Below are 44,298 nucleotides of genomic sequence, written 5' to 3' on the forward strand. Positions count from 1 at the left end.
GCGGAACCCATCAGGGCCAGCAGTCCAAAACCGACTGCGCAAACAGGCCGGACAGAAGACTGCTCCTGATCAACGTCAGTGTGTCATTTTTCTCTTGCAACAAGGGAGCCATCCACAGAGGACACAACGCGTTTGCCTGCATCAGTGATAGTGCGGCCGCCTCGCGCGCAATTGCCCGTTCAGAACAGACAGCAATTATTGCACCTGGCGCGCATAAGGCAGCCCTGCGCGCCCTACCCTGCAAATCCCTACCGATCGACAAGGCTCTGGCACCGCGCCTTAAACGCCTCGGCCTGGAGACGATCGGGTCGTGCTTCGATCTGCCACGCGCGCCCCTGGCCAAGCGCTTCGGGAGCGCCTTTCTCGACTGCCTCGATCAGGCTGCCGGTCTTCGACCCATGCCCCTGTCATTCGTGCAAGAACGCAGCGGTGTGCAATGCGCCCGCTCCCTGTTCGAGCCGATCGGCACGGCAGAAGCGATCGCAACAGTGATCGAGGCCCCTGTGCCTGGAATCTGTGCGCAGCTCCTCGAGCGCGGGGAAGGCGCAAGGCTCGTCGATTTCCTCTGTACGCGTGTCGATAACACGATCCAGGCAGTGCGTGTGGGCACGTCCGACGCCACCTGCGATCCCGCCCGTCTGATCCGCCTGCTCTGCGACCAGATTCCGCAGATCGAGCCGGGGTTTGGCATCGAGGCAGTGCAGCTCGTCATCGTGCAGTCTGCGCCCATCCGCCAGCATGAGACCGCCCTGCCCGGTTATGGCGAGACGCACAGCACCTGGCCGGCAACGCTGCTCGATCGTCTGGCCAGTGCGCCGGGGCTAATCTCCCTCGCGCGGTTGCATTGCGTCGATGCCGCCTGGCCTGAAGAATCACGTCATCTCAGCCTGCACGGACCGGTCGAACGAGAATTCCCCTTGGAGATTGCTCCCCGCCCGGTCGTTCTGCTCGATCACGCCATCCCGATCGAGGTCACAGCCCTGCTCCCCGATGGAGCCCCACGTCAGTTCCGGCTCGGCCGTATGCTGCATCGCATCGTCTGTGCCGAGGGGCCGGAGCGGATCGCCGGCGCCTGGTGGCAGGATCCGGCCGCGTTCGGGATTGTGCGCGATTACTGGACGATCGAGACGGAGAAAGGACAGCGCCTGTGGCTCTATCGTCTGGGAGATGGTGTCCATGACTGGAGCGGTTCGGGCCAGTGGCATCTGCAGGGCCTGTTCTGATGATGCCGCCCACCGATCCCCTGCTGAACGCCCGTCCCGAAGAGCTTGCCGACGCCCTGCAGCATGGGTTGCGCTATGACGGCAGGCGGCGTGTCCATGACGCCGATGAATTCATGGCCCGACTGGTCGCCGAGCGCCTGGTCGCCCATCTGCTGCGCTGCGGCTTCGTGCTCATGCGCCGTCCCGCGCCGGGTGCGCCCGATAGCAGCCGGCACCCTCATCCGCATCGCCGGATCGAGGACAAGGACCGGTCATGACCCAGACCCCGATCGTCGAGCTGGGGACGCTCTCGGCCTTCTCCTTCCTGCAGGGCGCAAGTTTGCCTGAGGAACTGATCGGCCAGGCCGCGCATCTCGGCTTCGAGACGATCGGGCTTGCCGACTGGCATGGTATATCGGGTGTGGTCCGGGCGCATCGGGCAGCGAAAGAAGTCGGAATCCGGCTGATACCGGGAACACGCCTTACCCTGTCAGATGGCAGCGTACTGCTTGCCTATCCGATCGACCGCACCGGCTGGGGCTGGCTGTGCAAGCTGCTCACACTCGGCCATCACCGGGGAGAACGCGGGGTCTTCGCGCTCGACTGGTCGGATCTGAAACAGGCGGCCGACCATCTGGTTCTGATCCTGCAGCCCGGGATCGCGATCGAGACGACGCGCCGTCAGATCGAAGCACTCTGCGCGATCTCGCCCGATCGCAACAGGCGCTATCTCGGTCTCGTCTATCGGCGCGAGCCCTATGCCTGGCGCCGGCTGCATGGCTTGCAAGCGCTAGGGACGCAAATGGGGATCGCGACCGTCGTAACCGGCGATGTGCGGCTGCACGATCCGAAGCGTCATCTCCTGCTCGATGTGCTGACTGCCATTCACACGAACACCACTCTTGATGCGCTTGGCCCCGAGCGCATGGCCTGTCCGGATCTCGTCCTGCGCGGCCCAGACGAGCAACGCACTCTGTTCGCTGCCTTCCCTGAGGCCCTGACGAACCAGAGCCGCATCGCCGATCTGTGCCGCTTTTCGCTGGACGATCTGCGCTACCAGTATCCGAGTGAGGCGACGATCGAGGGGGAAAGCCCTCAGGAGACCCTCGCGCGTCTGGTGCAAAGCGCCCTGCCCCGACGCTATCCGGCGGCCACACCGGAGACGGTCCGTGAGCAGATCAGACATGAGCTCACCCTGATCGAGCGGCTGGGCTATGCGCCCTATTTCCTGACGGTAAATACGATCGTCCAGCACGCCCGCTCGCTGGGCATTGCCTGTCAGGGCCGTGGCTCGGCCGCCAATTCGGCGATCTGCTATGTGCTGCGGATCACCAGCATCGATCCTGTCCGCTCAGGCCTGCTTTTCGAACGGTTCGTCTCCGAGGATCGCAAGGAACCGCCCGATATCGATGTGGATTTCGAGAGCGATCGCCGTGAAGAGATCATTCAGTGGATCTACAACCATTACGGTCGGCATAGGGCCGCGCTCTGCGCAACGGTCCAGCGCTTTCAGCCCCAAGGTGCTTTACGTGAAGTCGGAAAGGTGCTTGGCCTGCCCGATGATGTGACCGGCCAGCTTTCGCGCCATATCGCGTCCTGTCTGGACGATCCGCAGATCTGCCGCGAGCGTCTGATCGAAGCCGGTCTCAATCCGAAGGACCGGCGTCTCGCGCTCACACTGCACATGGCGCGCCAGCTTCTCGGCTTTCCGCGTCAGCTGGGCACCCATCCGGGCGGCTTTGTGCTCACCCAGGATCGCCTCGACGGGCTCGTGCCCCTGCAGCCAGCCGCGATGGAAGGGCGGCAGATCATCACCCAAGACGAAAGACTACTCCTTACCCGTCCCGAAGGGGTTAAAGCGCACATCGGTTCAGCTTTGGAGATCGGTGAGAACCGCAATGAGATGATCCGTGGCCCAATCCGCAAACGGACGCGACGCCTCGCAAGAGCCCCATCCGAGACCGCGCCTGAAGACGACCAGACAGAAGACTGATTACATGATCAACGGATAATCGCGCGCCTCGTCGCTCGGCCGACGGCCTGCGCAAGCGCGGGACATTCTTCGCGTTTCAGTCCCTTGGGATGCCCGAACGCAGCTCGGATAGCGTCTATACCGAGACGCGTGAAATAGAACCGCGGCTCCTGCTCGATGCGGTGTGGGGTCGTCGCTAATCCACGCTCGATCATCGTCTGGAGTGCGGCCGGGACATAACGATTCTTCTTGCACGAGCCATACCAGCCCGGAAGAGGGAAACCCTCATCAAGCCTAACCGACCCAGGTGTTTCGCGCTGGAACCTCTGCCGCAGCCATACACATTCCCGTCTCGACAAAACCAGATCACTCATTTTTTGCCCTCGCAAACACGACGCAAATCACCACTCTTCCTCAGCTATCCGATCAGTGCCGCCTGCCGGGAATGGTAGCTGATCCCACATCAGAAGATCCCCTTGTCTTGACCAATATGCCTATGGCCAATTCCTCCCGGTTGCGAACATCGCGAAGCGCATAGAGGCTCCGGTCGAGAAACAGGGTGTTCAGGGCTCCCCGCTCCACAAGGGCCCTGAAATAGGCGTCACGGGCATGGATTACAGCCTGTCGCTCAAGGCGCGAGGCCATGATGATCACGGCAATCGCCGCCTGGAGCCGACCGAGAACGCCACATCCCTGCACCCAGGCGTGATACGAGACCCCGATCTGACCTGACAGATATTCGGCCGCGTCGATCAGCTGCTCCGCGCTGGGTGTTGCAGTAGGGCATATCTCGCGAAGGGCTGTGCAAATTCCGAGATAGAACTGAGCAGTTCCCTTGAATCCTCGAAGAGCGCTTTCACGACCGAGGCGAAGGTTTTCACCCGGATCATCCAAGGGCTCACGCCGCATTGCTTCAATGCGATTGCGGCTGCAAGCCGCTACGGAAACTACTTTTTTAAGAGATAGATTGTTTTTTGTATCTGTATAATGGGTCTCATTTTGCGCACCCATGGGTCTCAGATTGGGCGTCCCAGGCGCGGCGGATGTGCGGTTATCCACAGCCGTTTCCTGCTGTGCCTGGATGGCTTGAAGGGCCACGAGATGCGCCGCCATCTGTCCATGCAGCGCATGCAGTCTGGCCGGCTCATTCATCATCAGACGCAGACGCATAAGGCGACGTGCCTCTGCCATGATCATCGGCTGGTCGAGTGCGTCGGACAGCAGGCGCACCTGCTCGTTGAGCGAGGCGATTTCCTGACGCAGGAAGCTCAGTTCCTCGCGCCGGCGGGTCTCCGAGCGGCTGAGTGCGACGAGATCCACCCAGCGATGCCGTAGCGAGGCCAGATTGAACCCTGTCCGCTGGGACTCTGTCCCCTGCCACCTTTTCCCACGCTGTCCGTTACGTCCGTCCTGGGCCACCAGAAACCGGGCATCGGCAAGCTCACGAATATGACGTCGCAGCGTTGCGAGCGATACCCCGGTCCAGTTCAGAAGCGTCTCGTTATGCGCATAGACGAAAGGCGTCTCCATCGCCGTCCAGTCTTCCGCCCTGGTGTGCTCGATCATCACGATAAGCGTATTGGCGGCCGCCGCCGACACAGGCAGGGCGCCACGCAGCGATTTAAGCAGCCCGAGGACCTCGCGACGCGCCGGATAATCCGCGGGCTCCTGTGTCAGCTCGGCCTTGGCTTCCAGCATGGCCGCACTCAGCCGCCGCCGTCCGGGCCGATACGACCCGTCCTGCCCTGCAAAGGGAGGGGTGAACTCCATGGTTCAACATCCATCGAAAAGTGGTTGCGTGAACCGCTTCCCGGCTGGTCGTTCAGACAAATCTCTCCCGTTCGCAAAAAACCTCTTGCGTTTCGGGTGGGAGCATCGCTAGATGGGGGCCTTAATCAGCTTGGCCCTTTATCCAGATCTCCGATCTGTCATGAACCCTGGCTCTTCCGATCTGGTAAATCGGGGGAGGCGGGGTTTTTGGCGTCTGGGGGTCAGGTCATGGTGGTTCTTTTCCTCGACTCGCCAGACGGCCCAAAACGGTCCGGTGGCAGTAACCGACGAAATTGCGGCAGATCGTTTCGCCGAACAAGTCGGAAACGTGCAGGGAACGAAATTTTCCGTTCAACTCCGGGAACTTGGCTGCGCCAGGCGAGGGCATCGTTCAGTTCATACAGAGGTTTTTACGCACTGGTTGCGTGGGCTTTATGATCGGGCTGTGCATAACTCAATGCCTCACATGCTCGGTGCGCGCGGGGAAATCTTAATGAAGCGTCTCCAGCGATTTTGACCTCTTTGGAGATGTTCCTGACGTCACTGGCAAGCCTTTTGCGCTCCACATTGAAGCGTTCAAGGTAAGCGCGTATAGCCGCGCTTCCTCTCTCTATGCTGATGCCTCTGATACCAAGCCTGTTGATCCCAGGATATAACTCCCGGAGAATCTCATTCAGCGCCCCATGGGGAGATTACCAGGATAGGCAGGCCGGCGAAATGCCGGAGGTTCCCTGTGACAAGTGTGGCGTCGTATCGCACAGCTATGGCCGCGATCGCTGTGTCTCGAAAGTCGAGAGGTCTCCCGACGGCCTCACGCTCTGCGGCTATAGTCGCAGCAACATCAGCAGCACGGTCGTCGAGCTCAAGACCCGCACCGCCCAGGTCCTCTACGAGCATGGCAGAGAAAGATTCAATCAGGGCAGTCCGTCTCCGACCGGCCTCCATACGGGCAAGACCAAAACGAACCTCAAACACATTGACTGACGTTGTCCGAAGGGCTGCACTGCTCTGCCGATCGAGCCAACCCATCACGAAAGGATCCGGCTGTGCCTTCATCAAAGCGGATAAGATATTGGTGTCGAGTATGACCATCAGTCGAACGCCGCCGGTGTAGCAGCCGTCCCTCTCAGCTCCTCGATCCCCTCCCCCTCCCGAAATCCTGCTTGAGCGAAACGGGCAGCCATACGAGCGCCTCGCCCTGTCCCGGGCTCAATCCCAGCCTCTTCCGACGCGATTCTGCTCAGAATTTCGCGTACCTCGGCCTCCAGACCTCGACCGTGTCGAGCGGCTCTTTGCCGGATCGCAGCATGAACGCTGTCGTCCAGATTGCGGATAACGAACTGTGCCATGAGACCTCCTGATATCACGATATCATGGACCTCTATATCGTAATGGCTCCTCGCCTCACAAGCACAGTCTCAGCGTCACGACGCTTGTTGAAAAAGCAAAGACCACCTTCGATCCGAGTGCCTACGCGGGTGTCGCAACGCTCCTCTATGAGAGCGGCGCGCAGCTCAAACTGAAAGTTTGCATTTGTATATGGAGAGAGCAGAAACTTGCATCCACTTCGCATCTGATCTGCATCTGCTATCGATCCGAAACGCATCTATCACGCATCCGTCTTTGTCGGGTGATAGCGAGGGTGAAGACACTGAAGGGTCTACTATATGACGACGATCGCGATGACACCGCGCAGCGCCCTTCACGGCGCTCCCAAAGGGGGGATGTCACGTTGAGTGTGGAATGCTAAAAGCGGGCGATAAGCGCATCATCTGTGAGCTACAAACGACGTCGATTTCCGGGCGAGTTGATTGCGCATGCAGTGTAGCTGTATTTCTGCTTACCACAGGGCTTCCGTCTGATCGGGAAAATACTGCTCGGATGAGGCATTGTTGCCTCGTATGAGACGTTCGATCGGTGAAACTCAAAGTTCGCTGCGGCCTATTCCGGCTCCCGACAACACCAGAAGGCCCGACCTGGCGATATCTCGCATCTGAATGAGGTGCGAATCATGATTCATAGCCAGCCTTACTGGCTGTAGCGGATCGTGGATCAGGACGGATATGCTCTCGACAAGATCCTCCCGACACGACGGAATACCAAAGTCGCAATGCGCCTCCTCACCTGACTTTTGAAACGGCAGGAATTGCACCTAGACGGCATGATTACTGACAGGCGGAACGCCTACAGAGCAGCTGGACGCAAACTCGGTCTCTCGATCCGGCATCTCTCGCACAAGGGTCTGAACAATCGGGAAGAGAACAGCGATTTCCCGCTGCGAAGACGTGAGCGGGTCATGCAGCAGTTTCGCTTATCAGGCGGATGTCAGCGCTTCGTTTCTGCCTTCTCCGCCATTCGTAATCTCTTCGCCCCATCCGCCTCCAGCACCCACGCTCTTTCCCGACACATCGATCGTGTTCAGGCTTTTGCCCAATGGAACAACGCAACCGCTTTCAGCGTCTGTCTATTCCTCTCCGCAGGCTTCAGCTAACTTACTCCAGTTAGCGTATCCCATCGCAGTTCACGAAGATGATCCCGCTCAGCACGCGCCGATCGTCGACGCATGGCCTACCATGGCTCTTGAGGCAGATCGGTTGCAGACGCTTAATCTGTTCATTCGTCAGCCAATACAAGTTGCTTATCATCAGTCTCCTCGCAGAACCTGATTCAGATTTTCCCACCCGGATCAATGGGTCTTGAGCCTAGGAGCGTCGGTCTGCTCAGGCGGACTGATCAGTTGGTGAATCTCCGCCGAGAGATTGCCCTGCTGCCGAAGCAGGTTGATCATCACGACCTGGTTCTGTGTGTTCCGAGCGAGTGTATCGCGTGGATCGAAGCCGTTTTCTGCCATTGAAAGACCCACTGTCTTAATGGGGACCATTCTTGCCGAGAACGATGTGAGCGCAGACAGCCTCCGATTGAAAATCTCTATATACTTCGACTTAGTGCCTCATTGCTTTACCCCGGCCGGAAAAATTCTTGCAGGATCGAGGGACGTGAAACGACGCGTATCAAGGGTATCGTGCTACCGGACTAGCCTGTGGAAGCAGCCGTCGGAACTGCCCGAGGACTGTAGCCATAAATGCTTTGCTGAATTGCCCGGTCACCGAAGAGGGACGCAGGTAGTAAGAGCCTTTCAGCGGATCGAGATTATACTCGTCCAGCAGAAGCCACTGGCTGCGACTCTTATCGAGGGATGCGCGTGACTTCTCTGTAGCGGGGACTTCAATGGCTTTGCGTTCGGCCCCCGGCGCCTGCGTCGTTATCGGCAGGAGCAGCACATAATCCAAGCCATCCCGTCCAACAAACAAAACGGCCACAACGACTGGGCGATCCTTGCGCCCCTCGGTTTCCCCTCGGGCGTCCTGCCAGTGCCAGAGATAGGGATATTGTAGGACCACGCCTGGCTCGATCACGCCAGACATACTTATCCCTCATCCGGAGAGAGGAATGCGTCGATAGCAAGGGCGACGTCCCCTGCCAGTGCGTCAGGCATCTCCGCCGTTGCCCCGACGATGCGACGGTCAAGCTGCGCCTGGGTGAGTGCCTCATACTGCTCGACACTGAGAACCACCAGACGGGGCTTTCCACGTTGGCTGATGGCTGTCGGGCCCTGCAGTGCACTTGCGATGATATCTCCCGATTTCCGCGAGAGATCGCTGGTTGAGAAGGTGCGCATACCGAAAATCCCCGAGATTGATACGTACATCAATGCTGTATTTGACAACACATACAGCAAAGCCACTCGAACCGAAAGCGACTTCGATATGACGCTGCTACCGGTCAGAGCTGGATGTCTTCCTGAGCCCCGCAGGGGACGCACCCGCGAGGGTGCATTTGTGTATGGAGAAAGAAAAAACTTGCATCTACCTCGCGTCTATCTCGCATCTGATCTGCATCTGCTGCCGCGCCGATGCGCATCTACCTTGCATCTGTTTCCGTCGAGTGGTAGCCGAGACAGAGACACCGGAGGGCCTGCCATATGACGACGATCGCGATGACACCGCGCAGCGCCCTTCACGACGCTCTCAAAGGGTGTGAGCGCGGCGAATGGCAACACTCCGCGCTCTATCTTTGGATGGTCGAGAATTTCGAGATGATGGAGCGGTCGATCAGCGGCGGCCGTGTTCGCTGGGGACGCATTGCCGACGCCGCTCACGCTGATGGGTTGAGAGCCCGTCACGGCGGACCGGCTGCTGTGAACACGGTGAAGTCCACCTGGTATCGCGTCAGGAAAGCGGTTCGAGCTGCACTGGAAAAGCGGGAGGCAGAGGATGCGGCTAGGCAGTATCGTCGAGACGCGACGGCCGCTAAGCTTGCCCAGGAAACCGCAGATCGCGAGGCGGCTTCAGTCGCACGTGCGGGAGCAGAACGCGAGCTCGAGATCCGGCAGATTGCAGAGCGGGGCTTCCCTCCGACCCCGGCTGCGCCATCTAGCGCCCCTGTATCCGCAGCGGTTCCTACAATGCCGGTGCAGGTCAGCTTTGAGACGACGGCTCAGGACGATGCGCCGGGCGTCGTCATCGGGCAGATCAAGCGGCCGGTGAAGATGCTGGAAGCCGCGCCCCGCTATGGAGAGGATCGGTTCAAGCCCCTGCCGCCTTGCTATGTCGGACCGCGCCCTGCCGGGATGCCGGAGAATCTGCCACTGGAAGCTTTGACGCCACTGGATGCGACAGGGTTGACGTCCGACGGAGGAACGGATTTTGAACAAATTCCTGGACTGCCGCGCATGTCGTTTTTCGAACGGCAATCAGACTGGGCACGCGCCTGTGTGCCAATGATAGAGGCTGTCCCTCGCGAAAAGAGATCTCTTATGCTCAAAGGGATGTTGCTTCTGGTTAAGGGCTACGCGCGCAATTTCTAGCAGCTTGCCGTACAGACTGTCGGCGCTCACATTGTCCTGTGTCAGGCTCCTCGCACGATCGAAAGGTCGCTTTTCAAGGAGGAAGGTCACATGGCATCAGCAGAACCCTGCAAAAAGAAAACTCCCGTCGCTCTTGTTAAGACAGGGCGAGGCAATCTCGGAGGATCGACACTTCTATCAGCGATAGGTGAAATCGCCATATATAGAGGCACACCGCCACTTCTCGCTGACAGTGATGCCCGCAATCCGGGCATTTCCATCGCAAAGACGCTCTACGACAAGTACGGCGTACCACGGCCGACCTCGGAGGAAGCCGCGAAGCTGCGCGAATGGTTCGCTGATATCTTCGGCAGGGCAGCTTCTTCGGGGCAGTCCCTGGTTGTCGATGTCGGCGGTGGCGATCGCACGCTCGAGACCTGGGCGAAGGACGAGAACATCATCAAGCTTGCCGAGGGCCTGGGCGTCTCCATCACCGGCGCCTTCATGATTGGGCCGCAACAGAGCGATACCGCCTATCTGGAGCGGCTCTGGGCCAGTGCGCTTTTTCGTCCAAGCCGCGCCGTGTTCGTATTCAACGAATGGACCGTTCCTACTGGGCATGACCCCAACCGCATCTATGGTGAAGTCCTCAGCAGATTAAACAGGCTGAACTTCGAAGGGTGCGAAACCGCTATTCTGCGCGTTCCTAAACTGAGCTGCCTCCCTCTCGTGCTTGAGAACGGTCTGACCTTTCACGATGCGGCGGCGGGCAAATCTCGTCCAGACGGCACGCCCCTTGATCCGTTCCGCCGGGCGATGATTCAGAACTGGCTCGACACACTCAAAGAGAGGATCAGCGAGGCCGGCATCGGGGACTGGCTTCCATAAGCGGTAGCGAGCTGCGACCTTCACAGCTTGTCGAAGGCCTGCATCGCACAGGCTTCGAACTAGCAGAAACCGCGCGGCTGGAAGGACTGGATTAATTCAGCCCTTTCGGACGCATGATCGTCGTCATGCGTAATTCACTCGATACTTATGCCGCGCTATCCCAGCTCGCTCTGGAGCAGGTGGCTGGAATGGACCAATTATCGCCCATTTCCGATCCGTTAAATCGCCTCGAGCCATACCTGTTCCCCCAGCGCCTTATCCCGCAGGTACGAAGTGGGTCAAATCTTAAGCAGACCCTAGACGCCCCTCCTCAACGCGACCTGTTTTGAATAATATTTTCGATACAATCTTCTGACTCGCTGAAACGATAGATAACCCATTCGGTTATCTGTTTTTGCTCCTAGGAATTGTGGAACTTCTAGTTGAATAGGAATATTTTATGGACTAAGTCATATGGACCAGATCAGGGAAAAACCATGCGAACGGTTAACATTCATGAAGCCAAGACACATCTGTCAAAGCTGATCGAAGATGCCCAGAAGGGCGAGAGCTTCATTATTGCCAAATCCGGCAAGCCGATCGCGCGGGTGAGTCCGATTTCTGCTCCTGAAGGCACTGCGAAGAAACGTCTGGGGTTCATGGCGGGCCAGATCCAGATACCCGATGATTTTGACAAGATGGGTCAGGACAGCATCACCACGCTCTTCGATGGTCCGGCATGAAGCTTCTGCTCGATACCCATCTCCTGCTTTGGGCCGCAGGTGCCCCGGACAGACTTTCTACAGAAGCCCGGTCCCTTCTGTCTGATCCAGATCATATTCTGGTTTTCAGTGCTGCCAGTCTGTGGGAGATCACCATCAAGGCCGGGCTGGGACGCTCTGATTTCAAGGTCGATCCCCATCTGCTTCGACGTGGTCTGATTGAGAACGACTACGAGGAACTGCCGATTACGAGCCGCCATGCGGTGGCCGTGTCAGGCCTGCCCGAAATCCACCGCGATCCGTTTGACCGTATTCTGGTCGCACAGGCCCTTGTGGAGGGTCTGACGCTCCTGACCCACGATCCTCTCGTGCAAGCCTATCCAGGGCCCGTGAAGGCGGTCTGAGAGGGTGTCTGGCTTGCGGGTGTCTCCCGGTCATGCGTGGGGAGTATCTTATCTCTGCTTCGAATGGGGTGGGTAACATGGCGCGAAATGCTGAAAGACCGAGCGAGATCCAGCCCTTTTCCCTGCGCGCCGCGATCCTTTCGACGCTGGTGTTTGGGGGGCTTGGCTGGACCGGCATCGTATTCCTTCAAGAACGCGATTTCCTGCCCGCTCTGATGGGGTCTCCGCCGGGAGGCAGTCAGATTGTCCCAATCCTCGTCGGGCTGCTCTATGGCGGCGTTTTCGGCGTGCTGGCGTGGCTCCTGGCAAGGCAACCGTTCATGATGGGCGTCACCAGGCGCTATGTCGCTCTGACTTCGGCGATCAGGGGATGGCCTGCAATCATCGTGGTCTCGCTGTTTGCCGGGGTTGGGGAGGAAGTGCTGTTCCGGGGTGCCCTGCAATACTGGCTCGGCGTGATCGGTACCGCGTTCCTGTTCGTTCTGGTTCATGGCTATTTCAGCCTCACGGAGTGGCGGCTTAGCCTGTATGGGCTGTTCCTCTTTCTCGGCATGATCCCTCTGGGACTGGCTGCGTCCCACTGGGGATTGATCGGGCCGATCGTGGCCCATGCCGTCACCGATGTGGTTCTGTTCAACGCGTTCGCTGCCATGAGGCAGACAGATACGGATCGTTAGTTACCCGTTATCTGACGTCAGGCATCTGGTGACGACCTGGCTGATGGGTGTGGCCCGTTCCGTGTGGGAGGCGGCCGGGTATCGTGTGCGGGGGGCGGCGCTCTCGGGCATTGCGGCGGAAGGGCTGGAAGCCGGATCGGGGATCGAGAGCCGGACGCCGGCCTCGCTGGAGCGGGCTTGGGCGGGGGGTTTCGATCTGCTTGTGCGTGGTGATGTGCTGGTGGTCGATGAGGCCGGGATGGTGGGGTCGCGTCAGATGGCGCGTGTTTTATCTGCCGTACATGATGCGGGGGCCAAGCTGGTTCTGGTGGGGGATCCCGAGCAGTTGCAGGCGATCGAGGCCGGGGCAGCGTTCCGGGCTGTGGCCGAGCGTGTGGGATCGGTCGAGATCACGACTGTGCACCGGCAGGACGTAGCCTGGCAGCAGGAGGCGACGAAGGAGCTCGCTACGGGGCGCACGGGTGCTGCGCTGGACCGCTATGAGGCGGCGGGGATGGTGCGGGGGCATGAGACGCTGGAGGCGGCGCGTGCGTCTGTTGTGGCGGCCTGGCAGGCAGGCAGGGCGGGCAGGAGGCGGGGCTTCAGGGCATCGTCAGATCATGCTGGCGCATCGGCGGGTGGATGTGCGGGCTCTGAACGAAGCGGCGCGGTCGCTGCGTCTGGAAGAAGGGGAGCTGGATCACGAGCGAGCACTGTCCGTGATGACGGCGCAGGGTGAGCGCGTGTTTGCGCCGGGGGATCGGGTGTATTTCCTGCGCAATGATCGTGGGCTTGGGGTGAAGAACGGCACGCTGGGGACGATCTGCGGTCTGTCGGGTGATGATGAGGTCGGGGTTGTGGTCTCTGTCCGGCTGGACGGGGCGCATGCGGGTGATGAGGGGCGTGCCGTGTCCGTGTCACTGCGGGAGTATGACGCGCTGGATCATGGTTATGCGGCGACCATTCACAAGGCGCAGGGCGTGACGGTGGATCGGGCGCATGTGCTGGCGACGGGCAGCATGGACCGGCATAGCGCCTATGTGGCGCTGTCGCGTCATCGCGAGGCCGTATCTGTGCACTGGGCGCGTGACGATGTCGGGGATCGGGACGGGCTGGTGCGGCGTCTGTCGCGCGAGAGGCTTAAGGATACTACGCTGGATTACCCTCAGGAGCCGGATGGTGGTCGAGAGAGTTCGGAGGGACCAGCGCGGGCCTATGCGCGCAGGCGTGGCTTGGGCGTGCCGGAAAGCCGGATCGTGCTGCCAGAGGTGGGGGAGGATCCGTTTGCGGGGCTGGATCTGGGTGTTTCTGCTAAGGGGCAGGATGATGCTTTTGCCTCGTTGCGCCTCAATCCCGATCGTCGGCTGCCTGTGGCGGCTCCCGATCCTCAGGAACTGCTTGAGCGGGCTGTTGCCCGGTATGCGCAGGCCTTTCTGGCTGTGGGGCGCATGCATGAGGCGCGGCTCCCTGTCCTGACGCATCAGGAGCAGTCGCTTGATAGAGCGACAAAGGCTCTGGAGCGTGTGCGTCCGGGGGCCATTGACGATCTGCTCATGGCCCTGCGGCATGAGGTCGATGTCCGTACCGCGCTTCTGACCCTGGAGAGGGCGGAGCGTGGTGCGGTTCTGACGCGGGCGATCCTGCAGGAGGCCAGGATACGGCGGTCTCCCGGATTGCGGGCGCAGCGTTTTATACGGGTCTGGGAGGGGCTTGAGACCGCTCAGGCGCGGGATGAAGCGCGGGTCCAGCTTGGGAGGGATGCAGAGATGCGCTCGCTGTTGCGGCGCAAGGGGGCGTCATTCGGGGTGACGCCGGGCTCGGTGCTGGATCTGTCGATCCGGGCGTTCGATGTGCCGAAGAAACGTGCGCCGCGTCTGGGGCATGAGCGCAGGCCCGAGGCAGAGCCCGAACAGGAACGTGGCACAGGCTGGAGCAGAGGGCGGTAGAATGAGCGGTAATGCAGCACAAGCATTCGATGATCTGCGGGCCGAGGTCTCGGTATTGCGCAAATCGGTGGAGCGTCTGCCCGAGGACTGGCGCGATGCCATGCCGCCGGATACGAGCCTGGATCTGGGGCAGGTCAAGCGTGCGATCGGCGTGATCGAGCAGCGTCTTGAGGAGATCGAGGGGCGTTCGGTGTTGCGGATGTCTCCGGCTGAGTTCCGGGTCGGGATCGAGCGGGTTGTTAGCGAGCGTTTGACAGGGGCTCTGGCCGGGATCGGCGTGGTTGAGAAGTCTCTGGCGGAGGAGAGTGCGACTCTGCGTTCTGCCCTGCCTCAGCTGCGTGATTCGGTGCGGCAGAAAAGGCTGCTTGGGATACTGTTTGGTGTGGGGCTTCTGGTCGGGGTTGTGGCCCCTGTTGCGTTGCTGGCCTGCATGCCCGTCTGGGTGCGTCAGGATCTGGCCATGCACTCATTGCCCGGCACAGGAACCTATGTGGGGGCAGGGATCATGGAGCGGGCTGATCCAACCTTCTGGCAGGACATGCTGAATCGGTACAACTTCGTTGACCGCCACAGGAGCGAAATCGATCTGTGCAAGCTGGTCTTAACGCAAGAGAAGGAAAGTGAACATTACGGCAGCTTTATCTACAAAAAGAGCGAAAGCTATTAAGTATTGCTTTTGTTTATTTACAAATAATTAACTAGATTTATAATTAAATTAATATTAACATATGGGTTAAACATTCGTATATTGTAATAAACAATTAAGTATAACAATCACTCATTTAGTGCCAAATAATTTCTCTTTTACTTGTTTGAGGTGAGCTGTTGGATCGTAAGGCGTGACATCAAGCCGAAGATCCTTAGCCGTGAGACGTCCGATGGCAGCCGCGAGAGCGTAGGAATCGATAACAGTATTGGCAACATTTTGGAGCTGCGTCTTTTGCTGCTGAAAAAGAAGTTGCTGTTGCTGAAGAACCTCAAAGGTTGTCCGGACACCTAGCAATTCCTGTTGCTGGATCGAACGTAATGCATCTTCCCCCAGGGAAACGGCCTGTTTGTTGCGGGTTAGCTGATCACGATCGGATCTGAGCCTTTGCCACGCACTCATGACCGTTTGGATCGCAATCCGTTGCTGGTTTTCTAGCTCATGTCGGGCTGCATCGACCGCACGCCGCGCTGCTCGGATCTGGGCGTATTCTCCCCCGCCTTGATAAAGAGGAACACTAGCCTGCACGGTCACTGATTCGGCATTTTGCGTGAACTTGGCTGCGTTCTGGTTCACTTGTCGCGCGTAAGCGGCTTGTGCAGAAATCTGCGGAAGCAGACCCGCGATCGCAATTTTGACTGCGTTCTGGCTCGCAGCGAGTGCGAATTTTGCTGCATTGAGTTGGGGGGCATTTTCGAGAGCGGCTTGTTGTGCATCGTTTGTCGATTGAAGCAAAACTGCAACGGGCGATGGAACCAGCAGGCGGTCGGGGGCAGGCCTGCCGATCATGCGCTCAAAAGCTGCTTCTGCCACGTTGACATCGCTTTCGGCTAGGCGTGTCGCTGCCCTGGCCGCTTCATATTGTGACTTTGCTTGAAGAACATCGGTCTGCGTAGCTTGGTTCAGGGCGAGCTGGTGTGTCGTCAATTGAACCTGACCTTCAAGTGTCTTTTCGTTCCTTACAGTTAGGACAAGAACCTTGCGGGCCTGAACCAGAGATACATATGCCGAAACGACGTTCTGAAAGACCTGCTGTTCCGTCTGTATCAGGTTTGCCCGTTCCTGAAGGACTGTATTCATGGCCTGTCGGGTGGAAGCTATCGTTTTCCCGCCCATGAATAAAGGCTGGGTAATAGTGACGCCGGCACCATATCCAGGCGCGGCAAAACGCTGATCGTAGCGGAAAGAGCCGCCATAGGGATAAGTCACATAGTTGGATTGGCTGTAATTGGCAGCCGCGTTTCCCGAGATCGTAGGACGCCAGCCAGAAAGAGCTTTTGGGACGGCCTCATCCGTTTGCTCGAGAACAGATCGTTCTCTAAGAATTTGGGGATTGGAGCGATAGGCGAGCGCGAGGGCTTCGGTGAGTGTCATGGTTCCCGGCCTGTCAGCATAAGCCGGGTTCGTAACGAGTGTCAGCGTTATGAATAAAATCAAGCCTTGATGATGGATTTTTCTGAAAATTGTCTGTCATCCCACGATGTCTTATTTCTTGATTGTTGTCTGAAACCTCCTAATCTATCAATCTAGTATCGATAGATTGTTTTCTGATTTTTCGGTTGAGCCTGTGAGGGAATTGTGTCTGAGGAAGCATCTCGCCCACTGTTCCGGGCGGAAGCGCTCAAATGGCGTCAGGAAGCCTGGATTGGTTCTGTTCAGATCATTGAGCCGCTTTCCGGGCGGATTGCGTCTCTTTGTACCGTTTTTTTGGTCGTTGTCCTTTGTGTTTATGTTGTTTTTGGCAGCTATACGCGCCGCATCCACGCTAATGGTCTGATGCTTCCGCCAGAAGGTCTTGTTATCGCGGAGGCTGATCAGAATGGGGTTGTCTCCCAAGTTGCGGTAAAGGAAGGCGCTCACATAAAGGCCTCAGATCGACTGTTTTCCTTGGACGTATCCAGCTGGTCGGAGGATGGGGCGACAGGACAGAAATCTCTCGAAAGTCTGTTGTCCGAGCAGACCCTGCTGACAAGGCGGCGGATGCTTCTGACACAGGATTCCCCACTCGAATTGGCTTCCTACAAAGAAGAACTGATAGCGTTACAAAAACAGCAGTCCATGTTGAACGATCAGATTAGCCGGGATAATGCTTCCTTGCCGCTGATCGAGCGGGCAATGAATGAGATGCGAACGGCGATCGGAACGCATCTGGTGACAGAAAGCCAGTTCCAAAGTCAGCTCTATACCTATGTTCAGTTCATGAACACGCATTCGCAGACCTTGCGGACATTGGTGGAGACTGGCGGCCAGATGACAAATCTACGCTACAAAATCGACCGGCATTCTTACAAGACGAGTGAGGACCTCAATGATATTGATGTCCGGTTGGCGGATCTGGGCCGCCAAATTGCGCAAGCGCATGGACAGGCAGAAACGGTAATCGATGCGCGTGTTAGTGGCACCGTGGACGGTGTCCGTGTGTCGGTGGGTCAAAGGGTTTCGGTTGGGCAGCCTCTGGCCAGTCTGCTTCCGGACAATGGAGAGCTTCTGGCCGAGTTGTATGTCAATAGCCGAGCTATCGGCTTCGTGAGGCCGGGGCAGCGGGTTTTGCTGAAATACGCGGCTTATCCTTATCAACGGTTCGGATTGCATGAAGGCACCGTTGTTGAGGTTACGAAAGCGCCACTCCCGGAACGGATTGGCAACGTACCGAAAGACGAACGGACTTCCGAAACGGCAGCTTCTACGACTTCGGCATCGCCACAGGGTGATATCTACCGGATCCGGGTCCGCCCCGATCAGGATTACATCGTGGCATATGGGAAACAGGAGCGTCTGACACCCGGTATGGCTGTAGAGGCAGATATCGCCATTGATAAGAGGCGACTATATCAGTGGCTACTAGATCCTGTTTTGTCAGTATCTGCGACACTGCGGTCGGTTTCGACTTCTGATTTAATGTCTCGAAAAGGGACATTGTGATGCTCAAGGTGATCCAGACGGGCTTCCGGCGCAAGGTGCCGGTTATTCTCCAGACCGAGACAGCAGAATGCGGCCTGGCCTGTCTTGCCATGATCCTGTGCTATCAGGGGCATTTGATTGATCTTGCAACTATCCGTCGTAAGGCCGCCGTTTCGGGATCAGGCCTCAATCTACGTACTTTGATTAAAATTTCGGATCGCTTTGGCCTGAATGCCCGTCCGGTCAAGCTTGATCTTTCAGCGCTTGGAAAACTCTCCCTCCCTTGTGTCCTGCATTGGGACTTCAACCATTTCGTTGTTCTGGTGTCATTGAGGGATAATGAAGCCCTGATCAACGATCCGGCACGAGGTGCACGGACGCTATCGATCGAAGAAGTGTCTCGACACTTCACGGGTGTTGCCTTGGAGCTAACGCCCGCAGCAAAATTTGAAAAACGCGACGATCGCCGGTTCCTGAAAATCGGAGATATGTTCCAGAATATCTCCGGGCTTAAGGGAGCGCTTCTTGCGCTCGGCGGACTATCGCTTGGACTGGAGGTGATTGCACTCGTTAATCCCATGCTCTCACAGGTGATTATTGATGAAGTGCTGACAACGGGTGATCGCTCGCTTCTCTGGACGGTTGCTGCGGGGTTGGCGATCCTCATTACTGTGCAGGTTGTCATCGCGTCTTTTCGCTCCTGGATGGTGATGTTGCTATCCACCCGAATTTCGGTGCAGTGGAATGTCAGCCTATTTACTCATCTGATGGGACTACCGCAGGATTTCTTCTCCAAGCGCGGTGCCGGCGACATCCTGTCGCGCTTCGGAAGTCTTGGGACGATCCAGCAGACATTCACTACCGATCTTGTTCAGAGCATCATGGACGGGATCATGGCAGTCGGCATGTTCGTTATGATCGTGATCTACGGCAAATGGCTCGCGGCGATCGTCGTGGTATCGTCGGTGCTGGATCTGATAATCCGTCTTATTCTGTTTGGACCCTATCGGGAAATATCGGAAGAGGCACTGGTTCATGGAGCAGCCCAGCAAGGACATTTTCTCGAGACGCTTCGCGGGATGCGCACGATCAAACTGCTATCGTTAGAGAACCGCCGGAAAATTGCTTGGGGGAACAAGCTGGTCGATAGCATTAATGCAGGTCTGAAGATCCAGAGATACGACTTGATTTTCGCGCGTGCTCAGGAGGCGCTGTTCGGTATCGACCGTGTGCTTATGTTGGTTCTGGGGGCACGAATGGTGCTTTCGGCGGAGATGTCGGTCGGAATGCTGGTGGCGTTCCTGAGTTATCGTGACCAATTTTCCAGCCGTTTCGGCAGTCTGGTAACTGCTGGATTCAAGATTAGAAATCTGCGCGTACAGTGTGACCGACTGTCGGATATTGCGTTGGCCGACGCCGAGGTGTCGGAGGGTGACAGGGGTTCTAAGCTTGCTGCTTTTCCTGCCTTTGAAACTGAGACTGACGGAGCAGTCCTCGAGTGTCGGAACGTAGGCTACCGGTATGGCAAGGAAGACAACTGGGTTTTTAGAAATGTAAATTTGCAAGTTCCAGCAGGAAAAAGTCTCGCAATCACGGGGCCGTCGGGCTGTGGAAAGTCGACATTGTTGGCGATCCTGATGGGGCTGGTTCAGCCGGAAGAAGGACAGATTCTGTGGAACGGCGTAGAGCTGGGGCCGTCTAACCGCGAAGCATATCGATCTCAAATCGCGGGAGTGCTTCAGGACGATATTCTTCTGTCAGGCAGTATTGCGGAAAATATTGCTGGTTTTGATGAGGCAACGGACTTAGCCCGGGTTGTAGAGTGCGCGAGAGATGCTCAGATCCTGGCGGATATCCAGCGCATGCCGATGGGGTTCGAGACGCTGATTAGCGAGATGGGGCATACCTTGTCGGGAGGGCAGCGTCAGCGTGTAATCCTAGCTCGGGCACTTTATCGTACGCCCCGTATTCTGTTTCTGGATGAAGCAACCAGTAATCTTGATTCTACATCAGAGCAGGCAGTAGAAAACGTGCTCGATACGCTAACAATGGCACGAGTAATTGTTACACATAGGAATGAAACAGCTAGTAGAGCTAACACGAACTTTTCAATGCAAAGTAACTGTTTTAAATGAGAAATAGTGGAAGCAGGCCCGGATTCCGATCCTCTCAGCGCCTGCGTTTACCATTCCCGACTTGACGGGAAACTCCCCTGAAACCCATTACCAAAAAAAATCAAATGAAAAAAAATAGCATCAGGAAAAAAATTGACGATATAAAGAAAAAATCGCTTACAGATCGATGGTTTTTTTCGTATTTTCCCCTGTTCTTTAAATAAGAATAGATAATTATCCATGAAGCTAAAATTACTGCAAGAGAAACAGCAGTGTATGATGGTGGATATGGAGAAATTTTCGTTTTGCTGTATGCATATTCCAAAATGCTACATAAAGACCCTAAAAAATATATTAGCACCCCACTAAAAATTGCTTGAATTTCAAGGCGAATCATATCTTTTCTTCCGTATCAGAAACTATGTTTGCGCATGGCCAAACCTTGCGCAAACATAAGCGTTACTATTGGGCCATCTGCCTTAGCCATGAGGCTCCAGCTACGAGAGCTGCACCGCCTACGGCAAATCCAGCAGCGGCCCCTGCGCCAATAGCTGACCCGGCAATAAACGGTGCTGCTGCGACAGCCGCGGCACCAGCGATACCATATAAAGCAGCTTCCCCCGCATATCCCCAGTTCATTCAGCCTAAAACAGGATCAAAGTCATTGTCACTAATATTCTGAATATCGTTTATGATGAATACCTTTCGTCATTTGATTGCAAAAAATATATTCTGCAATTTCTAGAATTCAATAGTTAATTTTCTGAAATGTCTCGAAGTTTTTTGGCAATCTCGTAGCTACGTTCAGAGCCTGTTTGGAAAGTTGGAGCGGATGTGATTCAAGCTCTGGATGTGGATACCAGAGCAGAGGGCCCGAATGGCCGGGATTGCCCGCAAGACGAAGCGCTATCCGTCGGACATGACGGACGAGGAATGGGCGCGGATCGCGCCGCTGATGCCCGAACCGGGACGCATGGGCCGTCCACGTGAGATCGAATTTCGTGAGGTGATTAACGCGGTGCGCTACCTGGTCCGCTCGGGCTGCGGCTGGCGGATGTTGCCGAGCCATTTCGGCCACTGGCGCACGGTCTATGGCTGGTTTCGAGAGCTGGCCCGGCGGTTTTTGTTTCAGACTATTCATGACGTCGAACTGATGCTCGATCGGGAGCGGTCAGCTCGCGAGACGAGCCCGACCGCCGGCGTGATCGACAGCCAGAGCATCAAGGCACCGCATGCGCAAACAAGAGGTTATGACCCCGGCCGACATCTCCGACAGCGCGGGCGCGCAGATGATCCTGGACGCGATCCGCAAGCGCTGGCCCTGGGTGAAGCACCTGTTCGCCGACGGGGCTTACGACCGGCTCCAGTTGATGGACAAGGCGGCCTATCTGGACTTCGTCGTCGAAGTCATTCGACGCCGGGACGGAGCGAGGGGCTTCGAGATTCTACCCTGTCGATGGGTCGTGGAGCGGACCTTTGGCTTGATGACCCGCTGGCGACGTCTCGTGCGTGACTATGAGCGTCGTATCGACGTCTCACAAGCCATGATCCTCGTCGCCATGGGTGCCAATCTCACCCGCAGAAATGCCCATCCGTGAGTTTCCAAACAGGCTCTTAGCATTACCACTATTATATATCAAATAGAGCTAAGTAGCGGATTGTATAATTTACATAAATATTTTGAATGTAAAACAACCCGCTGCGGTAAAAATAGCCTACTATATTATTTTCTACCTTTCTCTGATAGGAACTTTATAGAGAAAAGTGTAGATAAAACAGCTATTGCTGTTATGGCTTCCATTGAGACTATATCAACAGGAGTCCGGCTCACGGAGCCAAATAGGAAGAAACCCACGAAGCAAAATACAAAAGTAAGAACGCCTACCTTTGTACCAAATGAAAGAGATTTTGCGATATTCATAAGTTTGCCCTTCTGAAGATAAGAAAAAGGCTACTGCATAAGCGGACGGCATGCGTTAGAGCCATACCAAGACCCTGCCATTCCCCCAAGTATGGCGCCCCATCCTCCCGTTTCCGAAGTGGCGGCTCCGCCTAGAAAAGCGCCGAGACCAGAATATCCAGCAACACAAGCATTATATGCGGCTGCGCTACCTCCTGAAATTTCGTCTAATTCCGACAAGGTGAGATCTGTTACTTCGTTATTATCGTATTCCATTTTTATGACCTCCCAACCGATTGTTTGACGGTCTATTGTTTATTATTAACAATAGACCCCAACGCTGACACATAACGAAATACATTGCAAGATCTTCAAATTAAATTGATACGATGATCTATCAGTGCAGTAGTGGGACGCAAATTGCCCCATAATCCCCTACTCTTACTCTCAAGATCGTCCTGTCCCCCTTCTCAAGGCGCACATAACCTCGAGGGGGGATGGGTATGATGTCACGTTAAGTTAAGTGCGGCGTGTTAGGCGCTGGTTATGAAAGCGTCATCAGTGAGCTACAAACGGCACCGATTTCCTCGTGAGCTGATCGCTCATGCGGTATGGCTGTATTTCCGCTTCCCTTTGAGCTTTCGCCTCGTGGAAGAGATGCTTCTCGAGCGGGGCATTGTCGTCTCGTATGAGACGATCCGTCGATGGAGCCTGAAATTTAGTGCGACCTATGCCTGCACCCTGCGACGCAAGAAGGCCCGGCCTGGGGATCTCTAGCGCCTGAACGAGGTGCGGATCAGGACGGCTATGTTCACGACGAAATCCTGCAGACCCGTCGGAAAGAGGTGGCCCCCTCCGTTCGGACAGTTCTTGGGGCCTGATAAGCTATAGCCGGTCGTTGTTATGCCGCCAGGTTGACGGCGTTGCTGTTGGCCCTTGGGTCCGGGGTTAACCCCGGACCCAAGGGCGTCGGCGCGTCATGATACGCCTCATCCGGCGTGCGTCCAGCCAAAGCCGAATGCGGCCGCTTTCCGTTGTAATGGTTGATCCATGCCGTAAGGCCGGTCCGCAGTTCCAATCCGGTCTCAAAAGCGTGCAGATAGACGCATTCGTATTTCAGGGATCGCCACAGGCGCTCGATGAAGACGTTGTCCAGCCAACGTCCGCGCCCGTCCATGCTGATGCGGATCTGTCGTTGCTCCAGCACTTCCGTGAACCGGGGCGTCGTGAATTGCGAGCCCTGATCCGTGTTGAAGATCTCCGGCACGCCATAGCGGATCAGGGCTTCCTGCAGCGCCTCAATGCAGAAATCGGCGTCGATCGTGTTCGACAGGCGCCACGACAGCACCTTGCGGGTTAACCAGTCCATGATGGCCACAAGATAGAGAAAACCTTTGCGCATCGGGATGTAGGTAATGTCCGAGCACCACACCTGATTGGGGCGATCGATCACCAAATCCCGCAGCAGATACGGATATTTCCGATGCGCCGGATGCGGGACGGTCGTGCGTGGTTTCTGGTAGATCGCCCGCAGCCCCATCGTCGCCATGAGCCGACGGACATGCTTGCGCCCGACATCATGACCAAGTCTCTTGAGATGCTAGGTCATCTGCCGCGCCCCGTAACAAGGCATCTCCAGAAACCGCACGTCGATCAGCCGCATCAACGCTAGGTTGGTGTCACTTTCCGGCATGGGCCGGTAGTAGACGCCAGACCGGTTCAACTGCAGCAGCGCGCATTGCCGTACCACCGACAGACGAGGCAGTTTCAGGTCGATTATTTGCCGCCTCTGAGCACGCCCAATCGCACGGAGGCGGCAAATGATCCCGTTCCACCAGCAACTGGCCGATCTTGGAATGGAGTTTCTCGACGTCGGCCGGACTGGCCGCGGCCTCGGGCGCCTGCTTTCCGTAGAAGGTCGCCGCCATGCCTTCGATCGCCTGACGCTTCCAAATTGCTACCATCGTCTGATGTACACCGTGCTTCGACGCCAATTCGGCCAGCGTCTGCTCGCCCCGGATCGCCTCCAGCGCCACCCGCGACTTGAACTCGCCCGAATACCGTTTCCGCGTAACCTTGCCCATAAACCCGTCCTCTCTCAGGCCGGTCTATAGCTTATGCCCCTGTCCGAAAAACCGGGGCCACCTCTCTCCTCCAGCAGACGGAATCAGAGACCATCAACAATGTCACATCACGGACGAGTCATTGACCACGCTCTTTGATATTACAGCTCCCTATACGTCATTATATCGAACCGAAATACCAACCAGAAGCTCGCGCGAGACTTTTTCAACACAATCAACGCCAAAACAGACAGGCAGAAATTATTATGAGAGAATTACACAATAAATGTGACAGTGATGTTGTCATGAACGCATTTAATTTCATACGGTTTGCACGAAAATAGCATAGCGAAAAGTTTGCTCCACCTAATAATCCTGGCAAAATAGCAATGAAAAATCCCCTTCCATCGATATGGATAGTATAAAACAGCAATATAGATGAAATAAAATAAACCGATGGTTTCTTGTAAAAAGCCTTGTATATTATATGTTGGAATACAAAAGTTTCAATAAAAGGAGCAATTAACAATCCAGATAAAAGGACAAAAATCATACCATGACTTATGTTACTGCTGCTATCGTCAGGTATATTCAAGGTTGTAGATATTGAATTTGTAATAACTGCTAGCGGAATACTATGCTCCGCTAGCAGTTTTGTTGCCGCATTTTTCAAAAAGAGTTGAATCCTTCGTAAACTCCACCAGCAAAATTATATGCAGCTTCGCCACCCTGCAAAACCATTTCCCCAATCTTCTTCCATGGGATAGCGCCAGATATGAAGTCCAAGTCTTCTATATCTAAGTCAATCAACGGCAGGTCGTTAGAAGATAAATCAAGCATAGCAACAATCCTAAAGTTATTTAGGAGATTCCACCATAAGAGGTTGCAACACCATATGCAAAGCCCTTCGCAGCGACGCCAATTGCATAACCAACGTCATGGAAGAACCCTTCACCCCATGCGCCTGTTATGGCGGAAATTTCATCGTGAGTAAGATCTTGCGGAATATCTAGCTCGGATACTCTATTTTCTTGATCCATTTTGATTACTTCACAGCCTCTATCTGAATTTTTGCTTGTCTTTAAACAAGCTCGTTAAATAAACATAAAACTCGTTTCGGTTTCAATAGAAAATCTATGTCCGCGCTCTGCGTCGCAATAAGGCCCAGCCCGGCGACACCTGGCATCTGGACGAAGTAAAGATCATGATCCGCGCCCACACACACTCAGGATATGGCGTGCCATCTATCCGGGTGGCTATGTCCTTTATAAACCCTGCCGGAAGGTCTGCTGTGATACACTATTAGTAATCATGTCTATCTTCTCCCCTCTATCCGCCACGAAAATATGTCTCGTTCCAGTTAGAGGGGGAGAACACGTATGATCAGAAGTTCAGACCAGCCTGCAGGAAGATGTAACGGCCCGGATAGAAGCCGCCATAGGTGCTATCGAGCGAGTTGGAGGCTGCGTTGAGGACGAAAGGCGGGTTCTTGCCAGCGATGTTCTGCACGCCGCCTTCGAAGTTCCAGCGCTTCCAGGTGTACCCGATCGAGATGTCCTGCTGAACCATTGCAGGTGTCTTGATACGGGCGTTGGCTGCCGGATTTTCCTCGCTGAGGAAGGCGCCACCGTCATTCCAGTTCGCACCACCGATATACTGGAACATGTAGGAAACGCGGAAAGCGTCGTGCTGCCAGGTCAGGGTAGCGTAATCACGAACGCGCGGCTGGCTGGCACCGTTCTGGTAGAACAGGGCACCCGTCTGGTTCAGATATGCGCCGCCGGGCTGCTGCTGCTGCTTGTACTTGACCAGCTGCTGGAAGTTGTTGTCGACGATGAACGAGTCATGACGCGTGACACGGAAGCGATAGTTCAGATCGAAATCGATACCGCTAGTCAGCAGATCGCCAAGGTTCTGGTCAAGCGCCGAAACCGTGTTGATCTGACCATTCGGCAGGCGAGTGATATCGCTGCAATAGGACTGGACGCTCTCCTGATAGCACTGGTTCAGGATATACTGCGTGGGAAGCGAGCCAATCAGGCCGCCAATCGTGTAATGCCAGTATTCAACCGAGGCTGACAGACCCGGTACCCAGCGCGGCGTGATGATCGTGCCAAACGTGTAGGTACGACCGGTTTCCGGCTGCAGCGCCCTGTTGCCGCCCGAGAGTGTGGGTACCTGACCCGAGTTCGCCGAGTTGAAGCTCTGCGGGTTGGCAACGCCACCCTTGATGCAGTTCGCGATCAGAGTAGGGCTCGCTGCACCAGCGCAGGGATCGGATGCCGCAGGATAGCTGAGGCCGACGCCACCATAGAGCTCATAGACGTTTGGCTGGCGGAAAGATGTACCCAGTGTACCGCGGAAGCGGATGTCACGCGTCGGTGCCCAGTCGATACCGACTTTCCAGTTCTTGGCGCCACCAAAGGTGTTGTACGACGAGTAACGGCCCTGTCCGTCGATCGACAGATCCTTGGCGAAGGCAACGTCCTTGAGGAGCTGCGCATGGCCCTGGATATACCCTTCCGTTACGTTGAAGCCGCCCGAGGTCGACTGAACGGTGTTGGTGAGCGAGTAGCCGCTCTGCACCAGTGGATCAGGATTGTTCGAGAGCTGCTCGCCGCGGTGTTCCATGCCAAGCGCCACACCGAAATCGCCACCGCCCTTCCAGGGCATATGGACGATATGGTTGTTGTGGATGCGCAGGTTGAGGTCGCGCAGCTGGTACATGGTGTGCTGGTAGGTGGTGTAATTGGCGTATTGCGCGGCACCTGGCGACAGACGCGTGAAGGCGTTGGACTGCACGCAGCCCGGTGAGCCTGCACAGCTGTTCGGGTTGTAGATCAGCGCGCCATAAGAGTCGTTCGGATCAACCGCGTTTTCAAGGCCCCATTCCTGCAGCAGCTTGGAATAGCTACCGACACCCTGAAGTTCATCCGTCACCTGGCTTGCGCCATAGGTGTAGGACAGGTCATACTTCCAATCGCGCACGATGTCGCCACGCACGCCGAACATGCCGGTGACCGTGTCGCTGACGTTGTTGTCGATACGCGGTCCAAACTCATTCAGACGGCGATAGAGCTGCAGATCCTCACCCGTCGGGTTGCCGGGATAATCGGCGCCGAGGATGATCGAGTTGGGCAGCGGCGAGGGTGGAACGCTACCAGTCGCAGGCTCAGGGGCAAGGCTCGTCTTGGATGAGCGATGGGCGTAGAGCACGTTCGAATAGACGTCGAAATGCTTGTTGATCTCGTAATGCAGATCACCCGAAAGGGTCGAATCCTGCAAGGCGTTCATCAGCGACGTGTTCTGACCGTAGTTGTACCGCTTGCTCTTGTTGTAAGGGCTAAGCGTGCCGGTATCAATGTTACCGACATAGGTGGCGCCGGTATCCTGACCAACGTAGGTGCCGCCCGGCGTGATGATTGAACCGACCTGCAGAGCGGGCTGGTTTGGATAGGTACCAGGCGCGCCTAGAGAAGTAGCGGACCATGAGCGGTTGCGCTGCTGGATACCGCCCTGCGTCATGTAGCTGCCGCCGAGGGTGATGTTGCCCTTGTCGTGGTCGAAGTTCCAGCCTTTCATGGCCGAGATCATGCCGGTGCGATTGTCGCCGTGACCGGTGATGCCGCCGCGGATGGTCACGTTGCCGGTATTCATGTCATGGCGCAGCTTGATGTTGAGCACGCCCGACACAGCGTCGGCACCATAGAGTTCCGAACCACCATCCTTCAGGATTTCGACCGACTGGACCATCTGCACCGGGATCGTATTCAGATCGATACAGTTGTTGTTGCCGTTCGGTGTAGTGCGCTTGCCATCCACAAGCACCAGAACGCGATTCTGGCCTAGATTACGCAGATCGACGCAGGCCGCGCCGCCGTAACCATTGGTGTTGGTGTTGGTCGTGCCGCTCGAGCCAATCGAGGGCAGGCGTGACAGGAAGTCGTTGAGGTTCGTGGCACCCGTCTGCTGGATCTGCTTGGCTGTAACGATCTGTACCGGATTGGCACTCGTGTTATGGGCCGTGCTCAGGGCTGAACCGACGACGATGAGCTCCTCTGACTTGCCGCCCTGCGAGAACGATACAGCGCTTGCCGGTGCGACATTGCGCAGCGCGTTCTGCGAGCGTGTGGGGACCATCGTGGCTGCGGGCGCTGTCTGAGCGCCGAGCTGCGGTCCGTTGACCGGACGAGTGGTGGTCTTGCGAGCCGTGCTGTGCCTGGCCGCCTTGCGATGATGGGTGGTCGCTGCAGCCGTCTGCGCATGGGCTGCGACATTCGTTACGACAGGAGAAAGGATGATGGCCGCGCCCAGCAGCAATCGCCCTCGTCTCTGAGAATTAACGATTTTCATAAAAGTTTGCCCTCGGAATCACTTGGTTTCACGAGGCTGCGGTTTCTATCTTTTTATTGCAATAGCGTTACTTTGGTTTTCGCGCCCGTTGCGGCAAGAGCGGCGCGCATGTTGCATAATAGCAACATTTTGGTGGATGAATTAATTGTCAACCACACTTGTCTCTACACATATGAGAAAACGGTAAGCGCATTAGTATATTGTCGGAGTTTCACGTTGGAAGCTTTCCAGCTATAAAATGGTATCAACCATCTTAGCCTGCATGAAGATGTATCGCAGTTTCTCCGAAACTTATAATATTATGTGATATATTTGGATAATAACGATATAATATATTAAATCTTCATGTATCCTCGCAAGGCGATCATGCCGGATATATTTTAGAGCCTGTTTGGAAAGGCAGGGGGTGAGCGTTGCAATGGGGGAGATTGGCACTCATGGCGACGAGAATCATGGCTTGTGAGACGTCGGCACGGGGCTCATAGTCACGCATGAGCTGTCGCCAGCGAGTCATCCAGCCAAAGATCCGCTCCACGACTCATTGACGAGGCAGAATCTCGAAGGCCTTCGCTCCGTCCCGGCGTCGGATGACTTCAACGACGAAGTCCAGATAAGCCTCCTTGTCCATCAACAGGAGCCGGTCGTAAGCCCTGTCGGCGAACAGGTGCTTCACCCAGGGCCAGCGCTTGCGGATCGCATCCAGGGTCATCTGCGCGCCCACGCTGTCTGAGATGTCGGCCGGGGTCAGATTGACCATCAGCAGACGTCCGTCTGCATCCACGGCGATATGGTGTTGGCGGCCGACGATCTTCTTGCCGGCGTCATAGCCTCGTGTTTTCCCATGTGGCGCCTTGATGTTTTGGCTGTTAATTACCCCGACCGAAGGACTTGTCTCGCGCCCTGATCGCTCTCGATTGAGTATCAGTTCCACGTCGCGGATAGTCTGGAACAGAAACCGCCGTGCCAGTTCCCAGAACCAGCCGCAGACCGTACGCCAGTGCCCAAAATAGATCGGCAGCATCCGCCAGCCGAAGCCCGAGCGGACCAGATAGCGCACTGCGTTGATTACCTCGCGGAACTCAACCTACCGCAGACGGCCCACGCCCCCCGGTTCGGGCATCAGCGGCGCGATCCGCTCCCATTCCTTGTCCGACATGTTGGACGGACACCGTTTCGTCTTTTGGGTAATCCCGGCCATTTGGGCCTTCTGCTTTGGCGCCTATACCCAGATCTTGTATCATACTTCAACGATTTTCCGAAAAAGCTCTCAGATATTTGGTATTTATTGAAGAGAATAATATCATCGGGATGATAATCTAATGCTTGTCATCTATTCCGACGCCTGTGCATTCAATAACTCTACGTCCTCTCCAAGGGAATATCCATAGCCACGCACCGAATCAATGACTTTGTTGTTTGTTATGGTTTCTAGTTTTGTGCGCAGTCTGCTTATTAGAACGTTCAAGGATCGATAATTTGTATCATTTCCCGTGATATTCCGGGACAACAACTCGTCGCGACTTAGGCATTCGCTACGGCGTTCGGCTAGTAGACCTAGGAAAGTGGTTTCAGAAGCTGTTAGTTTAATATGAGTTCCATCATCCGCACGGATGATTCTTTTTTTGTAATCAATAGACAAAACCGCTCTAGTATCCTCGGCAAAATCGTTGAAGGTCGGCTTATCCATGAGGCGAAAAATATTTATACATTTTGCGAGTAAGAGGTCAGAACAAATACTACTGCTCACGCAATCGAGCGCTCCTGCCCGAGTATATTTTAAAGATATTCGCATTGATACGTGTCGAGATATTATTATTGCTGGCCACTTGGTTCTATTGAGAAAATTCAATATTTCAAAAGATTCTTCATTAAAATCCCCACTTATTATCGATATTAATTTTAGTTTATTATAAGCGTAACATTCGGGGGGCGGCAGAAAATCGTTCTGCACTATGGATAATCGCGTTATATTTGAGCTGATACGTAATGAATTGACAAGACGGCCGCCTAACTTATACGTATTTATAACTCTTGTCATCGTTGCTCCCACTGGAATGGACAAAATCTTTCGATTCCAAAGATCGTATCTATGACTGTTAGGATATTCACTTTACATCGATGCTTATCATGCAAATAAGTGCTCCATGTCAAAAAGCGCCTTCCGCGGCTTTCCGTCTGAGGGATGGAAATTACTTGATTGTATAAAAATACCGGGAAATTTTGTGCCTAGGTTCAGGAAGTATATCCACACTCAGATTGTTTTGGCATCGGGTACCCGATCCGATAACGCCAGGCTAAGGAAACGCATGAAGGACAGACGGTCGTTGATCAGATACTCCGTCCGTTCATCGGAGAGATTACGCAGCGTCTGGATCACCAGGATCCTGAACATCAGCACCGGATCGAATGGCGGACGGCCGCCTTTGCTCCCATCTGAGTAAGCCGGAGCCTTCTCCTGATCGAGGCGGAACGCCTCGAAATCCACCGCTCGGAAAAACGCTTCGAGCTGGTCACCAAACCCGCTTAACCGGGCAAGCCGCTCGGCAACATCAAAGAACCCCAGCGGCTTCATAAGCTATCCACCGAACATCATAGAAGGAATAAAATCACACCAGCAGCCCCAGACCAAAGGGGTTTTTCGAACCCTCTAGGTCGTTCATCATACGGACATAACTCCCAGGAGCGTACCAATGCTTATGGCGATCTATAGAGGACCTTGAGTCTAGATACGTTAACTATTTTTTTCTTTCTAAACTCATATTGCCTGCTAGCGTATTTTTGCGCTCCTAACTGCGCGCTCAGACAAAAATGAATGGAAAAGACTAATACCAGAGGGAATGGTACTGATGAGACCACTGACAACACTCGAGATATCCGAAGTATGCGGCGGCGGCACTCCAGAGATGGACCAGTTCTGGAACGAAATGAACGTTGGATCAAGCGTAGCAACCATGGTAGTTATGGGATCTCCAGGCGCTGGACTACAAGTAAATGGTGCTTTTAATGAAGTAAAATACCTCAGGTCTCAAGGTTATGCGGTCGGCATGATTGATGTACTTGATGGCGATGTCGAGATACCTACTTTTCTCGAGGGACGGCACTATCTAAAAACATAGAAAACATAAGATTATATATGACGTTTTAACCAAGGGTAATGCTTGGATTATTACTCTTGGTTCGAACTATGCGTCGTTATAATCGCAGAGTCTGTTTGGATAGTGCCGAAAATGTGACGCGAGCGTCGGACCTGGATGTCGGAGCAGAGGGCCTAAATCGAGGGATCGAGGAACTATAGAGATGGCCCCGGTTTTTCGGACAGGGTGTTAAGCTATAGACCGGCCTGAGAGAGGACGGGTTTATGGGTGAGGTTACGCGGAAGAGGTATTCAGGCGAGTTCAAGTCGCGGGTTGCGCTGGAGGCGATCCGGGGCGAGCAGACACTGGCCGAATTGGCGTCGAAACATGGCGTGCATCAGACGATGATCGCCTAGTGGAAACGCCAGGCGATTGAGGGTATGGCGGCGACGTTTTCCGGTAAGCAGGCGCCCGAGGCGACAACCAGTCCGGCCGATCTGGAAAGGCTGCACGCCAAGATCGGGCAACTGCTGGTGGAACGGGATTTTTTGCGGGATGCCTCTGTTCGATTGGGCGTGATCAGAGGCGGCAAATGATTGACCTGAAGCGGCCTCGGCTTTCCGTGGTGCGGCAGTGCACGCTGCTGCAGCTGAACCGGTCGGGCGTCTACTACCGGCCCGTGCCGGAAAGTGAGGCCAACCTCACGCTGATGCGGCTGATCGACGCGCAGTTTCTGGAGACGCCGTATTACGGCTCGCGGCAGATGACGCGGCATCTTCGCAGGCTCGGTCATGATGTCGGGCGCAAGCGTGTCCGCCGGCTCATGGCGACGATGGGGCTGCGGGCGATCTACCAGAAACCACGCACGACCGTCCCGCATCCGGCGCATCGGAAATATCCGTATCTGCTGCGGGATTTGGTGATCGATCGTCCCAATCAGGTGTGGTGCTCGGACATTACCTACATCCCGATGCGCAAAGGTTTTCTGTATCTTGTGGCGATCATGGACTGGTCGACGCGCAAGGTGCTCTCGTGGCGGCTGTCGAACACAATGGACGCCGAGTTCTGCATTGAGGCGCTGCAGGAAGCCCTGATCCGCTATGGCGTGCCGGAGATCTTCAACCCGGATCAGGGCTCGCAATTCACCACGTCCCGGTTCACCGAAGTGCTGGAAGCACGCGAGATCCGCATCAGCATGGACGGGCGCGGACGCTGGCCGGACAACCTGTTCATCGAGCTCCTGTGGCGATCCCTGAAATACGAATGCGTCTACCTGCACGCGTTTCAAAGCATCCAGCTTATCTTTATTCTCGAGATATTAGTTGTAATAGTAGTTATAAACATATAAATCCGCACAAAACAACCTACATTTAATGCCGGTTTGACGAAGTTTCTTAGAGCCTGTTTGGAAAGTCCATGACGAGCGTTTTTCGGCGTCTTCATCATACAGTAGACCTTCATGAAATATCGGAAACCCGCGCTTTCGCGTGGAGGCCAGATGAGGCGCCTGGCCCTCTGTCGGGGCTGAGACGCACTTTCCAAACAGGCTCTTAGGCTTCCACAAACTTGGTGCCTACCTAACGGCTAGGTTGTGTTGACAATCGAAACCTCCCGCAGAGAAGGTTGGATAGGTTACATTAATGTGCGCACTGCATCAGAGGTCATCAGACCCATGATAGGATACACTATAGGTAATAGTGTATCAGGGCGCCTCTCCCCGTCCGGCGGGCCGGTCTGTCCTGCCCCCGTAAACGCTTATCTTCCGGTCGATCCTGCTGTCTTCCGCTTTGCGCTCATGATACAGTTCTCACGGATAAATGCCCAAAGCGCCCAGAAAGGCCCTGCCCCGCCCCCTCACCCAGCTCAGTCTCTTTCCCGAAGAGGCCGATCTCGCGCGTATCGATGCCGCCGCCAATTGTTGGCGCTTCTATCGTCTCTCCTTGCAGGAAGATCTCTTCGGCGGCACCGCCCTCATCCGTCACTGGGGGCGGATCGGCACGGGTGGCCAATTGCGTGTCGCGCTCTATCGCGATCGGGGAGCGGCCCAGGGCGCGCTTGAAGATCTGCTCGGGCAGAAGGTGAAGCGGGGCTATCGGGCTCGGAAGGAGGGGGTGTGAAGCAGAAAGATACGAGGGCTCTGCCCTCGCGCTCCCGGCAGGAGGCTCGGCCTCCTGCACCTCGGATTGTTAAGGCAGCATCCGCTGGGGGAATGCAGCTCTTTGATCCCAAGGGCGCGCGGAAATATCTGACCATTGAAGAGCGTGATCGTTTCCTGAAAGCGGCCGAGCTGGCACCGCGTGAGGCGCGGACCCTGTGCATGACCCTCGCCTGGTCGGGATGTCGGTTGTCCGAGGCCTTGGCCCTGGCGGCCGATCGTGTCGATCTGGCGGCCGGGGTTCTGGTGTTCGAGGCCCTCAAGAAACGGTAGGCGGGGATCTATCGCGCCGTGCCCGTCCCCCCTGCCCTGCTCGATGCCCTCGATCTGGTTCATGGTCTACGCGCGCTTCAGCGCAAGGGGGCGCGTCATCAGGAGGCCCATCTCTGGCCCTGGTCACGTATGACCGGCTGGCGGGCTGTGCATGCGGTGATGGAGGAAGCCGGGCTGTCCGACGTGGCCGCATCGCCCAAGGGGTTGCGGCATGCTTTCGGGGTGGCGGCCGTGTCCAACGCCATTCCCCTCAATCTCGTGCAGAAATGGCTCGGTCACGCCCAGCTCTCCACCACCGCCATCTACGCTAATGCCTCAGGTATTGAGGAGCAGGATATTGCTCGGAGAATGTGGGGGTAGGTGAATTGGCGCTGGCATGTTGAACGATGTTGACCACTCTCATCGCTTGCATGATGCCTGCACAGCGCGCGCATCTCTTGATGTCTGTCTCAGTATAGATCAGCTTGGGAATATACCATGATGGATGTCGGAGGTATCATGCCGCAGACTGCTAGAATCTTTATAAATGGGCGCAGTCAAACCGTGCGTCTCCCGGTATCTTTCCGATTTGAGGGTACCGAGATCTTTATCTACAGAGACGAAGTAACCGGTGATGTGCGCCTCTCCAGACGACCGGAGAGTTGGGTCGGCTTGTTCGCGGCCATCAAGGATGGTGGCGTGCCCAACAATTTCCTCGACGCTGAGGACAGATCTCAGCATGAGAAAGACCGTGATCCGTTTACAAGGATCACGCCATGTGCCCGGAATGTTTGAAGCCAACGCGGTCTGTTGGTGATGTCATGTCAGCTACGGCCTAGTAGATGCATGCGATGAAGCTCTGGCGCTTGGCCTATATAAAATTCGTCTCGCCGGCGACCATGTTATTTGCCGTCGGGTAGAGGATCAGGCTGGATAGCCTCAAGGGCTGTGGCGTTGTGCGCATAGCTACTTTGCGTGCCTCGGCGAGCTTGGTGCGCACGGCACCGGAAAGATACTCGTCAGACGTCACCCATACCGGGCGGCCATTGATCGAGCGGCTCGGCTCGAGGATGCTGCTGCTGCCCAGCTCGGCCGTCACGGCTTCTTCGCTCTGCCCCATCAACTCAGCCACGATCGGCAGCTCGACGCGTCCCGCTTCATGCAGGCACACGGCTAGGGCATCATGGACGGAATGGATCTCGGGTTCGGACGGCGCCTGAATCACGCGATCGGTAAAGAGCGGCCCCGGCTCGGCCGTGTCGGTCTCCTCGTCATAGCGCTCGATCGAGGACACGAGCCAGACATCGGGATCGTCGAGGAAGGTCTGCAGGTTTGGGCGACGCTGGGTCTCGCTCTCGGCGCCGGTCACGGCGTCGACGCGGGTTGTCGTCTTCGTGTGGTTGATCGGGCCGAACTGGCGCGTGAAGTTCAGCCAGGCACGCTTGAGGCTCGCCTGCAGACCGGCAAACGGCTTGTTCTCGAACTGCGCCCGCAACACAGCGCGGGTCGCATCGCGCACAGGGATCATCGCCTCGTTGATACGCGCGTGCTTCTGAAAGATGCCCTCCTTCTGCTCGCCCTTGCCAATGACGACCACCCTCCCCTGCCCGCCGACGATCTGATGCAGGATGCCGCCTTCCATGGAGTAGCTGCCTTCACGCAGGTCGCCGCCCTCTTCGCGCGTCTCCTTTGCAGGGCGGACGATGCGGCTATCGGCCACGGGCGGGAAACGCAGTGCAGGTGCGATGCGGCCGAGGGCTTCGGGGAGTGCGTCAGCCAGATCCTGTCCGTCGCGGGCAACGCAGGTGTAGTCCATGCCAAAGGCCGTGCTGGCCCAGCCATGAAAGCCCAGAATCTGTTCAGGGTGCGCTTCCATCCACGCATTGATGCGCAGGGCCCCATCCCCCATGTTCGTGCCCTCGATATCGACGCAGGACAGCCAGGTCTCGTCACCGGGCATCTCGCCGATCTCGCGCTTGCGGAAGAACAGGATATCCACGACCACATCCGTGCCGGCATCGGCGCGCATGGTGCTGGCCGGCAGGCGCACGGCGCCCAGGAACTCGGCTTCCTCGTGAATGAGCGTGCGCGCACGGGCATCGGTCTTGTCGAGCGTGTGGCGCGAGATCACGAAGGCCGCAACACCATTAGGGCGTAGAGCATTGACCGAGCGGGCCAGGAACCAGTCATGGAGCGACAGCTCCTTGAGGTCACGCGGCTCGGCCTGGCTCACAGTGCGGTTCGAGAACGGCGGGTTGCCGATCGCCAGATCGTAGCCTGTGCTCAGTTTGGCACGGGTGAAGTCCTCTGCACGGATCCACTGCTTCGGATAGAGCTTCGCGGCAATGCGCGCCGTGAGCGGGTCCATCTCGATGCCGGTGAAGGCGATCTTCCCCTCGAGCCTTTCAGGGCGCGATGCGACGAACAGGCCTGTCCCGCACCCCGGCTCCAGTACGGACCCGCCTGCGAAGCCGCGCGCCATCATGAAGTCCCACATGGCATGAACGACTGATTCAGGGGTGTAGTGGGCATACTGGGTCGAGCGTGCGAGGGCACTACGCTCTGCCTCGGTGGTGCAGGCTTCGAGATCGGCACCCAGCTTTTCCCACCCTGCGCGATAGGCTTCATCGGCGCGCGGGAAAAGTGCGTTTGCCAGCTCCCCTGCCCCGAACCCGGTGAAGCGGCTCAGCTGCGCCTGCTCTTCGCTCGTTGCGTTACGGGCCTCGCGCTCGAGGGTAGAGACCAGCTTGATCGCCTCGATGTTGTACGCGCACGCGCCTTCCAGCCCTGGGCCAGACCACGCAGACCGGCGAGACGGAAGTCAGTCTGAGGAATGACGAGCGGTTCGACCGCAGGCAGCAGCGCGCCCGGTGCATCGCCCTCTTCGCCTTCCAGTTCACCCCAGAACAGGTTCGCATTGCCATCAAGGGCGGTATCGCCAAACAGGCTGAGTTGGAAATCGGCGTTCGACATCGGCTGGCATCCGTGCAGGACCGGACCTCACCTGCGCTCTTTGACGCGGGAGGGTGCGGTGATTGGAGAAGATCCGGGATCGAGATTTTCTTTTCTCTCTCCCTTCTCCATCTCCGGCACCGGGACCCGGCGGCAGGGTTAAGCCCGGTGCGCTCGCGCGCCGGCACCGCAGCCACGCGCAGCGACCGGAGGTCGTGAGCATGGCAAGGAGCCACGGCTTAGCCATGACGGCGGGTTCTGGTCCGCCTCTCTCCTCTCTCCTCTCATCTCCCCGTTAGTTGCTATCCAACGATGTCGTCTTGAGAAAATGGAAGACACTGCGCACCCTGAAAAACCCATGTCGCAGCGCGACGAGGCATGACGCGTCGTTTTGGATTGCGTCGTATAAAGGGGGCTTAGTGCGGAAATCGAGGCGCTTCGCGCTGGAGGAAACTGCGCGCAGAGACGCATAGCGGCTCTGCGTGACAATTTATCGCAGACGTATCGGACTAGAAGATCGACGTTCTGAAATCAGAACACCTTTCAGTCGCAAAAAACAGTCAACCATTTTTGAAACAGGTTGACTTTCTGAGTTGACCTTTATAGCCTGCATGCAGACATAAACGGGGATCTTTCACATGCAAGGCGACGAGTTCAGAACAGCTCGCGAAGAGATGCGTCTCTCTCAAGTAGAGATGAAGGAGATACTCAATACGCGTCTAAGCCGGTCATACGATAAGTCACGCGTGAGTCGCTGGGAAAATGATCGCGAACCAATTCCCGGCGAGGTATCCCGTCTCATCATCGATCTTCTCGATCAAAGACGTGCCAAAGCTCGCATTATCGCGTTCGCCAATCAGAAAGGTGGGGTGGGCAAGACGACCAGCGCACTTAACATCGCCTCCGCTCTGAAAAGGGCCGGACAACGAGTACTTCTTGTAGATCTCGACCCGCAGGCCTCAGCTTCCGACTGGCTACTGGGGCACGGGTCCCTCCAGTGCTATAGGGCGGGCCGCTCGATCTACCATGTCCTCCTCAAAGATGCGGACATCAAAAACGCTATCATTGGCGCAGATGAGCCGATCGTCGAAAATCTCAGATCCTTCGATCTCCTCACCAGCCATATTGATCTCGCAGAAGCTGACTCACGCAGAGAACCAGGCTTCGAGCGGGCACTCGCGGAGAGTCTCGAGCTCGTGACCGATGATTACGATTTCATCATCATCGATGCACCACCCAATTTGGGTCTCATGACCTACATGGCCTTGGTTGCTGCAGACTTTGTTGTAGTTCCGGTGCAAACAGAGCCGCCCGATGCAATGGGTGTGGCACTGCTGCTCGATACAATTACGAAAGTCCAGAGGCGACTCAACCCTCTGCTGAGAGTCACCGGCATCCTTCCCACGCGCTACAATGCGAAGCAAGCTGTAGATCAAGAAGTCCTTCGCCACCTGATTAAGTATACCGCAGGCCGCGCGGCGGTCTTGGAGCCCGTCAGCGAGAGCGCTGTTTTCGGAAATGCTGCTTGGTCAGGCGGGATCGCCGTTGACACGTCTCCAAGGTCGAAAGCTATCTCACCTTATCTCCGCTTAGCTTCCGCAATGGCAGCAAGGGAAACACCGCATCTTGCAGTCTTGGATCACAATGAAGACGATCACGATGAGGATATGCCATGACCAGTATAATGAAGCGCAAAGGTCCTTCCCGAATGATGGAGACTATGGGGGCACGCGTCCAAGATCTCGGCCACGGCTTCGTTCAAGCAGGAGAAATCAAAAACCACAGCTTTGAAGTCGATGTGAATGATGTATTTCCTGATCCGGACCAGCCTCGGAAAGTGTTCAAGGAAGAAGAGCTTAAGGAATTGTCCGAAAGCCTCAAAACCCATGGACAGCTTTCTCCAATCATCGTTCGTCGAGATGAAACCAAACGAGGTAAATGGATCATTATAGCAGGGGAGAGGCGGTGGCGGGCTGCAACTAGGGCTGGCCTGACGACACTTCTGGCAATCGAAAATAGCGGGCCCGAGCAAGTGCTCTCACTAATCGAAAATTTACAGCGAGAGGATCTGCATCCCGTCGAAGAAGCAATCGGTGTCGCGAAAGTCGTTGCAAGCAACAGATGGTCTCAAAGGGAGGCTAGTAGGCAACTCGGGAAGAGTGCTTCCGAGGTCAATGGAATGATTGCCGTTGCTAAGCTTCCCGAAACTTTCCTGCAGAGTGTTCTGAATTCAGAACATCGTATAACCCGAAACCTGCTTGTCGAATTGGCACGTCTGCCAGCAACTGCTGACCGAGAAGCCCTGATGGCCAAATGCTTGAAGGGTGAGCTTACGATACCGATGCTGCGCACAGCGGTGGCAAGTGGCGGATTGCAAGATCAGGACGCAGAGCGCTCTAGTGAAGAGGAATCCAGATCACCCAAAGGAAACACAATAAGGCCGAAGTCTTACTTCGCTAGGGTCAACAAGAATCTCAGCAAGATAGCTGCTTTGTCACTCGATCACGAAGATAGGAAAGCTGCCGAGGCTTTATATTTGGCGCTGGGAAAGATTTTGGGGCGGTAAAACAGTGTAGCGCGCGAGACTGATCAACATGGCGAGGCGCCGTTGAGGCTTCATCCAGGGTGTTCTGATTTCAGAACACTCTGGAAAACCAGAACCCGCTTGCCGGTCTTGATATACATACCCGGACAGCCTGATCCATTAATCTCCATGGACCAGCGCGTGAGCAGGTGGTTCCCTTAGCCAACATTCACGATACAGAGATTGTGAGGTTCTGCCCGCTCGACCAAGGGCGCCTCGTTGAGAAAGTTGCAGTATCTATAGAACCTCAATAAGCCCCACGTTCGTACATTCGCCCCACCTCAAGGCTAGGGAGATAAACGAACGGTTGGAGAACATGCGTATAGCAATCGCAGAAGATGGGGGCAGTTGGATTGATAGCACTGTCAAAACCGGCTTCGACCTGGATTACGTGCTTTCACACTGGCCTCGTCAATATAGGTCTCGACAACCTGGAGGCTCTTGTGACGCGAGAAACGCTTGAGCTCGAGCAGGTCGTATCCATCCTGGGCGCCGGTGTTGATCGCACCGCGCCGCAGGCTGTGACCTGAGAAATCACCCTCCAATCCAGCAGCCGAGCACCGCTTGCGAATGATATCTGCGATCGCACGGTCGGAAAGCGCGTCCTCGCCGATCTTCGGCAGGGCAGCGGAGGGCATACCGGCTTTGACCTGGGCAGGTAGCCAGACCCTGCGAAACACTGGCCCCTCTTTTATACCAGCCACACGGAACCAGGCGTTAAGCGCGAGGATAGGGCAGTGACGAGTTATCCCAGAAGGGATGCCGATCAGTTCGCCTTTGCGCGCCTTGTCACCCTTCGAATGTCGGAGACGAACGATCAAGCCGTCTTCGGAAAAGGTCAGGTCGGATACGAGCAGGCCTGACAGCTCAGAACGACGAAACGCCCCGGCGAAGCCCAAAAGCAGAATGGCCCGGTCTCTGCGCGAGGTCGGATCCAGACCGGGTATTGCGTCAACTGCCTCCGTCAATGACTCCCAGGTGAGAGCCGTCTTCTGCTCCGGCTGTGGGTTGATTGCATTGCGGCGAATACCTGCCAGAGCCCCTGAGACCAGAGGATGGCTTGTAGGAATGGCGATCTGCGCCAGGTGATGCAGATAGCGCAGCGCGGCGCGATGGATATCGATCGTAGATACCTTTCGTGCACGCAGTGCCATATCAGAGAGATAGGCAGCGACATCATCACTGCGTGCAGGAAGGGCAGGGAGGTTGTGGTCGCTCGCCCAACGGCACCAGCCACGCACTGCCGAACGGTAAGTCCGCAGCGTGTTACCTGACTTGGCTAACTGGTTGAACACCTCGGCCGCATCCCGGGCCGTCTGCAGGGTACCATCATGCTCAGGCAAGACGATGGAAGAGACGTGCGAGAACCACGCCGAGACAGCGGCGGGCGGTTGGCCGATAGGGCAGGGGGGTAACTCGGCTAGCACCTTACCTGGCCTAGCGCCGCCCGCGTCCTCGAGCGCCCCAACGAAGCGAGGCACGCCGCTTTCCACCTCAAGACACAAGGTTAGCTTGTGCTGTTTGGGGAGAGCGCCGACCAGCCTTTGTAGCGCTGCAAGAGCCTGAGCGCCCGTTTCAGCCGGCTCCGCGATCAGTGTGTCGGCAGCAAAATCGCCATTCGGCAATTGGCCGCCGGCTAGAACTACGGAAAGGGGAGGGGTAAACACTGCTTGGGACAAGGTCACGGTCACGTTGCGCAGCTCAGCGTCCCCGATGAGACCAATGGCGGCGCCATCCAGGCGATCAAGTACTGCTTGCCGGCCTGCCGATCGGCTTCCAAACAACCGAACTTCATCAATCATCGACATGTAGTCCGAATAAACCTCATCCCTACTCCCATACCACGGTCGGAACGCGGTGCGAACGCGTGGATTGCGACTACGCTGGAAGTGCTGGGAATCTCGGCGAACGAACCCTATGCCGCACGCCGTTAAGATCTGATCACGGCTAAGTCCGGTTCAGGATCCCGCCGTTCTGCTGACGTTATTTTCTAGTCTTTGTAGCTCCCGTCTAGGTCACACTGTGGGCAATACCCTCCACCGGGGATAGGTTGTCAGAAAGACGCGGATCTCTATGCTCATCCTTTGACCGCCCGATAGCCATCAGCCCGTAAGTTGGATCATGACCCGTTTCCGCTTTCGCCCTTGTTCAGGACATCGGCGTAAGGCCACCGTCTTTTCGAAAACAGACGAAAATCATTCAGACTGGGATACGCCCTGTTTCTTGCTTTCTCCAAGGAAGCCCATAACTAGATTTCTGTAAGCTTGATTGAAATTCTTGAACGGATACAGACAGGTCAGTACGATCGATTATATGCCAGCATGGAGTGTGAGCGATCATTTCAAGCTCACTGACCTGGTCCTCGCCGATGTTGCGACTTCCGGCATGAACCAACCCGAATCGTGTAGAATAAAGATCCTTCAGCGATTTCGCGATATTCTCTCGTTCAACCGGGGTATCACTAAGGATTGACGCTGCGTTGCGTGCGATATTTTGGATTACGGGCGTATTACGGTCATCGCTGGAAAGTAATGCTTCTATAGCTGTGAAAAAATGTAAGAATCTTTCGGCGCGGTCTGAGCTTTGTCGTCCACGCGCTAACCATCCTAGTGCCTGTCTGACTCGTTCCCCAACTTTCCCTTTTTTTGCCCCATAAATATGCGCCACGAGGTAATGTCACGTTAACTGCGGCATGATAAATTCGGGCGATGAAAGCATCATCTACGAGCTATAGACGGCACCGATTTCCGCGTGAACTGATTGCTCATGCGGTTTGGCTCTACTTCCGTTTTCCCCTGAGCTTCCGCCTTGTGGAAGAGATGCTTCTTGAGCGGGGCATTATCGTTTCGTATGAGACCATCCGCCGATGGAGCCTGAAGTTTGGTGCGGCCTATGCCTGCTCCCTACGTCGCAAGGCAGCAAGACCGGATGATATCTGGCACCTGGACGAGGTGCAGATTGTGATCCGTGGCAAGCCTCACTGGCTATGGCGGGCAGTCGACCAGGATGGGTATGTTCTCGATGAGATCCTACAAACCCGTCGGAACACCAAAGCAGCAAGGCGTCTGTTGACCCGGCTCCTCAAACGGCAGGGGGTGCGCCCCAGTCGCATGATCACCGACAAGCTGAAATCCTACGGAGCTGCCAGACGCAAAATGCGTCTCTCAATACGGCATCTCTCGCACAAGGGTCTGAACAACAGGGCAGAGAACAGTCATCTACCGTTGCGAAAGCGCGAGCGTATCATGCAGCGCTTCCGTTCACCGGGCGGGTGTCAGCGCTTCGTCTCCACCTTCTCAGCCACCCGTAATCTCTTCGTTCCACCCGCCTCCATCAACTCAGCTCTATCCCGACACATCCATCGTGTCAGGGCCTTCGCTCAATGGAGTAGTACGACCGCTCTCAGCCTCTGAATATCCCTCTCAAGGTCTTCAGCTGCCTCCCGTCAGTTAACGTGACAGCACCCAAGCGGGTTCTGTTGCAAAATCTTGGGTTAGTAGCGCAAGCTCGAGGTTCAGAGCTTTTCAGGATGTGTAGACCCCGAACTGCCTCTCGATCAGATGCACTTCTCCCAGTCCTTCAGACCGTTCACCGCCTTGCCCAGAAAGCGCTGCGCGCCTTTGGCATTCCTAGTCGGTAAGAGGTAGAAATCGATCGTATCGTCGTCCCTGTCGACAGCCCGATACAGATATGCCCATGCTCCCTTGACCTTGATATAAGTCTCGTCCACCCGCCAGCTGAGGGTGAAGCCCGGGCGTTTCCAGTATCAGCGCAGGCGCTTTTCCATCTCAGGCGCGTAACGCTGGACCCAGTGGTAGATCGCCGAATGATCAACGTTGACGCCGCGCTCGGCCAGCATGGTTTCAGGATCCCGATAGCTGATCCCGTAGCGACAATACCATCGCACCACCCATAGGCTCACCTTACCCCGGAAATGTCGTCCCTTGAAGTCGCTTATACACCATGTTCCACGCCAAAACCGTGGCAGGTCTCGAACAGGGGGGCCGACTTTGCAACAGAGCCCGATCATCCACGCTACGGCGTTCAGGCAGTGGTGAGCGTACTGTTTGATGGACGAGCCGATAGAAAGAGGCTGTTCACCCTGCAACTACGTGAGGGACCGATTGCCAAACTACCTCGTATTGAAGACATGATCGCCGACCGTCTGGCGCGGTTTGCGGTAGCTTCGCCCTCGGACGATTCCCGGCTCCGCCAGGCGACGGTACTTTTTCGTTTGGCCGAAAAGCTCGTTATGGGATATTTGTGTTTGAGCTGAAGTGAAGAAGGTGGCGACTTCACGTTTTTGGAGAGACTGTGAGATGTCACGTGCCGACCGACCCGTTCGATGGGACCAGATGCAAAAGCGGATACAGGCACGTAAGGCAGCTTTTGGTATCACGATAGAGCCGAGAGCGTGGAAACACTGCGTAACAAGGGGGGCAAGCGGACGGCTGGTAAGCGTGAGCTTCTTCGCCGTGTGAGCCAGAAATCGATCGATGCCGGTCTCGAGCCAGTAGCAGCCTATTTCTAAGTTAGGGCTTGGGGATGAGCAGCCCTCGGGATGCGGAGAAACTCTCTTCCTTACCACCAGAAAACCGATCCAATGTCGCAGGTTACCTGAGGGCGACCTTTGCGGATTTCGCGCATAGAGAAGGCGACCATTGAGTAGAGCGGCGCCTTACCTGCAAGTCAGTGAACTCAAGGTTATCGTGGCGGTCACAGCGGGTGGAAGGGTGATGTCACGTTAAGTGCGGCGTGTTAGACGCTGACGATGAGAGCGTCATGTGTGAGCTACAAACGGCACCGTTTTCCGTGTGAACTGATCGCGCATGCGGTGTGGCTCTATTTCCGCTTTCCCC

General features: G+C 56.1%; 35 protein-coding genes and 9 pseudogenes. 24 read left to right on the forward strand and 20 right to left on the reverse strand.

Features of this window, described 5'->3' with window-relative positions:
- The 3 genes from ACWNRM_RS13610 to ACWNRM_RS13620 form a co-directional block, all read left to right on the forward strand.
- The coding region (locus ACWNRM_RS13610) for a Y-family DNA polymerase (protein WP_485171277.1) at window positions 1-1,223 on the forward strand (1,223 nt) is incomplete at its 5' end.
- Entirely contained in the window at window positions 1,223-1,480 is a 258-nt protein-coding gene (locus tag ACWNRM_RS13615; RefSeq protein ID WP_285533964.1) for a hypothetical protein, read from the forward strand. The genes ACWNRM_RS13610 and ACWNRM_RS13615, both read left to right, overlap by 1 nt.
- Window positions 1,477-3,195, forward strand: a complete 1,719-nt coding sequence (locus tag ACWNRM_RS13620; protein ID WP_485171278.1) for a PHP domain-containing protein — start codon at window positions 1,477-1,479, stop codon at window positions 3,193-3,195. The genes ACWNRM_RS13615 and ACWNRM_RS13620 overlap by 4 nt, the downstream gene beginning before the upstream one ends.
- Window positions 3,196-3,600: 405 nt before the next feature.
- On the opposite strand, the gene repC is transcribed toward ACWNRM_RS13620, so the two are convergent.
- The 3 genes from repC to ACWNRM_RS13635 all read right to left on the reverse strand — a co-directional run bounded on the left by repC (window position 3,601) and on the right by ACWNRM_RS13635 (window position 6,293).
- Window positions 3,601-4,944, reverse strand: a complete 1,344-nt coding sequence (gene repC, locus ACWNRM_RS13625) for a replication initiation protein RepC (protein ID WP_485171279.1) — start codon at window positions 4,942-4,944, stop codon at window positions 3,601-3,603.
- Between the two features lie 669 nt (window positions 4,945-5,613).
- On the reverse strand, window positions 5,614-6,036 hold the full coding sequence (locus tag ACWNRM_RS13630) for a PIN domain-containing protein (RefSeq protein ID WP_485171280.1): 423 nt from the start codon (window positions 6,034-6,036) through the stop codon (window positions 5,614-5,616).
- Complete coding sequence (locus ACWNRM_RS13635; RefSeq protein ID WP_485171281.1) at window positions 6,036-6,293, reverse strand: FitA-like ribbon-helix-helix domain-containing protein; 258 nt, start codon at window positions 6,291-6,293, stop codon at window positions 6,036-6,038. The genes ACWNRM_RS13630 and ACWNRM_RS13635 overlap by 1 nt, the downstream gene beginning before the upstream one ends.
- A gap of 812 nt (window positions 6,294-7,105) precedes the next feature.
- On the opposite strand from ACWNRM_RS13635, the gene ACWNRM_RS13640 reads away from it, so the two are divergent.
- Complete coding sequence (locus ACWNRM_RS13640) at window positions 7,106-7,435, forward strand: DDE-type integrase/transposase/recombinase (protein WP_485171282.1); 330 nt, start codon at window positions 7,106-7,108, stop codon at window positions 7,433-7,435.
- A 13-nt stretch (window positions 7,436-7,448) separates the two neighbouring features.
- Here the strand turns inward: ACWNRM_RS13640 and ACWNRM_RS13645 are convergent.
- The 3 genes and pseudogenes from ACWNRM_RS13645 to ACWNRM_RS13655 form a co-directional block, all read right to left on the reverse strand.
- Window positions 7,449-7,586, reverse strand: a pseudogene (locus tag ACWNRM_RS13645) (transposase); the annotation flags it as partial.
- Window positions 7,587-7,955: 369 nt separating this feature from the next.
- Window positions 7,956-8,369 carry a hypothetical protein gene (locus ACWNRM_RS13650; RefSeq protein WP_485171284.1) on the reverse strand — a complete coding sequence of 138 codons (414 nt, stop codon included), beginning with the start codon at window positions 8,367-8,369 and terminating at the stop codon, window positions 7,956-7,958.
- 2 nt (window positions 8,370-8,371) lie between these two features.
- A complete protein-coding gene (locus tag ACWNRM_RS13655) occupies window positions 8,372-8,623 on the reverse strand; it encodes a type II toxin-antitoxin system prevent-host-death family antitoxin (protein WP_485171285.1) in 252 nt (83 codons plus the stop codon).
- Between the two features lie 303 nt (window positions 8,624-8,926).
- Between ACWNRM_RS13655 and ACWNRM_RS13660 the strand changes: the two genes are divergently transcribed.
- The 7 genes and pseudogenes from ACWNRM_RS13660 to ACWNRM_RS13690 all read left to right on the forward strand — a co-directional run bounded on the left by ACWNRM_RS13660 (window position 8,927) and on the right by ACWNRM_RS13690 (window position 15,052).
- The gene (locus ACWNRM_RS13660) at window positions 8,927-9,811 is read left to right on the forward strand and encodes a hypothetical protein (protein ID WP_485171286.1); all 885 of its coding nucleotides are present in this window, start codon (window positions 8,927-8,929) and stop codon (window positions 9,809-9,811) included.
- 90 nt (window positions 9,812-9,901) lie between these two features.
- Window positions 9,902-10,678 carry a hypothetical protein gene (locus ACWNRM_RS13665; protein WP_485171287.1) on the forward strand — a complete coding sequence of 259 codons (777 nt, stop codon included), beginning with the start codon at window positions 9,902-9,904 and terminating at the stop codon, window positions 10,676-10,678.
- Window positions 10,679-11,154: 476 nt separating this feature from the next.
- Window positions 11,155-11,400, forward strand: coding sequence for a type II toxin-antitoxin system Phd/YefM family antitoxin (locus tag ACWNRM_RS13670; RefSeq protein ID WP_485171288.1), 246 nt, complete (start codon window positions 11,155-11,157; stop codon window positions 11,398-11,400).
- Window positions 11,397-11,783 (forward strand): type II toxin-antitoxin system VapC family toxin, encoded by a 387-nt coding sequence (locus tag ACWNRM_RS13675; protein WP_485171289.1) that lies wholly within the window; start codon window positions 11,397-11,399, stop codon window positions 11,781-11,783. The genes ACWNRM_RS13670 and ACWNRM_RS13675 overlap by 4 nt, the downstream gene beginning before the upstream one ends.
- A 77-nt stretch (window positions 11,784-11,860) precedes the next feature.
- Window positions 11,861-12,460, forward strand: coding sequence for a CPBP family intramembrane glutamic endopeptidase (locus tag ACWNRM_RS13680; protein ID WP_485171290.1), 600 nt, complete (start codon window positions 11,861-11,863; stop codon window positions 12,458-12,460).
- Between the two features lie 40 nt (window positions 12,461-12,500).
- Window positions 12,501-14,202, forward strand: a pseudogene (locus ACWNRM_RS13685) (AAA family ATPase); the annotation flags it as partial.
- Window positions 14,203-14,386: 184 nt separating this feature from the next.
- A complete protein-coding gene (locus ACWNRM_RS13690; RefSeq protein ID WP_485171293.1) occupies window positions 14,387-15,052 on the forward strand; it encodes a DUF6118 family protein in 666 nt (221 codons plus the stop codon).
- A gap of 111 nt (window positions 15,053-15,163) precedes the next feature.
- Here ACWNRM_RS13690 and ACWNRM_RS13695 read toward each other — a convergent pair whose 3' ends face one another.
- Window positions 15,164-16,465, reverse strand: a complete 1,302-nt coding sequence (locus tag ACWNRM_RS13695) for a TolC family outer membrane protein (protein ID WP_285533947.1) — start codon at window positions 16,463-16,465, stop codon at window positions 15,164-15,166.
- A 204-nt stretch (window positions 16,466-16,669) separates the two neighbouring features.
- On the opposite strand from ACWNRM_RS13695, the gene ACWNRM_RS13700 reads away from it, so the two are divergent.
- The 4 genes and pseudogenes from ACWNRM_RS13700 to ACWNRM_RS13715 all read left to right on the forward strand — a co-directional run.
- Window positions 16,670-18,013, forward strand: a complete 1,344-nt coding sequence (locus ACWNRM_RS13700; RefSeq protein WP_485171294.1) for an HlyD family secretion protein — start codon at window positions 16,670-16,672, stop codon at window positions 18,011-18,013.
- Complete coding sequence (locus ACWNRM_RS13705; RefSeq protein ID WP_485171295.1) at window positions 18,013-20,127, forward strand: peptidase domain-containing ABC transporter; 2,115 nt, start codon at window positions 18,013-18,015, stop codon at window positions 20,125-20,127. The genes ACWNRM_RS13700 and ACWNRM_RS13705 overlap by 1 nt, the downstream gene beginning before the upstream one ends.
- An 829-nt stretch (window positions 20,128-20,956) precedes the next feature.
- A pseudogene (locus tag ACWNRM_RS13710) lies at window positions 20,957-21,704 on the forward strand (transposase).
- Window positions 21,705-22,588: 884 nt separating this feature from the next.
- Window positions 22,589-22,845 (forward strand): annotated as a pseudogene (locus ACWNRM_RS13715) (IS6 family transposase); the annotation flags it as partial.
- Between the two features lie 62 nt (window positions 22,846-22,907).
- Here ACWNRM_RS13715 and ACWNRM_RS13720 read toward each other — a convergent pair.
- The 8 genes and pseudogenes from ACWNRM_RS13720 to ACWNRM_RS13755 form a co-directional block, all read right to left on the reverse strand.
- Window positions 22,908-24,090 (reverse strand): annotated as a pseudogene (locus ACWNRM_RS13720) (IS3 family transposase).
- A 214-nt stretch (window positions 24,091-24,304) separates the two neighbouring features.
- Window positions 24,305-24,742, reverse strand: a complete 438-nt coding sequence (locus tag ACWNRM_RS13725) for a CPBP family glutamic-type intramembrane protease (protein ID WP_485171296.1) — start codon at window positions 24,740-24,742, stop codon at window positions 24,305-24,307.
- A complete protein-coding gene (locus ACWNRM_RS13730; protein ID WP_162993563.1) occupies window positions 24,739-24,909 on the reverse strand; it encodes a hypothetical protein in 171 nt (56 codons plus the stop codon). Before ACWNRM_RS13730 ends, ACWNRM_RS13725 begins: the two co-directional genes overlap by 4 nt.
- A 20-nt stretch (window positions 24,910-24,929) precedes the next feature.
- Window positions 24,930-25,109 carry a hypothetical protein gene (locus tag ACWNRM_RS13735; protein WP_285533943.1) on the reverse strand — a complete coding sequence of 60 codons (180 nt, stop codon included), beginning with the start codon at window positions 25,107-25,109 and terminating at the stop codon, window positions 24,930-24,932.
- Window positions 25,110-25,452: 343 nt separating this feature from the next.
- Window positions 25,453-28,422, reverse strand: a complete 2,970-nt coding sequence (locus ACWNRM_RS13740) for a TonB-dependent receptor plug domain-containing protein (protein ID WP_485171297.1) — start codon at window positions 28,420-28,422, stop codon at window positions 25,453-25,455.
- Between the two features lie 364 nt (window positions 28,423-28,786).
- Window positions 28,787-29,620 (reverse strand): annotated as a pseudogene (locus tag ACWNRM_RS13745) (IS5 family transposase).
- A 132-nt stretch (window positions 29,621-29,752) separates the two neighbouring features.
- Complete coding sequence (locus tag ACWNRM_RS13750) at window positions 29,753-30,460, reverse strand: winged helix-turn-helix domain-containing protein (RefSeq protein ID WP_485172236.1); 708 nt, start codon at window positions 30,458-30,460, stop codon at window positions 29,753-29,755.
- Window positions 30,461-30,676: 216 nt separating this feature from the next.
- Window positions 30,677-30,994 (reverse strand): annotated as a pseudogene (locus ACWNRM_RS13755) (transposase); the annotation flags it as partial.
- Between the two features lie 274 nt (window positions 30,995-31,268).
- Between ACWNRM_RS13755 and ACWNRM_RS13760 the strand changes: the two are divergent.
- The 5 genes and pseudogenes from ACWNRM_RS13760 (at window position 31,269) to ACWNRM_RS13780 (ending at window position 34,284) form a co-directional block, all read left to right on the forward strand.
- Complete coding sequence (locus ACWNRM_RS13760; protein ID WP_285533941.1) at window positions 31,269-31,538, forward strand: hypothetical protein; 270 nt, start codon at window positions 31,269-31,271, stop codon at window positions 31,536-31,538.
- A gap of 242 nt (window positions 31,539-31,780) precedes the next feature.
- Window positions 31,781-32,787 (forward strand): annotated as a pseudogene (locus tag ACWNRM_RS13765) (IS3 family transposase); the annotation flags it as partial.
- Between the two features lie 526 nt (window positions 32,788-33,313).
- Window positions 33,314-33,613, forward strand: coding sequence for a WGR domain-containing protein (locus ACWNRM_RS13770; RefSeq protein ID WP_485171299.1), 300 nt, complete (start codon window positions 33,314-33,316; stop codon window positions 33,611-33,613).
- A gap of 92 nt (window positions 33,614-33,705) precedes the next feature.
- Window positions 33,706-33,924, forward strand: a complete 219-nt coding sequence (locus ACWNRM_RS13775) for a hypothetical protein (protein WP_485171300.1) — start codon at window positions 33,706-33,708, stop codon at window positions 33,922-33,924.
- 18 nt (window positions 33,925-33,942) lie between these two features.
- Complete coding sequence (locus ACWNRM_RS13780) at window positions 33,943-34,284, forward strand: tyrosine-type recombinase/integrase (protein ID WP_485171301.1); 342 nt, start codon at window positions 33,943-33,945, stop codon at window positions 34,282-34,284.
- A 490-nt stretch (window positions 34,285-34,774) separates the two neighbouring features.
- Here ACWNRM_RS13780 and ACWNRM_RS13785 read toward each other — a convergent pair whose 3' ends face one another.
- Both ACWNRM_RS13785 and ACWNRM_RS13790 read right to left on the reverse strand, forming a co-directional pair.
- A complete protein-coding gene (locus ACWNRM_RS13785) occupies window positions 34,775-36,388 on the reverse strand; it encodes a hypothetical protein (RefSeq protein WP_485172237.1) in 1,614 nt (537 codons plus the stop codon).
- A gap of 200 nt (window positions 36,389-36,588) precedes the next feature.
- Window positions 36,589-36,876 (reverse strand): hypothetical protein, encoded by a 288-nt coding sequence (locus ACWNRM_RS13790; RefSeq protein ID WP_485171303.1) that lies wholly within the window; start codon window positions 36,874-36,876, stop codon window positions 36,589-36,591.
- Window positions 36,877-37,493: 617 nt separating this feature from the next.
- Between ACWNRM_RS13790 and ACWNRM_RS13795 the strand changes: the two genes are divergently transcribed.
- Entirely contained in the window at window positions 37,494-38,531 is a 1,038-nt protein-coding gene (locus ACWNRM_RS13795; protein WP_485171304.1) for a ParA family protein, read from the forward strand.
- Entirely contained in the window at window positions 38,528-39,421 is an 894-nt protein-coding gene (locus tag ACWNRM_RS13800) for a ParB/RepB/Spo0J family partition protein (RefSeq protein WP_485171305.1), read from the forward strand. Before ACWNRM_RS13795 ends, ACWNRM_RS13800 begins: the two co-directional genes overlap by 4 nt.
- A 383-nt stretch (window positions 39,422-39,804) precedes the next feature.
- Here the strand turns inward: ACWNRM_RS13800 and ACWNRM_RS13805 are convergent, their stop codons facing one another.
- Both ACWNRM_RS13805 and ACWNRM_RS13810 read right to left on the reverse strand, forming a co-directional pair.
- Window positions 39,805-41,241: a tyrosine-type recombinase/integrase gene (locus tag ACWNRM_RS13805; RefSeq protein WP_485171306.1), complete on the reverse strand. Its 1,437-nt coding sequence runs from the start codon at window positions 41,239-41,241 to the stop codon at window positions 39,805-39,807.
- A gap of 397 nt (window positions 41,242-41,638) precedes the next feature.
- Window positions 41,639-42,106 carry a hypothetical protein gene (locus ACWNRM_RS13810; protein ID WP_485171307.1) on the reverse strand — a complete coding sequence of 156 codons (468 nt, stop codon included), beginning with the start codon at window positions 42,104-42,106 and terminating at the stop codon, window positions 41,639-41,641.
- A gap of 41 nt (window positions 42,107-42,147) precedes the next feature.
- Here ACWNRM_RS13810 and ACWNRM_RS13815 point away from each other — a divergent pair, with 41 nt between their 5' ends.
- On the forward strand, window positions 42,148-42,852 hold the full coding sequence (locus tag ACWNRM_RS13815) for an IS6 family transposase (RefSeq protein WP_485171308.1): 705 nt from the start codon (window positions 42,148-42,150) through the stop codon (window positions 42,850-42,852).
- Window positions 42,853-43,004: 152 nt separating this feature from the next.
- Here ACWNRM_RS13815 and ACWNRM_RS13820 read toward each other — a convergent pair.
- A pseudogene (locus ACWNRM_RS13820) lies at window positions 43,005-43,397 on the reverse strand (IS6 family transposase); the annotation flags it as partial.
- Here ACWNRM_RS13820 and ACWNRM_RS13825 point away from each other — a divergent pair.
- Window positions 43,374-43,715 carry a hypothetical protein gene (locus ACWNRM_RS13825; protein ID WP_485172238.1) on the forward strand — a complete coding sequence of 114 codons (342 nt, stop codon included), beginning with the start codon at window positions 43,374-43,376 and terminating at the stop codon, window positions 43,713-43,715. The pseudogene ACWNRM_RS13820 and the gene ACWNRM_RS13825 overlap by 24 nt on opposite strands.
- Window positions 43,716-44,298 lie beyond the last annotated feature (583 nt).

The organism is Asaia sp. A2, from assembly GCF_057319415.1.

Bases quoted from the DNA above. Each gene is read 5' to 3' on its own strand.
- ACWNRM_RS13815 (WP_485171308.1), top strand. From the start codon at position 42,148: ATGAAAGCATCATCTACGAGCTATAGACGGCACCGATTTCCGCGTGAA.
- ACWNRM_RS13690 (WP_485171293.1), top strand. From the start codon at position 14,387: ATGAGCGGTAATGCAGCACAAGCATTCGATGATCTGCGGGCCGAGGTC.
- ACWNRM_RS13825 (WP_485172238.1), top strand. From the start codon at position 43,374: ATGTCGTCCCTTGAAGTCGCTTATACACCATGTTCCACGCCAAAACCG.
- ACWNRM_RS13660 (WP_485171286.1), top strand. From the start codon at position 8,927: ATGACGACGATCGCGATGACACCGCGCAGCGCCCTTCACGACGCTCTC.
- ACWNRM_RS13615 (WP_285533964.1), top strand. From the start codon at position 1,223: ATGATGCCGCCCACCGATCCCCTGCTGAACGCCCGTCCCGAAGAGCTT.
- ACWNRM_RS13695 (WP_285533947.1), bottom strand. From the start codon at position 16,465: ATGACACTCACCGAAGCCCTCGCGCTCGCCTATCGCTCCAATCCCCAA.
- ACWNRM_RS13790 (WP_485171303.1), bottom strand. From the start codon at position 36,876: ATGTCGAACGCCGATTTCCAACTCAGCCTGTTTGGCGATACCGCCCTT.
- ACWNRM_RS13680 (WP_485171290.1), top strand. From the start codon at position 11,861: ATGGCGCGAAATGCTGAAAGACCGAGCGAGATCCAGCCCTTTTCCCTG.
- ACWNRM_RS13650 (WP_485171284.1), bottom strand. From the start codon at position 8,369: ATGTCTGGCGTGATCGAGCCAGGCGTGGTCCTACAATATCCCTATCTC.
- ACWNRM_RS13805 (WP_485171306.1), bottom strand. From the start codon at position 41,241: ATGATTGATGAAGTTCGGTTGTTTGGAAGCCGATCGGCAGGCCGGCAA.
- repC (WP_485171279.1), bottom strand. From the start codon at position 4,944: ATGGAGTTCACCCCTCCCTTTGCAGGGCAGGACGGGTCGTATCGGCCC.
- ACWNRM_RS13795 (WP_485171304.1), top strand. From the start codon at position 37,494: ATGCAAGGCGACGAGTTCAGAACAGCTCGCGAAGAGATGCGTCTCTCT.
- ACWNRM_RS13620 (WP_485171278.1), top strand. From the start codon at position 1,477: ATGACCCAGACCCCGATCGTCGAGCTGGGGACGCTCTCGGCCTTCTCC.
- ACWNRM_RS13635 (WP_485171281.1), bottom strand. From the start codon at position 6,293: ATGGCACAGTTCGTTATCCGCAATCTGGACGACAGCGTTCATGCTGCG.
- ACWNRM_RS13775 (WP_485171300.1), top strand. From the start codon at position 33,706: ATGCAGCTCTTTGATCCCAAGGGCGCGCGGAAATATCTGACCATTGAA.
- ACWNRM_RS13730 (WP_162993563.1), bottom strand. From the start codon at position 24,909: ATGCTTGATTTATCTTCTAACGACCTGCCGTTGATTGACTTAGATATA.
- ACWNRM_RS13670 (WP_485171288.1), top strand. From the start codon at position 11,155: ATGCGAACGGTTAACATTCATGAAGCCAAGACACATCTGTCAAAGCTG.
- ACWNRM_RS13665 (WP_485171287.1), top strand. From the start codon at position 9,902: ATGGCATCAGCAGAACCCTGCAAAAAGAAAACTCCCGTCGCTCTTGTT.
- ACWNRM_RS13750 (WP_485172236.1), bottom strand. From the start codon at position 30,460: ATGACAAGAGTTATAAATACGTATAAGTTAGGCGGCCGTCTTGTCAAT.
- ACWNRM_RS13675 (WP_485171289.1), top strand. From the start codon at position 11,397: ATGAAGCTTCTGCTCGATACCCATCTCCTGCTTTGGGCCGCAGGTGCC.
- ACWNRM_RS13800 (WP_485171305.1), top strand. From the start codon at position 38,528: ATGACCAGTATAATGAAGCGCAAAGGTCCTTCCCGAATGATGGAGACT.
- ACWNRM_RS13640 (WP_485171282.1), top strand. From the start codon at position 7,106: ATGATTACTGACAGGCGGAACGCCTACAGAGCAGCTGGACGCAAACTC.
- ACWNRM_RS13705 (WP_485171295.1), top strand. From the start codon at position 18,013: ATGCTCAAGGTGATCCAGACGGGCTTCCGGCGCAAGGTGCCGGTTATT.
- ACWNRM_RS13770 (WP_485171299.1), top strand. From the start codon at position 33,314: ATGCCCAAAGCGCCCAGAAAGGCCCTGCCCCGCCCCCTCACCCAGCTC.
- ACWNRM_RS13630 (WP_485171280.1), bottom strand. From the start codon at position 6,036: ATGGTCATACTCGACACCAATATCTTATCCGCTTTGATGAAGGCACAG.
- ACWNRM_RS13760 (WP_285533941.1), top strand. From the start codon at position 31,269: ATGAGACCACTGACAACACTCGAGATATCCGAAGTATGCGGCGGCGGC.
- ACWNRM_RS13655 (WP_485171285.1), bottom strand. From the start codon at position 8,623: ATGCGCACCTTCTCAACCAGCGATCTCTCGCGGAAATCGGGAGATATC.
- ACWNRM_RS13740 (WP_485171297.1), bottom strand. From the start codon at position 28,422: ATGAAAATCGTTAATTCTCAGAGACGAGGGCGATTGCTGCTGGGCGCG.
- ACWNRM_RS13785 (WP_485172237.1), bottom strand. From the start codon at position 36,388: ATGATGGCGCGCGGCTTCGCAGGCGGGTCCGTACTGGAGCCGGGGTGC.
- ACWNRM_RS13735 (WP_285533943.1), bottom strand. From the start codon at position 25,109: ATGGATCAAGAAAATAGAGTATCCGAGCTAGATATTCCGCAAGATCTT.